Source organism: Flavobacterium sp. IB48 (genome assembly GCF_016405855.1).
Taxonomy (GTDB): domain Bacteria; phylum Bacteroidota; class Bacteroidia; order Flavobacteriales; family Flavobacteriaceae; genus Flavobacterium; species Flavobacterium ginsengisoli.
In genome coordinates this window covers 1,208,182-1,265,852 of the sequence record NZ_JAEFCA010000001.1, presented here as the reverse complement: position 1 = coordinate 1,265,852, position 57,671 = coordinate 1,208,182, and the positions used below count along the sequence as shown (strand labels likewise).

General features: G+C 33.4%; 56 protein-coding genes and 1 pseudogene (2 of these 57 only partly in view). 33 read left to right on the top strand and 24 right to left on the bottom strand.

Features of this window, described 5'->3' with window-relative positions; genetic code table 11:
- On the bottom strand, window positions 1–584 hold the 5' portion of the coding sequence (locus tag JC605_RS05500; RefSeq protein ID WP_095930313.1) for a glycogen/starch synthase. It extends 223 nt beyond the left edge of the window; the window shows 584 of its 807 coding nt (coding positions 1–584); its start codon is at window positions 582–584; the stop codon falls past the left edge of the window.
- A 106-nt stretch (window positions 585–690) separates the two neighbouring features.
- Here JC605_RS05500 and panC point away from each other — a divergent pair, with 106 nt between their 5' ends.
- The 5 genes from panC to JC605_RS05475 all read left to right on the top strand — a co-directional run bounded on the left by panC (window position 691) and on the right by JC605_RS05475 (window position 6,754).
- Window positions 691–1,539: a pantoate--beta-alanine ligase gene (gene panC / locus JC605_RS05495; RefSeq protein ID WP_198855231.1), complete on the top strand. Its 849-nt coding sequence runs from the start codon at window positions 691–693 to the stop codon at window positions 1,537–1,539.
- Window positions 1,540–1,553: 14 nt separating this feature from the next.
- Complete coding sequence (gene panD, locus JC605_RS05490) at window positions 1,554–1,904, top strand: aspartate 1-decarboxylase (RefSeq protein WP_008465481.1); 351 nt, start codon at window positions 1,554–1,556, stop codon at window positions 1,902–1,904.
- 204 nt (window positions 1,905–2,108) lie between these two features.
- Complete coding sequence (locus JC605_RS05485; protein WP_198855230.1) at window positions 2,109–3,263, top strand: alpha/beta hydrolase; 1,155 nt, start codon at window positions 2,109–2,111, stop codon at window positions 3,261–3,263.
- Entirely contained in the window at window positions 3,263–4,624 is a 1,362-nt protein-coding gene (radA, locus tag JC605_RS05480; protein ID WP_198855229.1) for a DNA repair protein RadA, read from the top strand. The genes JC605_RS05485 and radA overlap by 1 nt, the downstream gene beginning before the upstream one ends.
- Before the next feature lie 165 nt (window positions 4,625–4,789).
- Window positions 4,790–6,754: a transglycosylase domain-containing protein gene (locus tag JC605_RS05475; protein WP_198855228.1), complete on the top strand. Its 1,965-nt coding sequence runs from the start codon at window positions 4,790–4,792 to the stop codon at window positions 6,752–6,754.
- Window positions 6,755–6,870: 116 nt separating this feature from the next.
- Here JC605_RS05475 and JC605_RS05470 read toward each other — a convergent pair whose 3' ends face one another.
- Together JC605_RS05470 and JC605_RS05465 are read right to left on the bottom strand one after the other, a co-directional pair.
- The gene (locus tag JC605_RS05470; RefSeq protein ID WP_198855531.1) at window positions 6,871–7,617 is read right to left on the bottom strand and encodes a LytTR family DNA-binding domain-containing protein; all 747 of its coding nucleotides are present in this window, start codon (window positions 7,615–7,617) and stop codon (window positions 6,871–6,873) included.
- A complete protein-coding gene (locus JC605_RS05465; RefSeq protein WP_198855227.1) occupies window positions 7,617–9,434 on the bottom strand; it encodes a histidine kinase in 1,818 nt (605 codons plus the stop codon). The genes JC605_RS05470 and JC605_RS05465 overlap by 1 nt, the downstream gene beginning before the upstream one ends.
- A 148-nt stretch (window positions 9,435–9,582) precedes the next feature.
- Between JC605_RS05465 and JC605_RS05460 the strand changes: the two genes are divergently transcribed.
- The 4 genes from JC605_RS05460 to JC605_RS05445 all read left to right on the top strand — a co-directional run bounded on the left by JC605_RS05460 (window position 9,583) and on the right by JC605_RS05445 (window position 14,138).
- Window positions 9,583–10,548: an SIMPL domain-containing protein gene (locus JC605_RS05460; RefSeq protein ID WP_198855226.1), complete on the top strand. Its 966-nt coding sequence runs from the start codon at window positions 9,583–9,585 to the stop codon at window positions 10,546–10,548.
- 107 nt (window positions 10,549–10,655) lie between these two features.
- Window positions 10,656–11,816, top strand: coding sequence for a VWA domain-containing protein (locus JC605_RS05455; RefSeq protein ID WP_198855225.1), 1,161 nt, complete (start codon window positions 10,656–10,658; stop codon window positions 11,814–11,816).
- Window positions 11,817–11,824: 8 nt separating this feature from the next.
- Window positions 11,825–12,448, top strand: a complete 624-nt coding sequence (locus JC605_RS05450; protein ID WP_198855224.1) for a murein L,D-transpeptidase catalytic domain-containing protein — start codon at window positions 11,825–11,827, stop codon at window positions 12,446–12,448.
- A 58-nt stretch (window positions 12,449–12,506) separates the two neighbouring features.
- Complete coding sequence (locus JC605_RS05445) at window positions 12,507–14,138, top strand: DUF4139 domain-containing protein (protein ID WP_198855223.1); 1,632 nt, start codon at window positions 12,507–12,509, stop codon at window positions 14,136–14,138.
- A 70-nt stretch (window positions 14,139–14,208) separates the two neighbouring features.
- Here JC605_RS05445 and JC605_RS05440 read toward each other — a convergent pair whose 3' ends face one another.
- From JC605_RS05440 to JC605_RS05430, 3 genes are all read right to left on the bottom strand, one after another.
- Complete coding sequence (locus JC605_RS05440) at window positions 14,209–15,246, bottom strand: aldo/keto reductase (protein WP_198855222.1); 1,038 nt, start codon at window positions 15,244–15,246, stop codon at window positions 14,209–14,211.
- A 259-nt stretch (window positions 15,247–15,505) separates the two neighbouring features.
- Window positions 15,506–16,450 (bottom strand): OmpA family protein, encoded by a 945-nt coding sequence (locus JC605_RS05435; protein WP_198855221.1) that lies wholly within the window; start codon window positions 16,448–16,450, stop codon window positions 15,506–15,508.
- A 124-nt stretch (window positions 16,451–16,574) separates the two neighbouring features.
- Complete coding sequence (locus JC605_RS05430) at window positions 16,575–17,336, bottom strand: exodeoxyribonuclease III (protein WP_198855220.1); 762 nt, start codon at window positions 17,334–17,336, stop codon at window positions 16,575–16,577.
- Window positions 17,337–17,454: 118 nt separating this feature from the next.
- Here JC605_RS05430 and JC605_RS05425 point away from each other — a divergent pair, with 118 nt between their 5' ends.
- Window positions 17,455–19,257 (top strand): lysophospholipid acyltransferase family protein, encoded by a 1,803-nt coding sequence (locus JC605_RS05425; protein WP_198855219.1) that lies wholly within the window; start codon window positions 17,455–17,457, stop codon window positions 19,255–19,257.
- Between the two features lie 60 nt (window positions 19,258–19,317).
- Here the strand turns inward: JC605_RS05425 and JC605_RS05420 are convergent, their stop codons facing one another.
- From JC605_RS05420 to JC605_RS05400, 5 genes are all read right to left on the bottom strand, one after another.
- Window positions 19,318–19,683, bottom strand: coding sequence for a DUF805 domain-containing protein (locus JC605_RS05420; protein WP_198855218.1), 366 nt, complete (start codon window positions 19,681–19,683; stop codon window positions 19,318–19,320).
- A gap of 200 nt (window positions 19,684–19,883) precedes the next feature.
- Window positions 19,884–20,156, bottom strand: a complete 273-nt coding sequence (locus tag JC605_RS05415) for a TM2 domain-containing protein (RefSeq protein ID WP_198855217.1) — start codon at window positions 20,154–20,156, stop codon at window positions 19,884–19,886.
- A gap of 78 nt (window positions 20,157–20,234) precedes the next feature.
- Window positions 20,235–20,699 (bottom strand): DUF2752 domain-containing protein, encoded by a 465-nt coding sequence (locus tag JC605_RS05410; protein WP_198855216.1) that lies wholly within the window; start codon window positions 20,697–20,699, stop codon window positions 20,235–20,237.
- Window positions 20,674–21,051 (bottom strand): DUF4234 domain-containing protein, encoded by a 378-nt coding sequence (locus JC605_RS05405; RefSeq protein WP_198855215.1) that lies wholly within the window; start codon window positions 21,049–21,051, stop codon window positions 20,674–20,676. Before JC605_RS05405 ends, JC605_RS05410 begins: the two co-directional genes overlap by 26 nt.
- Before the next feature lie 193 nt (window positions 21,052–21,244).
- Window positions 21,245–22,192: a 2-hydroxyacid dehydrogenase gene (locus tag JC605_RS05400; RefSeq protein ID WP_198855214.1), complete on the bottom strand. Its 948-nt coding sequence runs from the start codon at window positions 22,190–22,192 to the stop codon at window positions 21,245–21,247.
- 207 nt (window positions 22,193–22,399) lie between these two features.
- On the opposite strand from JC605_RS05400, the gene nhaA reads away from it, so the two are divergent.
- Both nhaA and JC605_RS23890 read left to right on the top strand, forming a co-directional pair.
- On the top strand, window positions 22,400–23,536 hold the full coding sequence (nhaA, locus tag JC605_RS05395; RefSeq protein WP_198855213.1) for a Na+/H+ antiporter NhaA: 1,137 nt from the start codon (window positions 22,400–22,402) through the stop codon (window positions 23,534–23,536).
- Window positions 23,537–23,746: 210 nt separating this feature from the next.
- Window positions 23,747–23,992, top strand: a pseudogene (locus JC605_RS23890) (cytochrome c); the annotation flags it as partial.
- A gap of 76 nt (window positions 23,993–24,068) precedes the next feature.
- Here the strand turns inward: JC605_RS23890 and proC are convergent.
- The 9 genes from proC to JC605_RS05345 form a co-directional block, all read right to left on the bottom strand.
- The gene (gene proC / locus JC605_RS05385; RefSeq protein ID WP_198855211.1) at window positions 24,069–24,845 is read right to left on the bottom strand and encodes a pyrroline-5-carboxylate reductase; all 777 of its coding nucleotides are present in this window, start codon (window positions 24,843–24,845) and stop codon (window positions 24,069–24,071) included.
- 163 nt (window positions 24,846–25,008) lie between these two features.
- Window positions 25,009–26,415, bottom strand: coding sequence for a magnesium transporter (mgtE, locus tag JC605_RS05380; protein ID WP_198855210.1), 1,407 nt, complete (start codon window positions 26,413–26,415; stop codon window positions 25,009–25,011).
- Window positions 26,396–27,184 (bottom strand): 16S rRNA (adenine(1518)-N(6)/adenine(1519)-N(6))-dimethyltransferase RsmA, encoded by a 789-nt coding sequence (gene rsmA / locus JC605_RS05375; protein WP_198855209.1) that lies wholly within the window; start codon window positions 27,182–27,184, stop codon window positions 26,396–26,398. Before rsmA ends, mgtE begins: the two co-directional genes overlap by 20 nt.
- Window positions 27,185–27,357: 173 nt before the next feature.
- Window positions 27,358–27,669, bottom strand: a complete 312-nt coding sequence (locus JC605_RS05370; protein ID WP_198855208.1) for a DUF4286 family protein — start codon at window positions 27,667–27,669, stop codon at window positions 27,358–27,360.
- Window positions 27,670–27,825: 156 nt separating this feature from the next.
- On the bottom strand, window positions 27,826–29,607 hold the full coding sequence (locus JC605_RS05365) for a tetratricopeptide repeat protein (protein WP_198855207.1): 1,782 nt from the start codon (window positions 29,605–29,607) through the stop codon (window positions 27,826–27,828).
- A gap of 76 nt (window positions 29,608–29,683) precedes the next feature.
- Window positions 29,684–30,526 (bottom strand): prolipoprotein diacylglyceryl transferase, encoded by an 843-nt coding sequence (gene lgt, locus JC605_RS05360; protein WP_198855206.1) that lies wholly within the window; start codon window positions 30,524–30,526, stop codon window positions 29,684–29,686.
- A 79-nt stretch (window positions 30,527–30,605) separates the two neighbouring features.
- Entirely contained in the window at window positions 30,606–31,877 is a 1,272-nt protein-coding gene (gene serS, locus JC605_RS05355) for a serine--tRNA ligase (RefSeq protein WP_198855205.1), read from the bottom strand.
- A 158-nt stretch (window positions 31,878–32,035) separates the two neighbouring features.
- Window positions 32,036–32,956: a hypothetical protein gene (locus tag JC605_RS05350; RefSeq protein ID WP_198855204.1), complete on the bottom strand. Its 921-nt coding sequence runs from the start codon at window positions 32,954–32,956 to the stop codon at window positions 32,036–32,038.
- A gap of 77 nt (window positions 32,957–33,033) precedes the next feature.
- The gene (locus tag JC605_RS05345; RefSeq protein ID WP_198855203.1) at window positions 33,034–33,573 is read right to left on the bottom strand and encodes a hypothetical protein; all 540 of its coding nucleotides are present in this window, start codon (window positions 33,571–33,573) and stop codon (window positions 33,034–33,036) included.
- Between the two features lie 298 nt (window positions 33,574–33,871).
- Here JC605_RS05345 and JC605_RS05340 point away from each other — a divergent pair, with 298 nt between their 5' ends.
- From JC605_RS05340 to JC605_RS05330, 3 genes are all read left to right on the top strand, one after another.
- A complete protein-coding gene (locus JC605_RS05340; RefSeq protein WP_233074028.1) occupies window positions 33,872–34,375 on the top strand; it encodes a hypothetical protein in 504 nt (167 codons plus the stop codon).
- Between the two features lie 5 nt (window positions 34,376–34,380).
- Entirely contained in the window at window positions 34,381–34,803 is a 423-nt protein-coding gene (locus JC605_RS05335) for an SMI1/KNR4 family protein (RefSeq protein ID WP_198855202.1), read from the top strand.
- A gap of 186 nt (window positions 34,804–34,989) precedes the next feature.
- Entirely contained in the window at window positions 34,990–35,439 is a 450-nt protein-coding gene (locus JC605_RS05330; RefSeq protein ID WP_198855201.1) for a protease complex subunit PrcB family protein, read from the top strand.
- Here the strand turns inward: JC605_RS05330 and JC605_RS05325 are convergent, their stop codons facing one another.
- Window positions 35,440–36,996 (bottom strand): patatin-like phospholipase family protein, encoded by a 1,557-nt coding sequence (locus JC605_RS05325; RefSeq protein WP_198855200.1) that lies wholly within the window; start codon window positions 36,994–36,996, stop codon window positions 35,440–35,442.
- Between the two features lie 232 nt (window positions 36,997–37,228).
- On the opposite strand from JC605_RS05325, the gene JC605_RS05320 reads away from it, so the two are divergent.
- Together JC605_RS05320 and JC605_RS05315 are read left to right on the top strand one after the other, a co-directional pair.
- Window positions 37,229–38,131 carry a PhzF family phenazine biosynthesis protein gene (locus JC605_RS05320; RefSeq protein WP_198855199.1) on the top strand — a complete coding sequence of 301 codons (903 nt, stop codon included), beginning with the start codon at window positions 37,229–37,231 and terminating at the stop codon, window positions 38,129–38,131.
- A gap of 13 nt (window positions 38,132–38,144) precedes the next feature.
- The gene (locus JC605_RS05315; protein ID WP_198855198.1) at window positions 38,145–38,735 is read left to right on the top strand and encodes a hypothetical protein; all 591 of its coding nucleotides are present in this window, start codon (window positions 38,145–38,147) and stop codon (window positions 38,733–38,735) included.
- Between the two features lie 62 nt (window positions 38,736–38,797).
- On the opposite strand, the gene JC605_RS05310 is transcribed toward JC605_RS05315, so the two are convergent.
- On the bottom strand, window positions 38,798–39,025 hold the full coding sequence (locus JC605_RS05310) for a CDGSH iron-sulfur domain-containing protein (RefSeq protein ID WP_198855197.1): 228 nt from the start codon (window positions 39,023–39,025) through the stop codon (window positions 38,798–38,800).
- A 254-nt stretch (window positions 39,026–39,279) separates the two neighbouring features.
- Complete coding sequence (locus JC605_RS05305; RefSeq protein WP_198855196.1) at window positions 39,280–40,779, bottom strand: family 43 glycosylhydrolase; 1,500 nt, start codon at window positions 40,777–40,779, stop codon at window positions 39,280–39,282.
- Between the two features lie 384 nt (window positions 40,780–41,163).
- On the opposite strand from JC605_RS05305, the gene metG reads away from it, so the two are divergent.
- From metG to JC605_RS05240, 13 genes are all read left to right on the top strand, one after another.
- The gene (gene metG / locus JC605_RS05300) at window positions 41,164–43,299 is read left to right on the top strand and encodes a methionine--tRNA ligase (protein ID WP_198855195.1); all 2,136 of its coding nucleotides are present in this window, start codon (window positions 41,164–41,166) and stop codon (window positions 43,297–43,299) included.
- Between the two features lie 354 nt (window positions 43,300–43,653).
- Window positions 43,654–43,929 (top strand): hypothetical protein, encoded by a 276-nt coding sequence (locus JC605_RS05295; RefSeq protein WP_198855194.1) that lies wholly within the window; start codon window positions 43,654–43,656, stop codon window positions 43,927–43,929.
- Between the two features lie 142 nt (window positions 43,930–44,071).
- The gene (locus tag JC605_RS05290) at window positions 44,072–44,635 is read left to right on the top strand and encodes an NfeD family protein (protein ID WP_198855193.1); all 564 of its coding nucleotides are present in this window, start codon (window positions 44,072–44,074) and stop codon (window positions 44,633–44,635) included.
- Window positions 44,636–44,646: 11 nt separating this feature from the next.
- Window positions 44,647–46,164 (top strand): flotillin family protein, encoded by a 1,518-nt coding sequence (locus JC605_RS05285; RefSeq protein ID WP_198855192.1) that lies wholly within the window; start codon window positions 44,647–44,649, stop codon window positions 46,162–46,164.
- Window positions 46,165–46,290: 126 nt separating this feature from the next.
- The gene (locus tag JC605_RS05280) at window positions 46,291–47,178 is read left to right on the top strand and encodes a DMT family transporter (RefSeq protein WP_198855191.1); all 888 of its coding nucleotides are present in this window, start codon (window positions 46,291–46,293) and stop codon (window positions 47,176–47,178) included.
- Window positions 47,179–47,569: 391 nt separating this feature from the next.
- Window positions 47,570–48,277: an HAD family hydrolase gene (locus JC605_RS05275; RefSeq protein ID WP_198855190.1), complete on the top strand. Its 708-nt coding sequence runs from the start codon at window positions 47,570–47,572 to the stop codon at window positions 48,275–48,277.
- A complete protein-coding gene (locus JC605_RS05270; protein ID WP_198855189.1) occupies window positions 48,277–48,906 on the top strand; it encodes a chloramphenicol acetyltransferase in 630 nt (209 codons plus the stop codon). Before JC605_RS05275 ends, JC605_RS05270 begins: the two co-directional genes overlap by 1 nt.
- A 78-nt stretch (window positions 48,907–48,984) precedes the next feature.
- Window positions 48,985–50,334, top strand: coding sequence for a hypothetical protein (locus JC605_RS05265; RefSeq protein WP_198855188.1), 1,350 nt, complete (start codon window positions 48,985–48,987; stop codon window positions 50,332–50,334).
- Window positions 50,335–50,513: 179 nt separating this feature from the next.
- Window positions 50,514–51,644, top strand: a complete 1,131-nt coding sequence (locus tag JC605_RS05260; protein WP_198855187.1) for an OmpA family protein — start codon at window positions 50,514–50,516, stop codon at window positions 51,642–51,644.
- Window positions 51,645–51,770: 126 nt separating this feature from the next.
- Complete coding sequence (locus JC605_RS05255) at window positions 51,771–53,222, top strand: hypothetical protein (RefSeq protein WP_198855186.1); 1,452 nt, start codon at window positions 51,771–51,773, stop codon at window positions 53,220–53,222.
- 95 nt (window positions 53,223–53,317) lie between these two features.
- Complete coding sequence (locus tag JC605_RS05250; protein WP_179003006.1) at window positions 53,318–53,836, top strand: ferritin; 519 nt, start codon at window positions 53,318–53,320, stop codon at window positions 53,834–53,836.
- 82 nt (window positions 53,837–53,918) lie between these two features.
- A complete protein-coding gene (locus tag JC605_RS05245) occupies window positions 53,919–54,104 on the top strand; it encodes a hypothetical protein (RefSeq protein ID WP_026727441.1) in 186 nt (61 codons plus the stop codon).
- Window positions 54,105–54,188: 84 nt separating this feature from the next.
- Window positions 54,189–54,881: a DUF2461 domain-containing protein gene (locus JC605_RS05240; protein WP_198855185.1), complete on the top strand. Its 693-nt coding sequence runs from the start codon at window positions 54,189–54,191 to the stop codon at window positions 54,879–54,881.
- 74 nt (window positions 54,882–54,955) lie between these two features.
- Here JC605_RS05240 and JC605_RS05235 read toward each other — a convergent pair whose 3' ends face one another.
- Window positions 54,956–55,288, bottom strand: a complete 333-nt coding sequence (locus tag JC605_RS05235; RefSeq protein ID WP_198855184.1) for a single-stranded DNA-binding protein — start codon at window positions 55,286–55,288, stop codon at window positions 54,956–54,958.
- Window positions 55,289–55,465: 177 nt separating this feature from the next.
- Between JC605_RS05235 and JC605_RS05230 the strand changes: the two genes are divergently transcribed.
- The 3 genes in view from JC605_RS05230 to JC605_RS05220 are tightly spaced (at most 15 nt apart) and all read left to right on the top strand, a layout consistent with a single transcriptional unit that may run on beyond the window.
- On the top strand, window positions 55,466–56,995 hold the full coding sequence (locus JC605_RS05230; RefSeq protein WP_198855183.1) for a bifunctional GNAT family N-acetyltransferase/carbon-nitrogen hydrolase family protein: 1,530 nt from the start codon (window positions 55,466–55,468) through the stop codon (window positions 56,993–56,995).
- Window positions 56,992–57,339 (top strand): hypothetical protein, encoded by a 348-nt coding sequence (locus tag JC605_RS05225; protein WP_008465546.1) that lies wholly within the window; start codon window positions 56,992–56,994, stop codon window positions 57,337–57,339. Before JC605_RS05230 ends, JC605_RS05225 begins: the two co-directional genes overlap by 4 nt.
- 15 nt (window positions 57,340–57,354) lie before the next feature.
- On the top strand, window positions 57,355–57,671 hold the 5' portion of the coding sequence (locus JC605_RS05220) for a M28 family peptidase (protein WP_198855182.1). The gene runs 2,077 nt beyond the window's last position; only the first 317 of its 2,394 coding nucleotides appear in the window; it begins with the start codon at window positions 57,355–57,357; its stop codon lies beyond the right edge, outside the window.

The following is a 57,671-nucleotide window of genomic DNA, read 5'->3' as shown; positions in this document are numbered from 1 at the left end:
TCAAATTTAACTTTATTTATCATTTCTAAGTCTAAGTTCTCATCAAACGATTGCCCGTAAACAGAAGTAATAATTTTCGTTTCAGAAAACAATGCTTCATGTTTATAATAATGCTTCATATATATAGGAAGCATTGCCGCAAGCCAGCCATGAACATGTATAATATCTGGAACCCAGTTTAATTTTTTTACGGTCTCAACGACACCTTTGGCAAAGAAAATTGCTCTTTCATCATTATCAGGGTATAAAGCACCTTCTTCATCTGTAAAAGTTGCTTTACGTTTGAAATATTCATCATTATCGATAAAATAAACCTGAATTCTTTCTTTTGGAATCGATGCTACTTTAATAATCAATGGCATATCTAAGTCATTCACTACCAAATTCATCCCTGAAAGTCTTATCACTTCATGCAATTGATGTCTTCTCTCATTTATATTCCCATATCTTGGCATGAAAATTCTTATCTGGCCGCCTTGGTCATTAATCATTTTCGGAACGTCATAAGACATTAAAGAAACCTCATTTTCAGCCAAGTAAGGCACGACTTCAGATGATACATATAATATCCTCTTATCTTTCATAATAGTATTTTACTTAATTTTGGTAATAAAAACGTCGCAAAATTACAAAATTTTATGCAGTTTATAACTAATATATTATGTTTGCATAAATTTTAATAATACCTCAATGCATATTTTCTACAGTAAAGCAGCGTTGATAGCCTATCTTAAAACTATCAAAACCGCAAATTCAACTATCGGATTTGTACCTACAATGGGCGCTTTACACCAAGGACATTTGGCTTTAATGCAACGTTCGCTGAAAGAAAACAACGACACCGTAGTAAGTATTTTTGTCAATCCAACTCAATTTAATAATTCCGAAGATTTAGCAAAATATCCTAGGACACTAGAAGAAGATGTTAAGAAAATGCGTACATTAAGCGATAAAATTATTTTATACGCTCCTTCGGTTGATGATATTTATGAAGGAAATACCGTTTCGCAGACTTTTGATTTTGATGGATTAGAAAACCAGATGGAAGGAAAATTCCGTCCAGGTCATTTTAATGGTGTCGGAACAATTGTAAAACGCCTTTTCGAAATCGTAACGCCAACCAATGCTTATTTTGGCGAAAAAGATTTTCAGCAGCTTCAAATTGTTAAAAAATTAGTCGAAAAAACAGGATTGCCAGTAAATATTGTGGGCTGTCCCATTTTTAGAGAAGAAAATGAACTTGCTATGAGTTCGCGAAACGAACGTCTAACTTCTCAAGAAAGAAAAGACGCTTCTATTATTTACAAAGTTTTGACAGAGGCAAAAGAGATCTTCCAAAATCATAGTCCGCAAGAAACAATCGAATTTGTAGAAAATTCTTTCAAAGACAACAAGGAATTTGAACTGGAGTATTTTGTTATTGCTGACGAATCTACACTTTTATCTATCGATCAGAAAGAGAATGATAAAAAATATCGAGCATTTATAGCGGTATTTGTTAATTCTATAAGACTGATTGACACCATTTCATTAAATTAATCTAACTTTGCATCATGCAAATTCAAGTTATAAAATCAAAAATTCATCGAGTTAAAGTAACTGGAGCCGATTTAAATTATATTGGCAGTATTACTATTGATGAAACTCTACTAGAGGCTTCAAACATTATTGAAGGCGAAAAAGTATCTATTGTTAACATTAATAATGGCGAGCGTTTTGAAACTTACGCTATTAAAGGCGAAAAAAATTCAGGAGAAATTACTTTAAATGGTCCTGCAGCTAGAAAAGTACAAAAAGATGACATCATCATTATTATTTCTTATGCTACACTGGATTTTGAAGAAGCAAAAACCTTCAAGCCTTGGATTATTTTCCCAAATGAAAACGACAATTCTTTAACCTAAGATTTTCTTTTTCTTACCGAATTCCCCTACTTTGTCAAAAGTCAATTTTGCACAAAAAATCCTTCTTTTGTCTTAATCGAAAAATGATTTTGGCGCTAAAACACTCTGCTTCAATTTTTAACCCACTTAGTAAAGAAGCAAATAAAATAGTATATTGCTACACTATTTTCAATACTTTTTTAATTCACTGAAATGCCACAAATCATGAAAAAAGTTTACCTACTATTTTTATTAATTTCGTTTTCGTCGTTTGCCCAAAAAACGTTCGACAACATTAAATCGGAGAAACTCGGAGAAGAACGCAGAATTACAATCGGACTTCCTGCTTCTTACGAAACCAATAAAGACAAAAAATATCCGGTTCTATATTTATTGGATGGAGATTATTTGTTTGATCCGTTTTCAGGAGCCATTAGTTACGGAACTTATTGGGATGACATTCCAGAAATGATTATCATCGGAATTCATCAAAATAAAGATGGAGAGCGTTATGACGACTCAACAATTGATCAAAATGAAGGTCTTCCGTTTGAAAAAGGCGCAAAATTTTTCGAATTCATCGGAGCTGAGTTAGTGCCATATATTGAAAAAAAATATCGCACCTCACCTTTTAGGCTTATTGCAGGTCACGATGTAACAGCAAGTTTTGCTAATTTTTATTTGTATAAAGAAATGCCGCTTTTTAATGCATACATCTGTTTAAGCCCTGAGCTTGCTCCAAAAATGGAAGTGCGCATTGCAGAGAAATTTGCCAAAGTAAAAAAACCAATTTTCTATTACCTTTCTGCTGGAGAAGGCGATATTAAAAAAATTAAAGAGCCAATAGATAAATTAAACAGTAATATTAAAATTGCTAATAATTCGTTAGTGAATTATAAATATGATGTATTTAAAGGCGCAACACATTATACAGAAGTATTGCATTCTATACCAAGTGCATTGTACCATATTTTTGAAGCTTATCGACCTATAAATTCTGCCGAATATAACGACAAAATTGCGGTTCTTCAAGAAGGTTACGCTGAATATTTAGAAAAAAAATACGCTGACATGTCTGAAGTTTTAGGAGTTCAGATTCCAGTTCGAATGAGTGATTTTAAAGTAGTGGAAAATCTTATTTTAAAAAGAAATGCATACAGTGAACTAGGAAAAATGGCAGAAATAGGAAATGTAAATTACCCGAAAGCCATGTTAGGAGAATATGAGTTAGGATTAATGTATGAAAAACAAGGCGATCCTAAACACGCATCAAGAAAATACCAAAATGCTTCGCAAATGGAGCCAATTGGCGATTTGAATAAAGACTTGATGTATGAGAAAATTGACGAAATGAATACACTTGCCAAAAAAAGTAAATAATGTCAAAAGTTAAAACTTCCTTTTTCTGCCAAAACTGCGGAACTCAATATGCCAAATGGCAAGGGCAATGCAACGCGTGCAAAGAATGGAATACGATTGCCGAAGAAATAATTCAGAAACAGGATAAAGTTGCTTGGAAAAGCGAACCTACTCCAACAAGCAAAGCGCCAAAACCTTTAAAAATTAACGAGATTGATTCTGCTCAAGAAGTTCGAATGGACACAACTGACAGCGAATTGAATCGTGTTTTAGGAGGCGGACTTGTTCCTGGATCTTTAACGCTTTTGGGTGGTGAACCCGGCATCGGAAAAAGTACACTTTTACTTCAAGTTTCTCTTAAATTACCTTATAAAACATTATATGTTTCTGGTGAAGAAAGTCAGAAACAGATAAAAATGCGTGCAGAAAGAATTACGCCAAACAGCGACAATTGTTATATTCTTACTGAAACTAAAACGCAAAATATCTTCAAACAAATTGAGACCATTCAGCCTGAAGTAGTCATAATTGACTCTATTCAGACTTTACACACAGATTATATCGAATCGACTGCCGGAAGTATTTCTCAGATTCGCGAAACCACAGCAGAATTAATCAAATTTGCTAAAGAAAGTAATATTCCAGTAATCTTGATTGGACATATTACCAAAGACGGAAACATCGCTGGTCCAAAAATTTTGGAACATATGGTAGATACCGTTTTGCAGTTTGAAGGTGATAGAAACCATATTTACCGAATTTTACGTTCGCTAAAAAACCGTTTTGGCTCAACATCAGAACTTGGAATTTACGAAATGCTCGGTAGCGGATTACGAGAAGTCAGCAATCCTTCTGAGATCCTGATTTCTCATAAAGACGAAGAATTATCTGGAACAGCAATTGCCACAACTCTTGAAGGCATGCGTCCGTTAATGATCGAAATACAATCTTTGGTTAGTACAGCTGTTTACGGAACACCTCAAAGAAGCACAACAGGCTACAATGCAAAAAGACTAAACATGATTTTGGCTGTTTTAGAAAAAAGAGCCGGATTTCGTTTAGGTGCAAAAGATGTTTTCTTGAATGTTACAGGAGGAATTTCTGTTGACGATCCTGCTATTGATTTAGCGGTTGTAGCGGCAATTTTATCGTCTAATGAAGATATTCCTGTTGGAAAAGGTTTCTGTTTTGCTGGCGAAGTCGGACTTTCTGGCGAAATTCGTCCTGTAAATCGTGTGGATCAGCGCATTCAAGAAGCTGAAAAATTAGGCTTCGATACTATCTTTGTTTCTAAATACAACAAAATTGCTTTAAAGAATACTGGAATTAAAATTGAACTTGTTGCAAAAATTGAAGATGTCGCAAGTATACTTTTTGGTTAATTTTTTCTTTTTGCCACGAATTACACAAATTAAACACGAATTTTATTTTAAATTTAAAATCTGAATTTATACATTTTACATTATCTAAAATTAATTCGCGTAATTCGTGACAAACAAAAAATACTACGTTTCAAAAATTTCTAAATTCTTTTGAAAACCAACTTTATGAATTTTCCAAAACAAAAAATATACAAAGCATTAAAAATACTTGCCGCAATATTGGTTTTACTTTGCGTTGGACTTTATTTTTTTCGCAACTCACTTTTAAATCAAGCAATTGCAAAAGTGACACACAAAATGGCTGTTCAGTACAACAGTAATTTTTCTGTAGAATCTGCTTCTTTTGATGGATTATCAACCATACATTTAACAAATGTTGTGCTAGCACCTATAAATGCAGACACACTTGTAAAAATAAAAAACGTAGAAACCAGCATCAGTTTAAGCAATTTATTGATTGGAGATGTACAGGTTGGAACTTTAAAAGTCGACAACGGTTATATCCAACTAGTAAAAAAAGGCAACAAACGAAATTTTGATGCTTTTCTAAAAAGAGATCGTGAAGAAACAGACTCAAACGAAAAACGTAAATACGCCGCTTTTGCTTACAGAATCATTTCTAAAGTGCTGAATTTGGTTCCAACCGATATGGATTTGAAAAACTTCAAATTCAAAATCAACGACAATGACAAACTAACTTCTATTGATGTAGACAAACTGGTTTTAAACAACAAACAATTAGAAACCAATCTTCACGTTCAAGCAAAAGATTTTGATCAGCGTTGGAATATTAAAGGTTTTGCCGATCCGAGAAATAAAAAGGCAGATATTCGCTTTTTCAACTTAGATACTGGTGCCATTCGTGTGCCTTATTTAGATCAACGCTACAATTTAAAAGCAAGTTTTGATTCTATTCGTCTAAATGTTCAAAACATTGACAAAAGTGGCAGCGAACTGCATATTGACGGTTTTACTTCTATCGCCAATCTTACAATCAATCACCCGAAAATTGCCAGCAAAGGTGTGGTTATAAAAAATGCGCGTTTTGATTACCGCTTTTTATTGGGAGACAGTTTTATTTCGATTGACAGTACTTCGACTATGCAGTTGAATAAAATTAAAGTCCGTCCGTACATTTCTTACGATACAGAAAAAGACACAATTTATACTTTGAAAGTCGATATTCCGAAAATGAAAGCGCAAGATTTTATCGTTTCGCTTCCAGATGGTTTGTTCACGCATTTTCAAGGCATGCAGGCCACTGGAAACTTCGATTATAAACTGGATTTCAAATTCAATAAAAACAAACCAAATACGCTTGTTTTTGACAGCAAATTAAACAAAGAAGATTTGCGAATTACTAAATATGGCGAAGCAGATTTAAATAAATTAAATGGCGAATTTGTATATCGAGCGATTATTCAAAATGTATTGCAAAGACCAGTTTTAGTTGGAAATGCCAATCCTAATTATACTCCGCTAGACCAAATTTCTCCATATTTAAGAAAATGTGTTTTAACGACCGAAGACCCTTCTTTCTTCTCGCACCGCGGATTTATAAATGAAGCTTTCAAACAATCAATTCTTAAGAACATTCGAACTAAGAAATTCTCTCGCGGTGCCAGCACAATCAGCATGCAGTTAATTAAGAATGTCTTTTTAACTCGTGAAAAAACGCTTTCGCGAAAGCTTGAAGAAATTCTGCTAGTTTACATTTTAGAAAACAACCGAATTGTAAGCAAGGAAAGAATGCTAGAGGTTTATTTCAATATTATCGAATGGGGACCAAATGTGTATGGAATTGGCGAAGCAAGTCATTTCTATTTCCAAAAAAGTCCTTCGGCTTTAAATGTTGATGAATGTTTGTATTTAGCAACGATTATTCCGAAACCTAGAAAATTCATGTATCAGTTTAATGACCAAGGTAATCTGAAGGATTATGCTATTAAAAACCAAAATTTCCTGAAGAATTTGATGTTTAGAAGAGGACTTTTAGTTCCAGAAGACACAATTGGTCTCTTGCCTGTTTATATTTCTGGAAATGCACGTTCTTTAATAAAAATTAAAGTTCCAGATTCTACAGCAATCAAAACAGATTCTTTGGCTGTCGATGATGAATTTGACTTGTAAATAATACTTAACCGCTAAGTCCGCAAGGATTTACGCAGAGAACGCAAAGTTTTAGAAAACAATTCCTTTTTGCGAGCCTTGCGTAAATCCTTGCGGACTTTGCGGTTAAAAAACAACTATTTAAAGTTCTTTAAAAACTCTTCTTTATAAGTTGGCGAAACTTCAATTTCAGTTCCGTCGTTCAATGTTACAATTCCGCCTTTATTATACGATTTCACGCAATTGAGATTGATAATATGCGATTTATGAACACGAATAAAAGGCAAAGGCAAAATCTCTGAAAAATGCTTCAGAAATCGGCAGACCATTTTTTTTGCTCCATTGTTTAAATACAAATCAGTAAAATTTCCGTTTCCGCGAAGACGCACGATATCTTCCATTTTTACGACTTCAAAACCTTCAAGCGTTGGAAGAATGACTTGTTGTTTTTCTGGTTTTTGTTCGTGGAAATTCTCAACAATAATTTTATTTCGATTGAAGATTTCATGATTTAAAATCTGATGATGCACTTTGTTTACCGCAATAATCAGTTCTTCAATGCTAATTGGTTTCAAAAGATAATATGCAGCACTTTGATTTAAAGCACGAAGCGAATATTCAGAAAAAGCGGTTACAAAAATGGTTTCAAATTGTAGCTCTTTGCAGGCTTCTAAAACATCAAAAGCATTTCCGAAAGGCATTTCTACATCTAAAAAAACCAACTGCGGTTTAATTTCATGCAACAACGGAACGGCTTCTTTTATATTCTGCGCTTCGCCAACAACCTCAACTTGCGGACAATATTTGCTCAAATAATTTTTAAGCACTTCGCGCGCTGCCAATTCATCTTCGACAATTACGCTTTTTATTTTCTGCAAAGTCATCATATTTTATCAATTAATGGAAAAACAATTTGAACGATCGTGCCTGATTTTGGTTCTTCTTTTTCTGAAATAGTAAACGAAATATCCTTTTTGTATAATTCGTTCAAAAGGTCAATTCTTTCTTTAGTATTATTTAAACCTCGAGATTCGTAAATTTTCTGGTTGGTCGTTTTGAGTTCACGGCTTTTGGTTAAACCAATTCCGTTGTCGTCAATAATCACATTAATTTTTCCGTTTTTATACTCAAATCGAAGCGACAAAAAACCTTTCTTGTCCAAATAACGCAATCCGTGCCAAATGGCATTTTCTAAATGCGGTTGCATAATCATATTCGGAACAAAAACTCTTTCGGTATCTAGAGATTCATCAACCACAATTTCAAAGTCAAATTTATCCTGAAAACGCAGGTGTTCTAAATCGAGATATTTCTTTAATTGCTCTACTTCTTTGTCCAACGAAATAAAATCTTTATTAGAATTTTCCATCATATTTCGCATCAAATTTGAATAAGAAGTCAAGTATTTATTGGCTTCCAATTCTTTGTTTTCGGCAATAAACTGATTGACACTATTCAAACTATTAAAAATAAAATGCGGATTCATTTCACGGCGCAATGACTGTAAAGCGATTTCTTTGTTTTTGATTCTGATAGAATACAATGCTTTTACAATGAAGAAAAACAAAAGCAACAACAAACCAATTGAACCTAATAGGAAATAATTGAAAGAGTTTTTCTTCGAAATCAATTCGTCTTTTAAAACCTTTTCTTTTTCAAGCTGACGAATTTTATCTTCTGTAACCTGAAAAGTTTTAGCATCAATTAAAGTAGTATCGGATTTTATTAACTGCTCGAAATTATCAAAAAACTGTTCGTACAAAGCCATGCTTTCCTTGTCTTCGCCTTTTGTTTTATAATATTTAATTAAAGAAGACAAACTCTTTCTGGCTTCAGATGAATTTCCTTTTTGAAAAGATAAATTATAGGCTTCTTTTAAAGAAGAAATGGCTTTTTCTGGTTCTTTCTTTTCAAAATAAAGTGAAGCCAGCGATTGCAATTGTTTTATTTCTGTGGTAAAATCGTTGTTGGTTTTAGCATCAGCAAGCAATTTTTCGTTAATGGCAAGTGCTTTGTCAAACTGATTATCAGCAACGTAAACTTTTGCGATTTCGTTTTTAATTTTAACTTCTTCTGGTTTGTCTTTAGCGTATTTTAAAGCTTTTTTATAACTTTCAATTGCAACTGCTTTGTCATTTAACTGCAAAGAATTCTGTGCTTTCTGTACATATGCTTCACTTACTTCAGCAGCTTTTTTGTCTTTTTTCAGCAATTCAATATTCGAATCAACATAATTGGTCTGACTTGCAGGATTAGATTGATTTCTGAGTCGGTTAGCATCGTTTTGGTTTATTTTTTCTTCAGATGCATCTTTGGTTAGAGAACCTGCCGCTTCGTAGTTCTTAATCGCAGAATCGAAGTTTTTCTGGTTTTCCTGAACTTTGGCCAAACTTCTGGTGACACGCGTTTTATCTTCGGTTAGTTTTAATTTGGTATAAGAATTTAAAGCTCTTTTAAAATACTCTTCTGCTTTTGCATTATCGCCTTTGCTTAAAAAATCATTAGCCAGCTTTTCATAGTTTTGAGCAATTTTCGATTCATCGTTTTCATCTAAAGATTTAGATAATTCTTCAGCGGTTTTACTTATTACGGCTTTACTCTTTTTTTCGCTTTTTTCAGGAAGTGACTGCGCAGTTATTTCTTGAGGAAATAAAAACGCTAAAAAAAGCAGACTAAAAACAATTAACACATGACGTTTCACAAACAAGTTATTTAGAAAGTGTAAAGTAACTTAATTTCAAATTCCTATCCTATAACATTCACCAAGTCAAAAGGCTTGTTGACCCATTCTCTCAAAAATACGTTTTTTCGATCAATACTTTTACCTGGTAATCTTAAAAACCATCATTATGAAAAAACTATTTTACTCTTCTTTTATCCTTTTTTCTCAGTTTATTATCGGACAAGTTTCTGGAAATGTCAATTATCAGAATCAATATGCTGCAAATACTACAATTGATATTGGTTTTCCGTCTAGCGAGGGTATTGTAGCAAGTGTAAAAGGTCTTGCTAATGTTAAAGCAGATACTTATACAGCAATTTTCAGCACTACTCAAACGGGTAAAACAACCAAAGAAGTCAATGATTTGCTTGACCAAAGAATTGAACGTTCGCTTAACGAAATCAAACTTAAAAAAGGCGTTGAGATTTTTGTGGATATGATTTCTTTTGTTCCTGTTTATGAATACGAAGTCGAGAAAAAGATTTTCAGCCGTAAAACTTACAATGAGGTTCCTGTGGGATTTGAGTTAAAGAAAAACATCCACATAAAATTTTCCGATCCAAATCAGTTGAACGATTTTATTTCGATTTTATCAAATCATGAAATATACGATTTGGTTCGAGTTGATTATTTCTCCAATTCATTAGAAACCATCAAAAAGGAAATGATGAACAAAGCCAAACTGCTGATTCAGGAAAAAATCAAGAACTATGAACTTCTTCTTGGAGAGACATTTACAAACGTTGAAAAAAGAATTACCGATGGTTTTGTTGTGAATTTACCAGTAGAAATGTACAAATCGTACGAAGCGTACAATAGTTCTTCTTTAAACTTAAAAAAATCGGCAGATGTTAATCAAGCCAATAAATCGACTACGCTTTATTACCAGCCTATTTTTAGTAAAGAATTCGATTTCATCATTAATCCTTCGGTTCTGGAACCCGTTATTCAAGTACAATATGAAGTAAAGATTTTTATTAACAGAGAAAAAGAAAAGAAGCAAGTTGCCAAAACAGACAAAGAATTTATTCTGATTACTCCAAATGGCGATTTAAAAAACCTGAATATCAATACTCCAAAACAAATACATTAATCTGGAAAGTTTCACCAAGTCAAAAGACTGTTTCACCATTTGTCCAAAAAGTGAGCTTTTTTAGTTTTTAAGTTTGATCTATAATCATTCAATTAAAAACTAAAATCATGAAATCAAATCTTTTTATAACAGCGCTTTTGGCTTCAGCAATATTTTTTGCAAGCTGTAATTCGTCTAATGCAAAACCAGTAAAAAACACAGAGATCGAAAAGCCAGATTCGGCTGAAACGACCAAAATTCAAGTCGCTCTTTTATTGGACACTTCTAACAGTATGGACGGATTAATCGATCAGGCGAAATCAAGATTATGGAACATTGTAAACACTTTGACGACTTTAAAATACGAAGGAAAAACTCCAGACATCGAAATCTCTTTATACGAATATGGAAACGATGGTTTATCTGAAAGATCGAATTACATCAGACAAGTAACACCTTTATCGACAGATCTCGATTTGATTTCGGAGAAATTATTTGCTTTAAGAACTAATGGCGGAAGTGAATATTGCGGCGCTGTAATTCAAGATGCAACTAAGGGATTAAAATGGGCTTCTGACAAAAACAGCATGAAACTGATTTACATTGCAGGAAATGAAGGATTTGATCAAGGAAGAATAAGTTATAAAGAAACAATTAGCGATGCTTTAAAAAACAATATTTATGTGAATACTATTTTCTGTGGAGACAAAACAGAAGGCATTAATTCATTTTGGAAAGACGGCGCAGATCGCGGAAAAGGAAAATATTTCAATATCGATTCAGACAAAGCGGTTCAATATATTGCAACACCATATGACGATCAAATCGCTAAATGTGATGAAAAAATCAATAAAACCTATATCAATTACGGAGCGAAAGGTGCCGATAAAAAAAGAAACCAGATAATGCAGGATCAGAATGCTAAAAAAGTTTCGGCTTCCAATTATACCGATCGTGCCGTAAGCAAATCAAAAGCCGTTTATAAAAATGATACTTGGGATTTGGTAGATAAAGTAAAAGATGATGCCGGAGCAATTTCGAAAATCAAAAAAGAAGAATTACCAATCGAACTGCAAAACAAAAGCACTGCAGAATTGCAAAAAATAGTGACCGAAAAAACAAAAGAAAGAGAAACAATTCAGAAAGAAATTAGTGTTTTAGCAAAAAAGCGTCAGCAATATATTGATACTGAAGCTAAAAAAACTAAATCTCAGGATGATCTAGGAAATACGATAAACTCTTCTATTCTAGCTTTCGCTAAAGTAAAAGGCTATACGGTTGAAAAATAAAAATCCAAATGAAAAAGAAAATATTCTTTCTGCTCTTTACAGTAATTCCGTTGATTTGTTTGAGTTGTGAAAATAAAAACGAGAAAACAAAAGACACAAGAACTAAAAAACCGATCTATTCTTATGAAAAGAAACTAAAAAATGAAATAACTGAAGTAAGGAGCTTCTTGGGGAAATCTCCAAAATACAATTCAGATGTGGCATTATTTTTAGATATGAAGATAGAATCTGGAAGAAATCGGTTTTTTATTTATGATTTAAAAAACAACAAGTTACTAGATAAAGGTTTGGTTGGACACGGTTCTGGTTCTGAAACAGGAATTCCTGGGGAACTAAAATTCAGCAATGTTAAAAATTCAAATTGCAGTTCGTTAGGCAAATACGCCATTGGCGGTTCGTATGTTGGAACATTTGGAAAAGCCTATAAATTGTATGGTTTAGACAAAACCAACAATAACGCTTTTGATCGAAATATAGTGCTTCATAAATACTCAGAAATTCCTTTTGATGAACAGCCTTACCCAATTTGCAATAGTTTGGGATGTCCAATGGTAAACGAAAAATTCTTCGGAGTTCTCGAAAAACTAATTGACAATTCTAAAAAGAAAATAATTCTAGTGATGTACTATTAAATCTATTTTTATTTAACAGTAATAATCATATATTTCCCACTAATTTAAATTTGACCTCATGAATAAAAAAGTAATTCTATTCATCATATTATTGATCAGCGCTTTCGCGAATGCACAAAAGCCAATTTTTACAACAGCAAAAGTAAAAGCCGCAACTGTATATTTTAATGCTGCCGAAATTTCTCAGACTGCAAGTACTACTTTACCTACAGGAACAAGTGAAATTGTCATTAAAAATGTGGCTTCGTATTTAAATGAAAATTCAGTGCAAATTGGCGCTCCAGCAAATGTAACGGTATTGTCTGTTCAGTTTACCAATAATTATATTTCAGAATATGAAACAGATTCTAAATCGCCTTTAATCAAAAGAGTTAATGATAGTATTGTTTTGGTTCAAAAAGAACTTCAAAAAGTAGTCAATACGATTAATTCAGAAAACAAAACCATGCAATTACTTGATCGAAACCAACAGATTTCGGGAGTAAATTCTGGATTGAACGTTGCTGAATTAATGAAAATGGTAGATTATTATAAAAACAAACAAATCGAAATTGCCAATAATATCAATACCTTAACCGATAAACAGAAAAAACTTGACGAGACACTTCAGAAACTGAACAATAAACTTGAGTTTGATACGAACAAAGAAGAACGAACTTCATCAGGAAAATTAATTGTTCAGGTAATGAACACTGCAGCAGGAATTGTTCCGTTAGAGATTTCGTATTTAACACAAAGCGCATCTTGGACACCATTTTATGATTTGCGTACCGAAAGTGTAAATGCGCCAATCAATATGGTTTATAAAGCACAGGTTGTTCAGAACAGTGGCATCGACTGGAAAAAAGTAAAACTGACATTATCCAGCGGTTATCCAAACCAAAACAATCAAGCTCCAATATTAAGTTCTTGGTTTTTAAGAAACAATGCCAACTATGGCTACAATCAAAGAGCTGTTGCCAACCAATTGCAAAGTAGTGCTTACGGAGAAGTGAAAGATAAAGCAATTGAAGACGTCGTAGTATCTGCATTGCCAAAGATGAAAAAATCTTCGGTTTCTGATTTTACAACTGTTGCAGAAAACCAACTTAATATAGCTTTTGATATTGATATTCCGTACGATATTCTTTCTAATGGAAAAGTACATAGTGTTTCCTTAAAAGAAATTAAACTTCCAGCAACATATAAATATTATGCTGCTCCAAAAGTAGAAAATGAGGCTTTCCTACTTGCCGAAATTGCAGATTACAGCAAATACAATTTATTGCAAGGCGAAGCGAATATCATTTTTGAAGGAATGTATGTTGGAAAAACATTTATAGAACCAAGTCAAACCAGTGATACTTTGAATTTAAGTATGGGGCGCGATAAAAAAGTTTCTATAAAGCGTGAAAAAGTAGCAGACAAATCGGGAACGAAGTTTTTGTCTTCTAGAAAAGAACAAACTTTTACCTACGACATTACCGTTCGAAATAATAAAAAAGAATTGGTCGAACTTTTATTAAAAGATCAATATCCGTTGACAACCAATAAGGAAATCGAGGTAGAATTATTACAAAGTGACAGCGCAAAAGTAAATTCTGAAACAGGAATCTTAACTTGGCAATTACAGCTGAAACCAAATGAAACCAAGAAGATCAGAATAAGTTATCGCGTAAAATATCCTAAAGATCAGGTTTTGAATTTATAATATCTCCTAAAAAATAAATCCCGATAGTTTCTCAGCTATCGGGATTTTATATTTATTCTATTTGCTAAAATTACGGTGCCGGATCAGGAAATATAGCCTGAACCGCGTCAATTTCTGCTAAGATTTGTTTAGAAAGTGTGACATCAATTGTATCGATGTTTTCTTTTAATTGTTCTAATGTCGTAGCTCCAATAATAGCACTTGTTAAGAATGGTTGTTGCAAAACGAATCCCATTGCCAATTGCGTTAGCGTTAAACCATGTTTTTTGGCGATTTCCAGATACAATTTTGTTGCTTCGGTACATTGGTCGCTATTGTAACGTTTGTATTGCGGAAAAAGATTAATTCTCGCTTTTGGATGACTTTCTCCAGTTAAGAATTTTCCAGTCAAAACGCCGAATGCTAAAGGCGAATATCCAAGTAAACCAACATTTTCATATTTTGAAACTTCTGCAGAATTCACTTCAAACAAACGATTCAATAAAGAATACGGATTTTGAACAGTTTTGATTCTTGGAAGATTGTTGTATTTGCTTTCTTCCAAAAGGCGCATCATTCCCCAAGCGTTTTCATTAGAAACTCCAATGTGTTTGATTTTACCTTCTTTAATTAATCCATCGAAAGTTTCTAAGATTTCTCTAAAGTTATCTTCCCAAACATCATCGTGCCCGTGAAAAGCACGCTGTCCAAAATTATTCGTTTTTCTTTCTGGCCAATGCATTTGATACAAGTCGATATAATCTGTTTGCAGTCTTTTTAAACTATTTTCAACCGCATATTTAATACTTGCTGGAGAAAAATCCAGTTTCTCACGCATGTAACCAAAATTCGGATTCGGACCAGCAATTTTAGACGCTAAAACAACTTTATCTCTATTTCCCGATTTCTTAAACCAAGTTCCAATAATTTTTTCTGTGCTTCCGTAAGTCGCTTCACTCGCAGGAACCGAATACATTTCGGCTGTATCGAAGAAATTTACGCCTCTTTCAAGAGCATAATCCATTTGTTCATGTCCTTCTTCTTCTGTATTCTGCTGTCCAAAAGTCATTGTTCCAAGACAGATTTTACTAACTTTTATATCGGTGTTAGGTAATGTAGTGTATTTCATTCTTTTGAGATTCTAAGGTTCTAAGTGGCTAAGATTCTAAGTTTTCTTATTTTGAGTTATAAAGCCTCAAAGTTACGAAGTGATTGTGCAATGCGAAAGGAGACAAGAGTTAAAAAAAGAATAAGATTCTTTTTTAAGAGGCTAAGGTTCTAAGGTTCTGAGATTCTAAGTTTTTTTCTAAATAAAAAAGGGCACAAAGTAAAACTTTGAACCCTTTTTTTAAATCTTAGAAACTTAGTATCTTAGAACCTTAGCAACTTTAGTTAATGCTATTCAACATCTCCGCAATCTCATCTAATCTTGGAGTCAAGATGATTTCGATTCTTCGGTTTTTAGCTTTTCCTTCCGGAGTCGCATTGCTTGCCAGAGGAGAAAATTCACTTCTTCCTGCTGCTGTTAGTTTTTGTTTATTGATTTTTGGGTTTTCGCTTAAAATAGCAACAATTGCAGTTGCTCTTTTTGTAGATAAATCCCAGTTGTTTGCAATTGGTCCTGAACCTGCGTACGGATCGTCGTCTGTATGTCCTTCGATAAGAACAGAAAGATCTGGATTGTCACCTAAAACTTTTCCAAGTTCTACAACTGCTCTTCTACCTTCTGCACCAACAGCCCAGCTTCCAGAATTGAAAAGCAATTTGTTTTCCATAGAAACATATACTTTTCCGTTTTTATGTTCTACAGTCAAACCTTTACCTTCAAAACCAGTTAACGCTTTAGATAAAGTTTCTTTCAGTTTACGCATTGCTTCTTCTTTAGCAGCAATCATATCTTCTAATTCTTTTAAACGATTTGCTGTTTTGTCTAAACGGGCTTGTTCTTCTGCAAGAGCTTTACCTTTTGCTTCTAATTGTGCTAACAATTCGCGGTTTTTAGCCAAGTTTTTCTCTAATGCATCGTTACTGTTTTTCTCTAACGCATTATACGAATCTTGTAAAACTTTATATTTATTTTGAGCCGCCGCTAAATCTGCTTTTTGTTTTGCCAAATCATCATTAGCACTTGCTAAATCTTTAGTCAGTTTATCGCGATCGACTTCTAACTGATTCTTTGCTTTCTTTAAATTTTCATTTTCATCAGCAATAGAACGACTTTCTTTCTTCAAATCTGAGTATTTGGTTTCTAAATCATTGTAAATTTTCTTAGAAACACATGACGTTGTGGACAAAGCTAATGCTAGTAATCCGATGGAGGCTTTTTTAATCATCTTTAATTGATTTTATTTAGGCGTTTAATCTTTTAAACTTCGTAAAAAACCAATCCTAGAAATTTTGCAAATTCTAAGCATTGATTTTAAACCGAGATACTCTCAACAAGAACAATACCAAAAATTAGTCAATTTCGACTAAAATCGGACAATGATCTGAATGCATAGCGTCTGGTAGTATAACAGCTCTTTTTAGCCTGTTTTCTAAAACATTGCTAACTAAATTATAATCGATACGCCAGCCTTTATTATTTCCTCTCGCTCCTGCACGGTAACTCCACCATGAATAATGATGTGGTTCTTTGTTAAAATGACGGAAACTGTCGATAAAACCAGATTTCATAAAAGCATCTAACCAAGCGCGTTCTGCTGGAAGAAATCCAGAAACCGTTTTGTTACGAACCGGATCATGAATATCTATTGCTTCGTGACAGATATTATAATCTCCGCAAATAATCAGATTCGGAATCGTAATTTTCAATTCATTGATATAATTTTGAAAATCATCCATAAACATAAATTTATGGTCCAATCTTTCAATATTTGTCCCAGACGGAAGATACAAACTCATTACAGAAACATCGTCAAAATCTGCACGAAGATTTCTTCCCTCAAAATCCATATGATGAATTCCTGTTCCGTAAACAATATTATTTGGCTTTGTTTTCGAAAGAATAGCTACTCCGCTGTATCCTTTTTTGGTTGCAGGATAGTAATATTGAAACGGATAACCCGCGGCAGTAATATCGTCTACAGGAATTTGATCTTGTGTAGCTTTTATTTCCTGAAGACAGATAACATCAGGATTTGCTTGTTGCAGCCACTCGATAAACCCTTTGTTTATTGCTGCTCTAATTCCGTTTACATTATAAGAAATAATTTTCATCAGTGATTTTTTTAGGATTTCAAATGTAATAAAAAAGTGCAAAGTTTATCTTGGAAACAATGAAAAGTAGACTTTTTTGTTATCTTTGTTCGCTGTTCTAATAATTTAAAAGTAGTACATGGGTTTAGTTACCGCGAAAGAAGTTGCAAAGGCAATAAATGTTGAAAAGTACGGGGTTCTCGGTACTTTTTCTGGCTGGATTCTTATGAAGGTTCTTAAGATCTCGACCCTTAATAAAATTTACGATCGTAATAAACATTTGACAGACCTTGACTTTTTGAATGGAATTTTGGACGAAATGGAAATTAAGTTCGAAATCCCTGAAGAAGATTTAAAGCGTTTGCCAAAAGATGGTGCGTATATTACCATTTCAAATCATCCGCTAGGTGGAATTGATGGGATTTTGCTTTTGAAATTAATGCTTGAAAGAGAGCCAAATTTCAAAATCATTGCCAATTTTCTGTTACACAGAATTGTTCCAATGAAAAAATACATTATGCCAGTTAATCCTTTTGAAAATCATAAGGATGCAAAATCGAGCGTGATTGGAATTAAAGAAACATTACGTCATTTAAGCGACGGAAAACCTTTGGGAATTTTTCCCGCTGGTGAAGTTTCAACTTACAAAGACGGCAAATTAGTAGTTGACAAACCTTGGGAAGAAGGCGCGCTGAAATTAATCAGAAAAGCAAAAGTTCCTGTTGTTCCAATTTACTTTCATGCTAAAAACAGTAAATTGTTTTACTGGCTTTCTAAAATTGACGACACTTTACGCACAGCGAAATTACCTTCTGAGCTATTAACTCAGAAAGATCGTGTAATTAAAGTTCGTATTGGAAAACCAATTTCTGTAAGCGAGCAAAACGAAATCGAATCTTTCGAAGAATATTCAGAATTCTTGAGAAAGAAAACCTACATGCTTGCCAATCCTTTTGAAAAAGACACGAAACTGATTGACACAGCAAGTTTAAAAATACCAAAAGCGCCTAAAAAAATCGTTACTCCTGCAAACGAGTCAAAGCTTATTGACGAAGTTCAAGCGTTAAGAGATAGTGACAGCAGGTTTTTACAAAGTAAAAACTATGAAGTTTTCTTTGCAAGCGCAAAAGAAATTCCGAACATTTTACACGAAATAGGTCGTTTACGCGAAATTACTTTTCGTGAAGTTGGAGAAGGAACAAATGAATCTATTGATATAGATGAATACGATCAATATTATCACCATATGTTTTTATGGGATGATGAAACCAAAAAAATTGCTGGAGCATACCGTATGGGATTAGGTTCTGAAATCTATCCAAAATACGGAATTGAAGGTTTTTACTTGACTGATCTTTTCAGATTTGAACCAGAACTTCATGATATGATGCACAAATCGATCGAAATGGGACGTGCATTTATCGTAAAAGAATATCAGCAAAAACCAATGCCTTTGTTCTTATTATGGAAAGGTATTATTCACACCACTTTGCGTCATCCAGAACACAAATATTTGGTTGGAGGTGTAAGTATCAGTAATCAATTTTCAGATTTCTCTAAATCATTAATGATTGAGTTTATGAAATCAAATTATTACGATCCGTATATCGCACAATATATCCACCCTAAAAAAGCATATAAAGTCAAACTAAAAGATGCTGATAAAGATTTTATTTTTGACGAAGCAGAATCTGATTTAAATAAGTTTGACAAAATTATTGACGAATTGGAACCAGGAAATTTACGTTTGCCTGTTTTAATTAAAAAATACATCAAACAAAACGCAAGAGTAGTTGCTTTTAATGTTGACCCGTTATTTAATAATGCAATTGATGGTTTAATGTACATTAGAATTGCAGATATTCCTGAAAGCACCATGAAACCTGTAATTGAAGAGTTTCAGATTGAATTGGAAAAGAAACTATCTGAGAAAGAAGATTAATAAAAAGAAAAGCCGTTTCAGTTGAAACGGCTTTTCTTGTATCATTAAAATTAGAAAACCTTACTCTTTTCCAATTTCACTAATATCTTCTAATTGATTCTTAGGATCTGCACCATATTGGTTTGATCCTTTTTCACCTTCTATACAACATAAATATAAGTTATAAAATGGAATGAGGATATACCACCATTCTTTACCAACATCGTGCATTCTTCTAACCGCAACAGCAATTCCAGGCACTAAAACTGCTAAGCTATAAATATTCGCAATAATCACTAAACTTGGCGAAATTAATCCAGCAATAAAACCAAGAACAAAACTGATGATTAAGTTTACTAAAAAGAACATCCAATATTCTTGTCTTCTTGCTCTTCCATTAAAATTTGCGTAGTTTTCAAAAACCACCTTTTTGTACATTTCTAACATAATAAAATCTATTAATTTTCCCCTACTCTTTTGGATTTTCGGCTCCTCCATTATTTTTTCAATAAGGAGCAAGATTACCTACTATTGATTTAATTTTCAGGACATAAAAGCCAAAATTGTATTAAAAAAAGACATATTAAAACAAAAAAAATCCCATTCATTTCTGAATGGGATTTTAGCTAATATATTTTGTATTTCTTTTAAAACCAGCCTCGCTGACCAATTTGATAAGTTTGATAAAATTCCTCATCACTCTTGGTTAGATATATAATACCCTCTATAATTCCGATTATACCACCAATTCCGAACATTAACCCTAAAATCAGCTGAATTATACCTTCTCTTGTATAACCTAAATAAAATTTATGAATACCTAAATATCCTAGCAAGATAGCTAGAATTCCAGCCACTACTTTTTTATTTTCTTCTTGATAACGTGGATTATTCCAATCTTCTCTTTTTGTATTTTCCATAATCTTAATTTTTATTATTTCTTAAAATAGTACTCGAACAAAAAAACTGATTCGTGAATAAAACCAGTTTATACATTATTAAAACCAAATTGATTGGTGCAGAATATCATCAAAAGAATTATTTTTTACAAAGAAAATCAGTCTTATAAAATGATAAACGCCTAAAAAAATAGCTAGTCCGTATGCCAGCCTTCTATTATACAAAAGTCCTGTAAAGTATTCTCTTTTGGTAATAAGCTCTAATGTAAGCACCAAAACAGTCACCACACAAAATGCAATGACAAATGGACCTAAAACATGATAGCTGATTGATTTGTATAAATCTCCTTGATAGAAATAAACCAAAGATTTTGTGATCCCGCATCCTGGGCAAGGAAATCCTGTCAGCATTTTAAAAGGGCAAAAAGACTGATCAGTTTCTAAATGGTCATTATGATTATCAAGCATTAAAAAAAACGGAACTATCAGTGTAATTAATGCACCGATAATTCCGTAAATTTTACGTCTTGTTTGCGTATTAGTTATATAATCTGTTGATATCACCTTGAACGATCATTGCAGCCGCAATAGGAAAAAAGAATCCTAAAACAATTAGTAAAGTAGATTGATCTTTTTGAAGTTCACCAGTTTTCTCATATACTTTTGGTAATGCTTCTTTACCTGCTAAGTAATAGAAATAAATATTAACTGGCATACAACAACCTGCAAAAATTGCAATTGGTTGCGAGATAACTTCTTTTTTTGCCACAGCATTAAAAACTTCAGCTACTTTAATATTCCAATAAATCAAATACAATCCGCATGTTAAAAATCCAAAAAGCAATACCATAATTGGGTCTACTTTAAATACCGGGATTGGTTCTTCAAAATTATTCGATGTTTGTTGTAATTCCATCTTTTTCCTTATAAAATTCGTTAATTCCTACTCTTTGGATTTTCGGCTTCTCCAAACCCCTAAAAGAACTTATTTAGATTGATTCTTTTGAAATTCGGAAACAATATTATTAAAAATTAGCAAATAAAACTAATCTTGCCAAATAAAATTTACAGGAAAAAACTCGTTATTAAATTCTAAAGGCTGTAGGCTATTATTTGTTGTAAACCGCTTTAATTTTATCTACAATAACCTGAGCCAATCGTTCATGACTTTCAAATGTCCAACCCGCAATATGAGGCGTTAATAACACATTTTTTGCCTGCATAAGATACTGAAGTGCTTCTGGCGTGCTGTTATCTTGAAAAAGGGTTTCAAACGACAACTTTTCGTATTCCAAAACATCTAAACCTGCACCCAAAATCTTTTTCGATTTCATAGCCTCAACCAAATCTGTTGTAACAATGTTTTTACCACGTGAAGTATTTATAATCCAAAAAGGCTTTTTAAACGCATTTATAAAGCCACTATCGACCATTTTATTTGTTTCTGGTGTCCAAGGAAGGTGCAAACTTAAAACATCTGTTTTTTCGCGTAATTCTTCTAGAGAAACTTGTTTGGCATTTTCGTCTCCAACATTATCCAAAATATCATAACAAAGAACTTCTGTATCAAAACCTCTCAGTTTTTTAGCAAAAGCCTTACCCATGTTTCCGTAACCGATAATTCCCACTGTCTTTAAATCCAACTCGTGGCCACGATTGCTCTCTCTATTCCAATGTCCAGCTTTCACTTCAGCATCAGCCTGATTTAAATTATTGAATAAAGATAAAATCACGCCAAGCGAATGTTCTGCAACAGCGTTGCGATTTCCTTCTGGAGCGGCAATAAGATGAATTCCTTTTGCAGAAGCATACTCACAATCAATACTTTCTAGACCTGCGCCAACTCTCGCAATAAATTGCAACTTTGTTGCAGCATCTAAAAATGTCTTGTCAATCTTGAAACGGCTTCTAATTACTACGCCATTGTAATCATGAATTTTAGTTTCGATTTCTTCTTTTGAAGATTTAAAATCGGCGTGATTTTCGAAACCAGCTTCTTCCAATTGATTCCAAAGAATTGGATTATTGCTGTCGATATGAAGAATTTTTATGCTCATTTTTTACTGAATTTTATAAATACAAAAATACGGGAAATATAACCTCATAAAGTCGTAAGAGATAATTTAAAACCAAAAAAACCTGAAAAAACCTTATCTGTTCAAGGCTTCATGGCAAATACTTTTTTATTGCGCGGTTTTTTTTTTAACTTTGAAAGAATAAGGATTTTTCAAATCCATCATATAAATCTTCAGAAAATCTTCCCAATGAAATTAACCAAGACTTTTAAAGCCTTTTTTGAAAACGAAAAATCGGGAGGGATTATCTTGCTATTTGTCACGATTTTATCTCTTTATCTTGCCAACTCTTCTATTCAAGTTCCATATGTTGCTTTTTGGGAGAAAGAAATTTCGGGGCACTCTATAACGCACTGGATTAATGATGGATTAATGACAATCTTTTTTCTTTTGATCGGATTAGAACTGGAACGCGAAATTTATCATGGCGAATTATCCAACATTAAGAATGCTTCACTGCCAATTATGGCCGCTTTTGGCGGAATGCTTGTTCCTGCAGCAATTTTTTTGGCATTAAACTATGGAACAACTACACAAAACGGAGCCGGAATTCCGATGGCAACCGATATTGCCTTTGCAATCGGGATTTTATCGCTCCTTGGCAATAAAGTTCCTACTTCTTTAAAAGTTTTTTTAACTGCTTTGGCTGTAATTGACGATTTAGGAGCAATTATCGTGATTGCCATTTTTTACACGACATCAATCTCTTTTTTAAATCTTGGAATTGCTCTTGGGATCTGGTGTTTACTTTTTGTTTTAAACCGAATGAAAATTCACAATCTAATTCCATATTTGATCGGTGGAGCAATAATGTGGTATTTTATGCTTAATTCTGGAGTTCACGCAACCATAACTGGTGTGATTTTAGCGTTTGTTATTCCGTTTGGAGATGGTGGCGAAAAAACATCTTCATATAGGCTACAGCACTTTTTACATAGGCCAGTTGCTTTTTTCATTTTGCCGTTGTTTGCAATTGCAAATACTGCTTTAACAATTTCAGACAATTGGCACGAAGGTCTTAGTCATGTTAATACTTACGGAATTATTTTGGGGCTTGTAGTTGGAAAACCTCTTGGAATTTTGCTTTTCTCCTCAGTAGGTGTAACTTCGGGTTTATGCATTTTACCGAAAAACTTGAAATGGGCGCACATTTTAGGAGCAGGAATGTTAGGCGGAATTGGTTTTACTATGTCAATTTTCATAACAGTTTTAGCATTCAAAAACCCTGAAATTGTCGTTTTTTCTAAAATAGCCATTCTGATTGCTTCCTTCTTAGCAGGATTAATGGGATTCGTTTATTTAAAATATACATTAAACAGAAAGTAAATTTCGAATGTTTTAAATTCTAATTACTGAGTTTAACTGATGAAAAGAATTAGACAAATACTTGCAATATCAATATCTCTCATAATATTGCTTGTTGGTATTATTCTCTATCAAGTCATAACATATAAACCTCCGATTTCAGATTTTTACAATCAGACTCCTACTTTACTATTTTGTGGAAATGCATATTCAAAAGGAAATCCAGGAAATGGAAAAGAAATCTTTAATTCTAATTGTGCCGCTTGCCATAAACTAGATTCCAAGAGTACTGGACCTGCACTTCGTAATATAGACTCATTGGTTTTTATAAAATGGATGTTAAGGAAAAACTATAAAATCGATATCTTGAAGATTGAAAAGTTTGGAATTGATTATCACACAACAACATTTAAAGATGTTATCAATGAAGAAAATCTTCCCGACTTAATTGATTATTGTTCAGGAGTACGGTATTGAACCTCAAAACAAAAAAATCCAAATTCCCGTTTAAACTTGGAATTTGGATTTTTCAAATATTGGAATTTCTTTAAAACTAACCTTTGATCTGTTTTAAAGAAGTTTTAATTCCTTTAATTAATGATGAGCTGAAACCATTGTGTTCCATTTCATTTAAACCGACAATCGTACAGCCTTGAGGCGTCGTTACACGATCGATCAATTGTTCTGGATGCACTCGTTCTTCTAAAAGCATTTTTGCAGCTCCTTTTACCGTTTGTGCTGCAATTGCTAAAGCAGTGTTAGAATCAAAACCGATTTCGATTCCCGCTTGCATAGAGGCACGAATATAACGCAATGCATAAGCTGTTCCGCAAGCACCTAAAACTGTTGCCGCGTCCATCAATTTTTCGTCGATCACAGGAGCTGTTCCTAAATCTTGAAATAAATCTACAATTGGAGTAGCATTTTCTTTATATTTTTCTGGAAAAGAAATACAAGTTGCCGATTCTCCAAATTGCGCCGCTATATTTGGCATAATGCGCACTACAGGATATTCGTAGTTTGTTTTGGTTTGAAAAACATCCAAAGACAATCCGCTTACTGCAGAAGCAATTGTTTTGTTTTTAATAACTGGCAAAATCTCAGCCAAAACAATATCTACCTGATACGGTTTTATGGTTAAAATTATAACATCAGCTTCCTGAATGTTGTGTTTATTATCGTTTGAAACCGTAATGCCATATTCTGATAAATATTGAATACTTGCAGTGTTTCTTCTAGTGACAGTAACTTGGTTGTTTTTCGAGAATTTAGCAATCCCTAAGGCAATAGAAACCCCAAGGTTTCCTCCTCCAATAATGTGTACTTTCATTTTGGTTTGGCTTTAATTTATTTCTGGTTGGTAAACAGCATTTTCCGCTTGCAAATTACGCAGATTTTAGAGATTTTAAATCACTGCAAACTGCTAATTTGTGGCAAAAATCTAGAATTCAAGAATCAGATCTAGCTATTTTTTTAGAAACAAATAGATTATTTTAAAGCAACTTTCCTTTTAAAAGCAAAGAAGCAATTGTAAAATAGATTACTAATCCAGTTACATCTACTAAAGTAGCTACAAAAGGTGCCGATGAAGTTGCGGGGTCTAGCCTAAGTTTCTTTAATAAAAACGGAATCATCGAGCCAGACAAAGTTCCCCATAAAACGATAAACACCAATGAAAGCGATACGGCAAGACCAATTGTAAGCCAATGTTCTCCATATTCATAAAGCCCAGTTTGCTGCCAAATAAATATTCTGATAAAACCGACAATCCCTAAAATGGCACCCAATAAGAAACCCGAAGCGATTTCTTTTTTCATTACATACCACCAATCTTTTAGCGTTAACTCTTTTAGAGCCATTGCACGAATAATAAGAGTTGCAGCTTGTGATCCTGAATTTCCTCCACTCGATATAATAAGCGGAACAAATAATGCCAAAACAACAGCTTTTTCGATTTCTCCTTCAAAAAATCCCATTGCCGAAGCAGTGAACATTTCTCCAATAAAAAGAACAACAAGCCATGTCGCTCTTTTCTTAACCATCTCTACAAGTCGTGTTTGCACATATGGCAATTCTAAGGCTTCTAATCCCCCGAATTTCTGAATATCTTCGGTATCTCTTTTCTCGATGTCTTCCTTAATGACATCGATAATATCATCAATTGTAATGCGACCAACCAAGCGTCCTAATTCGTCAACAACTGGAATTGCCTCTAAATCATATTTCTCCATTAAACGCGCAACATCAACATCTGGCGTTTCAACATTTACATAATTTAATTTTCTAATGTAAATATCCGAGATTTGTGTTTTGGTCGAAGTAGTCAATAAATCTTTAAGTGATAATCTTCCTTTTAAACGATTTTCATCATCAACTACATATATAGAATGAACTCTGGAAACATTTTCTGCCTGAATTCGCATTTCTTTGACACAGGTTAAAACATTCCAGTTTTCATTTACCTTCACTAATTCTTTATGCATTATACCTCCAGCGGTATCTTCATCGTATCGAAGTAAATCTACGATGCTTTTTGCGTGCTCAACATCCTGAAGTTCTGAGATAACTTCAGCTTTACGATCTTTTGAAAGTTCACCAATAATATCTGCCGCATCATTGGTTTCAAGCTCATCAAGTTCTTCCGCAATTTCTTTTGGAGAAAGTCGGCTTAAGATTTTTTCACGTAAATCATCGTCTAATTCAAGTAGAATTTCGGCGGTTTTTTCACTGTCTAAAACTTTGAAAATATAAGTTGCATCATCAATTTCTACTTCATCAAGAATTTCGGCGAAATCTGCATGGTGAATATCATTTAGCAAGATTTCAAGCTCCTTATTATTTTTTGCCTGAATAAGTTGAGCAATCTGTTTGATTAATTCTTTACTGATTTTGAACTCCATTGGCTTCTATTTTTTGAGTTAGTTCAATAAATTCATCTACGCTAAGCTGCTCCGGACGTTTATCAAAGATAGTGTCTTCTCGCAAATTGTCTGATAAATTTAATGTTTTCAAACTGTTACGTAATGTTTTTCGTCTCTGCTGAAAAGCCGTTTTTACAACTGTAAAAAATAACTTTTCGCTACAAGGAAGGTTATAATCTTCCTTTCGGGTCATTCTCATCACACCCGATTTCACCTTGGGCGGAGGAATAAAAACGTTTTCATCAACCGTAAACAGATACTCTGTATTATAGAAAGCCTGAGCTAAAACTGATAATATTCCGTAGGTTTTTGAGCCTTTCTTTTCGCAGATGCGCTCAGCTACTTCTTTCTGAAACATTCCAGAAAACTCTGGAATCTGATGTTTAAGATCTAAAGTTCTAAAAACAATCTGAGAAGAAATATTATAAGGAAAGTTACCTATTATGGCAAACTGTTTATTTTCGTAAACTTCATTTATGTTATACTTCAGGAAATCCTGAGAGATAATCTTATTCTTTAATTTCGGATAATTGGCATCCAAATACGCTACAGATTCGGTATCGATTTCAATAACGTGTGTATTAATTGGTTTTTCGAGCAAATACTTAGTAAGCACACCCATTCCTGGTCCTATTTCTAAAACCTCCTCATATCCTTTAAAAGTCAAAGTATCTGCAATAGCTTTTGCTATACTTTCGTCTTTAAGAAAGTGCTGTCCTAAATGTTTTTTGGCTTTTACTTTTTCCATTTCATTTCTTGTTTGCCACGAGGCTGCAAAAGTATTCTTTTTGTTGTAAAGGCACTAAGAAGCAAAGCTTTATTTTTGTTTTTTTTGCAAGAAAGTCTCAAAGACGGCAAGTTTTTATGCTTTTTTCTCAATTATAAACCAAAAACTGAGAGCCGAGACCGAGAATTAAAAATTTAATGCTCCGAAATAACCTCTAATTCTGTTCTGAAAGAAAGCATTTTGTCTGCAAATAGACTTAAAGCTTCTCTATGAAATTCTGGTTCATCTTCGATATAAAATTTCTCCAAAGTTTCCTTACTGTCTGTTATATACTGTACAGAATATGTAATTCCGCCCATTTCTTCTTCAACCAAAACTTTTACAATTCGTGCAGAAGAAAATTTTTCAGTTGCTAGAATTTCGGGTATGTGTTTTTCCTGCATCCATTTTAACCATTGGTCATGAACGCTTTCGTGTATGTTTGTGGTAACGTTATAAATAATCATTTCTTTTCTAATCTAAGGTTCTGAGATGTTAAGATTCTAAGGTTCTGAGTTTTTTTCTCTTGATTCTTAAATCTTTTCAAATCATCATTTTACTAATTTTTCTTGTTTAATCGTTTATTCGGTTAATCGATTAACCGAATAAACGATTAAACCGAACTATAAATTCTTATCTCCTCTTAACTCGCGGTATTTTTTTCTGGCATCGACAAAATAAATACTGTCTTGATGGTTAAAAATTACCTTTTCATATAAAGGTTTTGCCTTTTCTGGATCTTTTAATTCATCGTTATAAATTTCAGCCGAGAAAAACAGCGCTTCGTCTACATAAATTCCGTCGCTGTGATTGTCAATAATTTGCTGATATTGGCTTAAAGCCGAAGCAAAATCTTTCTGACTTTCATAAACTTTGCCTAAACGCAATAAAGTTACCGCTTCAATTTCTTGCCCTTTATACGTTTTTAGAATATTTTGAAATTGCGCTATCGCTTCTTGCTTTTTATTCTGATAAATTAAAAAATCTCCTTTTGCAAACTGTTTCAGCGCCACTTGAGTCGAATCTGCTGCGGTATTATCATTAATTAACAGAAAATATTCTAAAGCATCATTGGCGATCAATTGTGTGTTTGCGGCTTTTAATTCTTTAAACTGTTTATTTGCCCATTCAAAATCACCTTTGTAATAACTTGTTTTTGCCGCTTTCAAACTGGCTTCGTGCGCCATTACATCATTCTTTAAATCCAATTGAATCTGCGAATAATAAATAAGCGCCTGATTGTATTTTTCTTCCAAAAGCAAAATATCCGCCAACTCCATTTTTGCATCGGCTTTTTGATATTCGTTTAAATTCAATTCCAAAGCCTTTTTCATTACAGCTTTCCCCTCTTCTGTTTTTTTCAAATTAAAAGCCAGAAAATGAGCTTGAATGATTTGCAAAGATAAGGTAAAAGGATTTATTTCGTAAGTTGCCAACAATTGCTGCAGTTCTTGACTGATTGCTGGATAATCTTTTTCCTGCGCTTTATCGATCTTTATTTGCATTAAACTCGCATTACTTTGAATCAGCAAATCACGGTCTTTAGTATTTTGAAGAATGAAATTTAGAATTTCTTCTGCCGTATCATTGTCTCCTTCATTCAATGCAAACTGACTTAAATTGACAATGCTCATCAACGATTCTGGTTCGCGTTTATAAATGGCTTTTTCTTGAATGAATGCTTTTCCGAATTCTTTTTGCTGCACATAAAACCAGCTTAAGTAATGATTCCAGAAAACATCTTGATCTTTCTGAGTTTTTAAGATTAATGCTTTTCGCATGGCATCTTTAAAAGCGGTATTATCAGTTTCTCCATTCATGAATCGAGAAAGTTGCGTCTGAATCAAATTAGTATTCTGCGGATTTGTGAAAGATTCTGTCAATAACAAATCAATCATCAAATCGGTTTTTCCTAACTGACCATACAGCATTCCGATTTGGAAATTGAAATTAAAGTTGGGCTGAACTTGCATTGCAGTCTGATAGGCTTTTAAAGCATATTCTAGCAATACTTTTTTCTCAAATGAACTTGCAATTCCGTAAACATCATTCGGACTTGTTTTTATTTTCTCGATTGCCTGTTCGTAGTAATTTTTGGCTTTCGAATCGTTTTTCTGCAATTGAAAGTTGTATCCCATTTCAACTAAAAAAACACCTTGCTTATAGCGATTAAAACGATCTTGAATTGCTTTTTCGGCGTTTGCAAATTGCTGCAATTGCTGATAACAATCGATCGTTCTTAAAAAGTACTGAGTATTAGATGGCGCAGCTCGCAAAAGCTCTTCATAACTAATTTTCGCTTTATCAAAATCTCCTTTGTCGTAATAGTATTGAGCCAACTGCTCGTTTTGTCCAAACGCAAAACCAGAACATAACAAAACGATACCCATCAATATGTTTTTCATACTGCCTTTTATTTAGTTTTCAGTCGCAGTTCTCAGCCAATAATAGGACTATAAATATTGACTTTTTAGTTTTTAGTTACTGTAAACTGTTACCGTAAACTGAGACTTTTTTACTTTTCCAAAAAATCAAGCCCAAACCAATTAAAATAAATGGAATACTTAAAATTTGTCCCATATTAATCAGCATATTATTTTCGAAAGCTTCTTGATTTTCTTTGAAAAATTCAATTATAAAACGAGCTGTAAATAATAAAGTTAAGAAAGTTCCGAAGATTAATCCTTGCGCATTTCTGATTTTTTCTGATTTGTACATATAAAACAGAATTCCAAAAATCAATATATAAGCAAAAGCTTCATACAATTGCGTTGGATGTCTAGGGATTAAATCGTCTCTCTGAAAAACCACTCCCCAACTTCCGTCAGTAGGTTTTCCATAAATTTCAGAGTTCATAAAATTTCCCATTCTAATAAAAGCACCCGTTACAGGAACCGCAACAGACATTTTATCTAAAAGTCCTAAAAATTGAACTTTAAATTTTCGACAATATAAAATCATTGCCGTAATAACTCCGATCGAACCTCCATGACTCGCCAGACCTTGATACCCAACAAACTGATAAGCTCCTTTTATCTTTTGTATTGGTAAAAGAATTTCTATCGGATGTTTGAAGAAATAGTCTGGTTCGTAAAAGAAACAATGTCCAAGTCTTGCCCCTAAAACGGTTCCGACAATGACATAAATAAGTAAAGAATCGAGATTGTCTAAGGAAAGATTTTCTTTTTTATATATGTTTCTAACGATATAAAACCCGAGAAGAAGTCCGCAGGCAAAAAGAGCTCCGTAATATTTTAACGGAAAACTATCCGTAATCCAGAAAATGACAGGATCTACGTTCCAATTTAATATTCCGTTTTTCATAAGTTGTAATTTTTAGTCACAGTTTTCAGTCACAGTCCACAGCCGAAACTGTAAACTGAGACTGAGACTGTAAACTAAATTAATTTATAATATCAAATCCGCAGTAAGGACGTAAAACCTCTGGAATTACGATTCCTTCTGGAGTTTGGTAATTTTCAATAATTCCAGCTAAAACACGCGGAAGCGCCAATGAACTTCCGTTAAGCGTATGAGCCAATTGGTTTTTTCCGTCTTTGTCTTTGAAACGTAATTTTAGACGATTTGCCTGGAAAGTTTCAAAGTTAGAAACAGAACTGATCTCTAACCAACGATCTTGTGCTGTAGAAAACACTTCAAAATCATACGTCAACGCAGATGTGAATCCCATATCACCTCCGCAAAGGCGTAAAATTCTATAAGGTAATTTCAATTCTTGAAGAATCTCTTTTACGTGTTCAACCATTCCATCAAGCGCAGCATAAGAATTATCTGGATGCTCTACACGAACAATTTCTACTTTATCAAATTGGTGCAAACGGTTTAACCCGCGAACGTGAGCTCCGTAAGAACCTGCTTCACGACGAAAACATGGTGTATATGCTGTATGTAAAACAGGAAGATCACTTTCGTTTAAAATAACATCGCGGAATAAGTTGGTAACTGGAACCTCAGCTGTTGGAATCAAATATAGATCATCAATTGTAGAATGATACATTTGTCCTTCTTTGTCTGGCAATTGTCCCGTTCCAAATCCTGAAGCTTCGTTTACTAAATGAGGAACCTGAACTTCATTATATCCTGCAGCGGTATTTTTGTCTAAAAAGTAATTGATTAAAGCACGTTGTAAACGAGCTCCTTTTCCTTTATAAACAGGAAATCCTGCACCAGTGATTTTTACACCCAATTCAAAATCGATAATATCATATTTCTTCACCAATTCCCAGTGTGGTTGTGCTCCTTCGTGCAAAACGGGAATATCTCCTTCTTGAAAAACATTTAAGTTATCGTCTGGAGTTTTTCCTTCAGGAACAATATCAGCCGGTAGATTTGGTAAAGTGTATAATTTATTCGTTAACTCAACGGCCAAAGCTTCTGCTTTTTCGCTCAGTTCTTTGCTTTTTTCTTTTAGCGAAACTGTTTTTTCTTTTAAGATTGCTGCTTTAGCTTTCTCTCCAGCTTTCATCAATTCACCAATATCTTTGGACAATTTATTAGATTCTGATAAAGTATTGTCTAATTCCACTTGTGCAGCACGACGATTTTCGTCTAATTGAACCACTTCTTCAACAACGCTTTTAGCATCGATATTTCGTTTTGCTAAAGCCTTGATTACTTTCTCTTGATTTTCTCTAATAAATGCAATTTGTAACATAGCTTGATTTTTATAACTATTGTATTTTTATAACGGAAGCAAATTTAAGGAAATGTTTGTTAACAAAAGGACAAACTTTCTCAGGAAAACCTAAATCTCCTATAAATAGCAAAAGCACTCTAAAAGTGCTCTTGCTATTATTTGAATTTTATAAAGTTTTACTCCAAAAAACGATGTCTATCGTCTCTATGAAAAGCATAATCTCTGCCATTAAACTTAATTTTTTCAAGTTCTTTTTTGGTTTTCAGATCGCTTTTTTCTTCAATTCCGTTTTCTAAATCACTTTCGACAGCTTCTTCATAAGAAAAGTTTTTGGTGATTATCAAATCAAAATAACCGTTTGTTTTCTGATCAGAAAAACTCATTCCCGTTTCTAAAGTTTCTACCTGAAAGGTTCCGCCTCCGTTAGAATCACCGTTGGTCAATCGAATAGGATATTCGTATAAAACCTTTTTAATTTCATTGTCAGCCAAAGTAATCAACGTAAATTTTTGTTCAGAATACAGTACGATTCGGCTGCTTGCACTGGCTTCTGTATAAAAAGCAATAGCAGGAGTTTTTTCATTTAGAAAAACCAAATCTCTTAAAATGTGCGATTTAGAAAACTGAATGGCTTCATTATCATAATAACCTAAGTTCTCATCAAATTCTTCAGCAATTACACTTCCGTCTTCTCTATTTACAAATAAATATTTACGCTGAAAAAAATCTCCTAATTCTTCTTCATCCTCCGATCGAAGTGCTTTCTTCCTATGTTCAACTGTAGTCAAAACAAAAAATGTCGTTTTATCATCGTAGTTGATAGAACTTGTTTCCTTAATTCTAATGCTAGAATATTTGATTTGCAGATTGGAAGCGACTTTAGAAAGTAATTCCAGATTTAATTCTTCTGAATCTTCAATTTCATCAGGATTTTTAAAAATGAGTTTTTTTATCGGCTTCTTACCAAGACCAAGATGTGCTTGTGTTTCTGAAAGCAATTCCTGATACTGAACTTCGGCATCGTTTTTAACATTTTCCTTTTTCCCACAGGAAAACAGAAACATCAAAACGGCACTTAAAAGAATCGTTTTTTTCATAGGCTTTGGTTTGTTAGAAAATTTAGGGCATTCCAAATATATAATTTTCTTACAAACCACAGCAAAAAAATAAAAACTTAATCTCTCTTAATTTCGTGTCCTACAAATTCTTCCAGTGTTTTAAACATTTCTTCTACCGAAAGTACTTCTGTATCAGGATGCGATTTTAAGAAAGCGGCATTCAACTCTGCCAAGTTTTCATCCAATTCAAAATAAGCATTATTGTTTAGCAAATCCTTGAAAGCATTTGGTGTGTCGTATTTTTCTTTTAGAAATTTTCCTAATTTAATGTTGCTTTGCAAACGCAGTTTACGGCATTGCTCTTTAAACAATTCCAAATGTTTTTCTGCGCCTATTAAAGCTAAGCCTTCTTCAATTAACTCGTTCAATTCTTTATTCCATCCTGAATCATAAACGAATTTCGAAAAATTACCTTCCGCATATTTTGAGGCGTAAAAATCCAGATAGTAACTCATTAAAGCATCTTCGTGAATCAAGTCGTCGTCTATTTTTTCTTCTCTCATTAAATTGATTACCGAAATATTCGAATTAACAACATCTTGCGGGTTTTCGCTTTTTGAAGCAGTTTCTGAAATTATGATTTTACCGAATTCCATTTGAGTTTTTATTTAAAAGATTGTTTTGCAAAGTTGCGGCAAATAATCGAGATGACTGTAAAACTAATTGAAAATTGAAAAAACAAAAAGAGAGAAAAATTAGTTATTTCAAGCATTAACAAAACTGAAGACAATAGTTATCTTGCTATTTTTTACTCAATGATAACAGAAAATGTATTAATTCTTTTAAATAGAAAAACTGTATTTTAGCACTATCTGAAACCCTTCCCATCAATTAAAAACTTCCAAATAAATAGACCTCAAAAATGTATCATTTAGACTACTGTATAGATTTAAAATGAAAAATAAAATTCGCTCTCTTATGAATTCTTTTGGAAATAACGACTGTAATAATTTTGAAAAGACATTTACTTATCTGGAAGAAGTTGGAAAAATACTGCCTTACTCCAAAATTTGTTTTGATCTTTTAAAAAAGTTGAATTTTCAAACTACAAATTCAGAATTAGACTCTTTGATATTAGCCTTACACAAAATACGATTTGCTTCTAACACCAATAATTACTTTTACTTTTATTTTCCTTTAGTCAGTCATATTTTGTATTACAAACCTATGTCCGAAAAAGAAATTTTAAAATATTTAATAGATCCAAACTTTGCAAACGGCACATGTAAAGTCGAAGAAATGATAACGGTGATTAATGGCGCTATGAAGTACAAGCTAGACGAGAATAAAAACTACCTCAGCAAAGAAAGCCAAGATTGGATTACCAACGAATTACCAAAATTGGAAAAAGAAGTACAACGCGAAATAGATATTTGCAAGAAAGAACTTGAAGACTAAAATTTATGGCAATAAACTACAATTTAGAAATAGAATTCCTCAAAAAGGTAGAAGACAACAATAACAGAACAGCCTTAACCGTAAATCAAATTGAAGATCTTCTTTCAGAATTTCCAAAACTACCCGAAGATTATATTACTTATTTACAAGAAGTTGGTTCGGGAAGTTTTAGAAACTGTCAATTTAATATTGCCTCTTCATTATTTAATTTAGAAGACTTAGGCTTGGAGAATCACTACGAATTGAAATCAAACATTTGGTTTTTTGGAGATAATTTTTCTGGCGATTTTTCTGGTTTTGACTTTGATCGGAATGATGGTAAAATCGTTGAATTTTGGCACGAAAGCGGAGAACTTTATTACACTAATAAGTCGTTTCAAACTTATATAAGAGAACAAATGTTAATGGATGAGAATGATATTAAATAAAATTATACCATTTGCATTATTTTTATTTGTTATTGAGCACAATCTTTAATCAAAATTAGCGTTATCTTTATCTAATATAAAGATGCTAATAAATTAAACACCTTTAACGCAACTATTTGGAGACAAATGCATCTGATTATATAGATAAAACTTTATATAAAAGTTTTTGCAACCAAAACCAAAATCATGAAACAGATCATCTTAATTCTTAGCATTCTGCTTGTTTTGACAAGTTGTGAAAATGATGATTTACCAAACTCTGATGTACAATATTCGTTAGTTGCCAAAGGAGATTCTTTTCCTAATGATAAAAGTCTTGCTCCGCGACATTTAATAATTAAAGATCAAAAAAGTTGGGATAAATTAATTACAGAAATGAATGTTTCTAGTGATTTATCAAAAGATTTTAAAGAAATAAACATCGATTTCAGTAAATATCAAGTCATTGCTGTTATAGACAAAACCCAAAACAGTGGCGGACATTCTATAGATATTGTCGAAATTACCGAAAACCGAAATACCATTATCGTCAAAGTAGAAAAACTAAAAAATGGCAATAGCACTTTAAAGCTATCAAGACCTTACGATATCATTAAAACAGACAAAACAGACAAAAAGGTTATTTTTGAGCAATAGCTAAATTCCTTTATTTTCTACTAACAAGTTTTTCAGTTCATTGGTTTTCAAAAAAACCGCAAAACGCCCAGACAGTAATAGCATTTCTTTTTCTTCTGGGGTTATTTTTAATTTGGTTTCAACATGCGAAGCATACTCATAAAGCATTAAAAGTTCGCTTGCATCAAAATCTTTAAACTTTTCTCTATCCAAACTAGACAATTGGGGTTCACCAAATTTATCTTTTTTAAAACTGTCCATACCAAACTTTGCAATCAATTTGGCTCGAAAATCATCGTGAAGTTTCAGCCAACTTGCAGCTTCATCATCAGTATCTTTTAATTGTTTTACTAACTCTTCGTAAGCCTTATCTTTTTTCAAGGTTATTAAATAATCACGCAAAGTTGTAAAACCAATTACTTGATAATTTGAAGTCGGGATTTTGTATTTATCCAGCACATTTTCGACATCTTTTTCAAAAGTCATATACCTAGTTTGAACCGTATACAAAGAAGCAGTCTCTAACAAAGAAAGCAGCCTAATCTTTTCATCATTTATAAAAGGCGCTTTTTTCCCTTGCCCTAAACAATCAATAAAAAGCGCTTTTTTATTCTTGTCTTTCACTTTAGAATCGTTGTGAAGCAGTTCTATTAAGGTTTCATATCCCATATTATCAGACGCACCGCCATCAATAACGCATAAAATTTTATCTTGATTTTTGATTCCGAATTTGGTCTTAGGAAGAACGCCAGGAAAAGCAGAACTTGCCGTAATAGCATAAGTCAGCGGAAAGTCGTAACCGTTATTGATATGATTTTCGTCAAGCGAAAGTGAAGCTTTATTAGGAGCCAAAGACGCATCAATTTTTAAAGCACGAATAATGTGTGGCATGAATGGAAATCGTTCTCCGTTATTATAAGCCGTTCCATTTGCCACCATAATAGGCAATTGCGGATTAAGTTTGCTGTCTTTTGGAATAAAGAAATCAGACAATAACATTTGAGTCTTAAACTTATTCTGATTTTCTGGGTTAGCGCTATCATATTGCAAAACTTCCAGATCAAGCCGTTGTGCCATCGAAATTTTTTCTCCTTTTTCGTTTCTGCTGTTATTTAAAAGAGAAAAAATAGTAGCCGATTTATTGACATCTGATTTGAAAGCATCGGCTTTAGAAAAATAAAATTCGTTAAAACTGCAATTATCATATTGCAATTTGTTTTTCAGAATGGTCAAATAATAACCTGCCGAGTAACAGCCTCCAGAAACAGTCGAAAAATAATCTATTTCATTTAGAAAATTACGGCTCGAGTTGTCTTCTTGAATTTCTTCCAAACCTAAAAGAACTCCCATACTAAAAAACTGCGCTCTAGATCCTCCGCCAGAAATAGCAACTCCCAAAGCAATATTAGGGTTTTGAAGCCTACTGTCGCGATCCTGAACCGATTTGTATTCACTCAAATTGACCGCAGGAATCGAGTTATAGTTAATCTCAGAAAATAGATTAATCTTATTTTGAGCAACTCCCTCATTGACTAGAAAAAGAAAAAAGAATCCTATCGAAAATCTCTTAACCATCATAAAAATAACAACATTATTTTTTAAAGTTTAAAATTACTTGAATTAATTCAAACTAAAATGCTTGTTCATTGATTTTTAACTTTTTCTGATTTTATTTTCTGAATTAGAAACAAATTTTTAATTAAAGAGTAATCTTAAAATAACCTTGAAAAATAAAACGTGTTTATGAAATACAAGAATAAAGCGTAATTTTATTCCTTTAAGAGAGGGTTAAGCTTAAAAACAAGAAAATATGGGGGAAAGAAAAGCATTAGAATATTACGTTTTAGACGTATTCTCAAACGAAAGTTACAAAGGAAATCCGCTTTCGGTTGTTTTTACAGATGGAAATTTAAAATTAGAAACCTATCAGGATATTTCTAAAGAATTTGGCTACTCTGAAACTTCTTTTGTTTATTATTCTGTAAGAGAAAAAGCGCTTGTCGTTCGTTCATTTACTCCAACTGGAATCGAAATCGACGGTGCAGGCCATAATTTATTAGGTGCAGTTTGTGGTGCTCTATTAAAAGGAATTCCAATTTTTGATGAGCAAAACGAAAGTGAACCTTTTGTAATTATGAATCATTCGGCAATTCCGGTAACGGTAAGTTTTGATTTGGATACTTTTTTTCCGGTTGTTAAAATGCACCAGAAATCGGCTGTGATCAAACAGGAAATCCCAACGTATAGAATTGCGGTGGCGCTAGGTTTAAAAATTGAGGACTTGGATGTAAATTCTTTTGTTCCAACAATAGTTAAAACAGAAGTTGCCCATACAATGGTTCCGATAAAGAATAGCCAAATATTAAACAGCTTTGTTCCAGACAATCAGCTCTTAATTCAGATCTCTAAAGAATATAATTTTGAAGGTTTTTATTGTTTCGCTCCAGCAGATGAAGGTCTAGATCATATCGTTGAAACAAGATTCTTTAATCCGATAATCGGAATAAATGAAGATCCTGCAACGGGAACGGCTGCGGGACCTTTAATTGGATTTTTAACAGAAAAGAAATTCACTAAATCTGATAAAGAATATAAAATTCTTCAAGGTGTCAAACTAAAACAGGCCTCTTTGATTGAAGTTATGAATCGTCAGGAAGATATTTTGGTTGGAGGTTCTTCGATTATAACCATGAAAGGAGAACTTTATATTTAATGCCGAAATATTCATGAAAAAAATTATTCTATTGATCTTTCTGGTTCTGATATCTTGCAAGGATACAAAATACCAACCTCTAACTTCGAAAGAAGCAGATGTTGAAAGTTTGCTAAAAAAGATCAATCCTAATAAAGAATATGCTTATTGGGAAATTAACTTTTCTCTGCCACTTACTCCTAAAGTGATATTTTACAAGGGAGATAAAAAGCTAAAACAAAAAAACAATTACCAACCCATCCAAAGTGGTTTTTTCACGGGTTGTCAACCTATGAGTTGTAGTTACACTATAATTTATTTCGATAATAATAAATGGAACTATGTTTTAAAAAAAGAAGAATTAATCACTTATATAAATAAAATTGATAACCCAGAAGAAGCTTTTCTAATTGCTAAAATTCAAGATTTTGATATTGACCCATATAATCCAAAAGGAAATGGTTATCTCAAAACAAAAAATGGTTATGATTTAAAAGTCATGAAATATATTAGCTGTCCTGAATCTAAAGAATCATTTCTGGTTTCTATTGATTCTTTGGGGCAACTGAAAAGCATAAAAAGTCAAGGTTTTTATTTAAAAACCAAAAACTGCATCGTTTATTAAATCAAACAAAAAAACCGCATCTGGCAGAATGCGGTTTCAAATATTTAAAACTATAGAACTTCTTAGTTCGTTTTCATTGGCGGTAAATCGAAAGCCTTTGAATCGTGTTCGAAGTTGTTTCTGTGTGCCCCATCGCAAAATGGCTTGTTTGAAGAATGTCCGCAACGGCAAAGTCCAAGCGCTTGTCTTCCTTGTAAACCGTAAAGTGCTCCTTCTGGATCCATGATTTCAAAATCTCCTTCAATTTTGATAGAACCATTTTTATTGATGATTAATTTAGTCTTGCTCATAAATTTGTTTTTTTCCGCTGCAAAGATTGCGAAATATATTCTCATTTATAAGCTCGAAACGTAGTTTAAACTGGTTCTATTTTATGTGGGTTTTGCCACGAAGACGCGAAGGCACAAAGTTTTATTGTTTCACGCTCCCGATAGCTATCGGGATTAAAAGATTTAAGCACATTAGCACAGATGACTAACTTAAAAAACTTAGATTCTTAATAAAAAATCTTTGCGCCTTTGTGCCTTTGTGGCAGAAAAAAAAACTAAAGCGCCTTGTAAACAAAATTCTTAAACTTCACACTTCCTTTTCCAATAGAGCAAAGACCAATCCTTAATCCCAAAAATCCACTCAAAACATTATGATTGTATCCTGAAACTTCTACAGAGTTTTCGATTTTTTTCCAGTCTTTTCCATCAATACTGTAAAACATATCTACAGTGTTTTTAATGTTTTTCAGTTTAAGAAAGACTTTTCGCGTATGCGTATTTTTCTCCGTTGGAAACTGCCATCCTCTCAAATTGGCCAAAATGTTATTTTGATCGGCTAAAATCCCCGAGTAATATTTATTATCGTAAAAAAGCACCAATCCGCCAGTTGCGTCGCCTTCAATTTCCATTTCAACTTCTGCAGAATAAGAATGTCCGCCTGGTACAACTACTAGCGGAGAACTGTTTCCTACTCCATCGCCTTTTCCTTCAATTGTCAAAGTATTATTAGCCACTTTAAATCTTGAGTTTTCCACTTCATTATAAAACTTCCATTGTGGCTTTAAGGCCGAACCTCCAAAATTATCGCTCAAAGAAAACTCAGGAAGCGTCTTTCCCTCAGGTTTTGCAATCGGTTTATCAGTTTGAATGTTATCAGAAATTTTATACCAACCGTCTTTTGTCCATTCCACAGGTTGTAACAAAGTTTGACGGCCTAAGTTATAATAGTCTTTTTCATAACCATGAAAAATCATCCACCATTTTCCGTTTGCATCTTCAAAAACAGTGCTGTGTCCTTTTGACCACCAGGTTTCAGAACTGCTGTTCGTACGCACAATCGGGTTATGTGGTGAGTTTTCCCAAGGTCCCAAAGGCGATTTTGATCTTGCCGAAATCACCATATGGCTTGTCGCTGGCCCAGCGGTTCCACCTTCGGCAACGGTCAAATAATAGTATTCTCCGCGCTTGAATAATTTTGGTCCTTCCATACAAAAACATTCAATACTCCATTCGCGCGGAATTTTCCAACCGTCATAAACATGTTTTAATTCGCTGGTTACCGAAAGTCCGTCTTTTGATAAAGCGACATAACCGCCGTTACTGAAATATAAAAAGCGGTTTCCTTTATCATCTGTTACGTGTCCAGGATCTATGTTCCCAATTTTCAAATCTACTGGTTCGCTCCAAGGTCCGTTAATAGAATCTGCAGTAACTACAAAATTGGTATTATTGGCAGGAAAATAGATGTAATATTTATTTTTGTATTTGATTAAATCTGGCGCCCAAACGGCTCCAACATATTTATGAAGTGCATTGGTTACAGGTTCCCAATTCATTAAATCGGTTGAGTGCCAAATTAAAAGCCCGGGATAATAATCAAAAGAAGAATGAACGACATAATAATCTTTTCCGTCGCGCAACAAACTAGGATCTGGATAGTCACCCGCAAAAATCGGGTTTGAATATTGTCCTTGCTTTAAACTTTTTTCTGATTGTGATTGAGAATAACCGCAATACACAAACAATATTAAAATGGTTAGATATATTTTCTTCATGTTTTTGATATTTTTTTCAAATATAGTCAAAAAGACCATAAGTAAAATATGCCACAGATTAAAAGGATTAAAAATGATTTTTTGAATTGCGCCCAGCTTTAGCTGGATGTCATAATAGTGATTCAATAAAATGGCTTTAGCCAAAAGTGAGCGTGTTTGGCTAAAGCCTCACAATTTTACATTATTAACCTCCAGCTAAAGCTGGAGGCAATTCATATTTAAAAATCTTTTAATCCTTTTAATCTATGGCAATAAAAAAACTTTGTGTCTTAGTGCCTTCGTGGCAAAAATCTTAACGAATCTCTAGGAAAAACTCAGCGAATCTCCACGTAATATTAAAATCTCAATTCTATTGCTTATTTTTGCACTCAATAAAATTGAATTATGATACAAGATCCAAAGAGATATACGATCACGGCGGCATTGCCTTACACCAACGGGCCTATTCATATTGGGCATTTGGCTGGGGTTTACGTGCCTGCAGATATATATTCCAGATATTTAAGATTGCAAGGAAAAGATGTAGCATTTATTTGCGGAAGCGATGAACACGGGGTTGCAATCTCTATGAAAGCTAAAAAAGAAGGAGTTACACCACAGCAAGTTATTGATAAATATGATGGAATTATCCGCAAATCTTTTGAAGATTTCGGAATTTCATTCAATAATTACTCAAGAACTTCGGCGAAAATTCACCATGATACAGCTTCGGAATTCTTTAGAACATTGTATGATAAAGGAGATTTTATCGAAGAAGTGACAGAACAATTGTACGATGCAAAAGCAAATCAGTTTTTAGCAGATCGTTTTGTTGTCGGTACTTGTCCGAAATGTGATAATCCAGAAGCTTACGGAGATCAGTGCGAAAAATGCGGATCGACTTTGAACGCGACTGATTTGATCAATCCAAAATCGACTATTACTGGAGAAACTCCAATTCTTAAAGAAACAAAACACTGGTTTTTACCTTTAGACAGATATACTGATTTTTTAACTGAGTGGATTTTAGTTGGGCATAAAAGCGACTGGAAAACCAACGTTTATGGACAAGTAAAATCTTGGATCGACGCAGGTTTAGAACCTCGTGCCGTAACACGTGACTTAGATTGGGGAATTGATGTTCCTGTTGAAGGTGCCGAAGGCAAAAAACTTTATGTTTGGTTTGATGCACCTATCGGTTACATTTCTTCTACAAAAGAATGGGCAGCGCGCGAAGGAAAAGATTGGGAACCGTATTGGAAAGACCAAGACACTAAATTAGTTCACTTTATCGGAAAAGACAATATTGTTTTCCACTGTATCATTTTCCCAGCGATGTTAAAAGCTGAAGGAAGCTATATTTTACCAGACAACGTTCCAGCAAATGAGTTCTTGAATTTGGAAGGAAACAAGCTTTCGACTTCTAAAAACTGGGCGGTTTGGTTGCACGAGTATTTAGAAGAGTTCCCAGATAAGCAAGATGTTTTGCGTTATGCTTTAACATCTAACGCTCCTGAAACAAAAGATAACGACTTTACTTGGAAAGATTTCCAAGCTAGAAATAACAACGAATTGGTTGCTGTTTTTGGAAACTTCGTAAATCGTGTTGTGGTTTTAACCAACAAATATTATGATGGTGTAATCCCGACTCCAAACGAATTTACAGAAGTTGACGAACAAACTTTGGCAGAATTAAAAGCGTATCCGGCTGTGATTTCAAGCTCGGTTGAGCGTTACAGATTCCGTGAAGCTTTGGGCGAATTGATGAATGTGGCTCGTTTAGGAAATAAATATCTTGCAGACGAAGAGCCTTGGAAAGTTATGAAAGACAATCCAGAGCGTGTAAAAACTCAAATGTATGTGGCCTTGCAAATTGCTGCTGCTTTAAGCGTTTTAGCTGAGCCGTTTTTACCATTTACAGCGGCTAAATTGTCAAGAATCTTAAATTTAGGCGATTTGAAAGAACACTTTAAAGGATTTAGCAAATTCTTAAAAGAAAACCATCCTGGAGCTACAGATGTTATTTTGGATAAAACATTAGGTTGGAATGATATTTCTGAGCATTCAGATTTATTGCCAGCAGGACATAAAATTGGTGAAGCAGAATTACTTTTTGCTAAAATCGAAGACGAAGAAATACAAAAACAAATAGATAAATTGGAAGCAACAAAAACAGCTAATTTGGCTGAGAGCAAACAACCAGATCCGCAAAAAGATTTAATTCAGTTTGAGGATTTTGCGAAAATGGATATTCGTATCGGAACTATTCTTGAGGCTGAAAAAATGCCAAAAGCAAACAAACTTTTGGTTCTTAAAGTAGATACAGGAATTGATGTTCGTACGATTGTTTCAGGAATTGCTGAGAGTTTTTCGCCAGAAGAAATCATCGGAAAACGTGTTTCTGTATTAGCAAACCTTGCTCCAAGAGCTTTACGTGGTGTTGAAAGTCAGGGAATGATTTTAATGACAACAAACGCTGAAGGAAAATTGGTTTTTGTAAATCCAGATGCTGATGCACCGAATGGAGCGACAGTAAACTAAACTGATTTTACACATCTAAACATATAGTTTGTCATTTCGAGGAACGAGAAATCTTCGCAAGTAACTCCGCAATGAGAATCCAATCTTTGTAGAGCCTCTCGCGAAGATTTCTCGTTCCTCGAAATGACAACATTAACTAAATAAAATTCTTACATTTTATTGTTTCTTTCAAATTTATATTTGTACGTTTGTACTGACAAAATATTTAAGAGACTTTCGATAATAAACTTATTTAGAGTAACGATAAGCGAAACCCTCATCATGGTGCTGGAGCAGGAAACTGCCCTTGATCTATTCTTTTGAATATTTTGTCACACCTAAAATGAGGGTTTCGTGCGTTTAAAATTTTCGATCATGACAGAGGAAAATCAAAAACCAACACATCACGATGTAATGCCATCAATGGCAAAATTCCTTTCAGACTTATGGTTTGAAGGAGATTTTAGAGAACAGCCCCATTATCTGTCTGAAATTTTCAAGCGAATTCTTGAAACAGATTTGGGAGATGACAAAGAGCTAAGATCAAAAATGATGGAATGCATCAAAACCAGTGAAATGCTTGCCGAAACACTAGAACCGTTTTCGGATAAACAAATTCAGAAAGCCTGCAGTAAAATTTTAGTGGCTTAAAAAATAAAAGCGTGAAATTCTTTATTGATTTCACGCTTTTTTTATTCTACAAATACTGTAAAGCACATTTTTCTTTAAAATTAGTTTTCTTACAAAAAAAATGAGATATTAGCGCCAAAAGTTATTCGAAAAACTGAAAATTATGGAGCTATTAGACAGTCTACCTACGTTGCTTAAATCTTTTTGGTACATCGCGATTCCAACAAGTTTAATTTTTCTTATTCAAACCATTATTACTTTTTCGGGTCTTGACATTGCCGATGGTTTCGATACCGATTTTGATGCACATGTTCACGATGGCGATTTTCAGCTTTTCTCGTTAAGAAATCTAATCAACTTTCTTTTAGGCTTTAGCTGGACAGGAATTTCATTTTATGCTACAATTGGCGAAAAGCCATGGTTTCTTATTACACTCGCTTTTGTCGTTGGAGTTTTATTTGTGCTATTGTTTTTCTTTGTAATCAAACAAGTGCAAAAACTAGCCGAAGACAATTCTTTTAAAATCACTAATACGCTAAATAAAACTGCTGAAGTTTATTTGACCATTCCAGAAAATAAAACCGGAAAAGGTAAAATTATGATTAGCGTAAATGGCGCTTTTCATGAACTTGAAGCTATGACAGAAAATGAAAGAATTCCGTCTGGTTCGGCTGTAAAAGTTGTCAAAATAGAAAACAACAACCTTTTAATCGTAGAAACCATATAACATAAATTATAATGATCAACCCAATTATTTTGATTGCAGTTGCGGCAATCGTTCTATTCGTAACCATTTCAGCATTAATCTCGAGGTACAAGCGCTGTCCTTCAGATAAAATTTTAGTAATCTATGGTCGTACTGGCGGAACCTCAGCACGTTGTGTACACGGTGGTGGTGCTTTTATCTGGCCAGTAATTCAGGATTACTCTTTTCTAGATTTAAAACCGCTTTCTATCGAAGCGAATCTGACCAATGCGTTAAGCCGTCAGAACATTAGAGTCGATGTTCCTTGTCGATTCACCATCGCCATTTCTACGGAAACTGACAGTATGAATACTGCTGCAGAAAGATTATTAGGTTTGTCATCAGAACAAGTTCAAGAGCTTGCAAAAGATATTTTGTTTGGTCAATTGCGTTTGGTTATTGCAACGATGACTATTGAAGAAATTAACTCAGACCGTGATAAATTCTTAGATAACATTTCTAAAAACGTTGACAGCGAATTAAAGAAAATTGGTCTTAAACTAATCAACGTAAACGTTACCGATATTCGTGACGAGTCTGGTTATATCGAAGCTTTAGGAAAAGAAGCTGCTGCAAAAGCAATCAATGAAGCTAAAATTAGCGTAGCTGAGCAGGAAAAAATCGGAGAAACTGGTAAAGCTCTTGCTGATAGAGAAAAAGACACTCAAATTGCTGAAACACATAGAGACAGAGATGTAAAAATCGCGATTACTCAAAAAGATCGTGAAATTAGCATTGCAACAGCGGCTAAAGACGAAACGATTGGTAAAGCAGAAGCAGAAAGAGATACAAGGGTAAAAACGTCTGAAGCAAACGCAATTGCGATTCAGGGAGAGAACGAAGCGAAAATTGCTATTGCCAATTCTGAAGCTATTCGTAGAGAAAAAGAAGCAGAATCGTTGCGTATTGCAATTGCTGCAGAAAAAGTACAGCAGGCAAAAGCATTGGAAGAATCTTACCTTGCTGAACAAAAAGCCGAGTTAGCACGTTCTGAAAGAGAGCGTTCTACTCAAATTGCCAACATTGTAGTTCCTGCCGAAATTGCCAAACAAAGAGCGATTATCGAAGCACAAGCTGCTGCAGAAACTATTAGAGAGAATGCAAAAGGAGAAGCTGATGCAATCTTTGCTAAAATGGAAGCAGAAGCAAAAGGTTTATTTGAAATATTAACGAAACAAGCCGAAGGTTATAAAGATGTTGTGGCTGCAGCAGGCGGAGATCCAAGCAAAGCATTCCAACTTTTATTATTGGAAAAACTTCCTGAATTGGTTAAAACTCAAGTCGAAGCGGTTAAAAATATCAAAATTGACAAAATCACGGTTTGGGATTCTGGAAATGGTCAAGGCGAAAACGGTTCTACAGCTAACTTTGTTTCTGGAATGATGAAGACAGTTCCGCCATTAAATGATCTATTCAATATGGCAGGTTTAAACCTTCCAACTTATTTAAAAGGCGAAGATACTCCTCCTGAAGTTCCTCCAACTATTCAAGTAGAAGAAACAAAAGAATAAAAACCTTTTTTTTAATATAAAAAAGCGCGAACCGATTAAGATTTTTAATCGATTTGCGCTTTTTGCTTTCAAAATACTCGTTTTCTAAGTTATCTTTGAAAAATAATACAAGAATAAATACATCTAATGAAACTCACAAAACCAAGATTAGCCCTAATCTGCGGTATACTTTGCATATCGATTTTTCCAATATTAGTAAAATTACGCTTAACTCCAGGATTAATTTCGGCTTTTTACCGAATGTTTTTTGCTGTGGTTTTGTTGTTGCCTTATGTACTTTTCAGCGGAAACTTTAAACTTCCAAATCTAAAATTTGCACTTTTAGCAGCACTTTGTGGTATTTTGTTTGCTTCAGATGTTGCAGTTTGGAATATCGCCATTCAGGAATCGAGTGCAACGCAGGCTTCGCTTTTGACAAATTTATCACCAGTTTGGGTTGGTATTGGTTCTTTCTTTTTTCTAAAAACAAAACCTGCTACTAATTTTTGGATTGGTACGATTGTTTCTTTATTCGGAATGGTAACTTTAGTCGGTTTTGAATTTTTTATCGATTTAAACTTCGATCAGGCATTTCTATTTGCGGTTTTGTCTGGAATTCTATATTCAATTTATCTTTTAGTTAGCAAGAATGTGCTTTCTACTGTTGATGTTCTTTCGTTTATGACGATCAGTTTAATGGCTTCTAGCATTTATTTAGGAATTTTGTGTTACTCATTAGGCGAACCATTCACTGGTTTTTCTGATGCTGGCTGGTTTGTTTTGGTACTTCAGGCCGTAATTTGTCAATTGTGTGCTTGGCTTTCTATTAGTTATGCCACTCAGCACATGCGCGCAACGAGAGTTTCACTAAGTTTATTGAGTCAAGCTGTAATTACCTCAATTTTAGCTTGGTTGTTTTTGGAAGAACAAATAACTTTACAGATGGTTTTCGGTGGAATCATTCTGCTTTTCGGAATCCGAATTACTTTTTATGATAAAACGATTTCTTTGAAAGGGCTTTTTTCTAAGAATTAAGAAAAAGGTTTCACGCAGATTCAGCAGATTTGAACAGATTTTAAAAAATCATTTTAATCTCATAATCTGTGGCTAAAAAATTAGTTTAATTCGTGAATTCGTGGCTAAAAAAAATCTCACGCAGATTCAACAGATATAAGCAGATTTTAAAAAATCATTTCAATCTTAAGAATCTGTGGCAAAAAAATTAGTGCAATTCGAGTAATTCGTTGCTAAAAAAATCTCTCGCAGATTTGGCAGATTGAACAGATTTTTAAAAATCATTTTAATCCCATTAATCTGTGGCAAAAAAATTAGTGCAATTCGAGTAATTGCTTCGCCTGTTCGCTATCGCTCGGGTCGTGGCGAAAAACCTGAAACTTGAAACAAAAAAACTTGAAACAAAAAACTTATGTTACATAAAACTAAAATACCGAACTTAAAAGTAATCGCATTTGATGCCGATGATACTTTGTTTGTAAACGAACCTTATTTTCAAGAAACCGAACATAAATTTTGTGCTTTGATGGAAGATTATCTTTCGCATCAAGGCATTTCGCAGGAATTATTTAAAATTGAAATTGCCAATCTGCCTTTGTATGGCTATGGAATTAAAGGTTACATTCTTTCGATGATTGAAGCTGCGATGAACATTTCGAACAATACCATTCCTGTTGAAGTCATTGAAAAAATCATTCAATACGGAAAAGAATTACTCGAAAAACCAATTGAACTTTTAGACGGAATTGAAGAAACGCTTGAAGCTTTAAAAGGAAAATACAAATTAGTCGTTGCCACAAAAGGTGATTTAAAAGACCAGCACAGCAAATTGCATCGTTCTGGTTTGGGTCATTATTTTCATCATATCGAAGTAATGTCAGACAAACAAGAAATTGATTATCAAAAACTTTTAGGGCGTCTAGACATTGAAGCGCACGAATTTTTAATGATTGGAAATTCATTAAAATCAGATGTACTTCCAGTTTTAGGAATTGGCGGTTATGCTGTTCATATTCCGTTTCATACTACTTGGGAACACGAAAAAATTAATCATACTATAGAACACGAGCACTTTAGTTCATTTGAAACTATTGCAGAAGTCGTTCCGAATTTATTATAATGAAAACACTTTTAGACTTAGAAAACTGGAATAGAAAAGAGCATTTTGCCCATTTCAAACAAATGGAAGAACCTTTTTTTGGCGCAACCGTAGAAATCGATTGTACTAAAGCATATGAAACGGCCAAAAGTTTAAACGCTTCTTTTTTCATTTTCTATTTACACAAAACTTTAGTTGCGGTAAACGCCATCGAGAACTTTAAATACCGAATTTCTGGAGATCAAATTTACATTAACGACCGTGTAGACGCTTCGGCAACGATTGGACGAGAAGATGGCACTTTTGGATTCTCTTTAATTGAATACCATTCGGATTTTAAAACATTCGAACAAAATGCATTAGCAGAAATTGAACGCATTCAAAACACAACTGGGCTTTTTACAAGATCATTTGACACTGATAATTTGATACATTTCTCAGCAATTCCGTGGTTGAATTTTACGTCACTTACTCATGCAAGAAGTTTTACTTATCCTGACAGTTGTCCTAAAGTTTCATTTGGAAAAATGATGCTTTCTGAAACAGGAAAAAGAACCATGTCAATGGCAGTTTATGTTCATCACGCATTAATGGATGGAATGCACATGGGGCAATTTGTAGATCTTTTTCAAGAGCTTATGAATCAATAAATAAACGGAATAATTTTTGTGCCCTAAAAACACATGAAACGAATTTTTCTTTTTTTGTTTTTAATCTCTAGTACTGTTATGCTAAGTCAAACAGTGCTGACTTCTTATGCAGTTGATTTAAAAAACAAAATTGCTCAATCTCAAATTATGACTGGCGAAAACACCGCTACTCATGATGTGTTTGTTTTTGCGGCCAGCCCAGATAGTCTTTCAATATTAAAATACAATAGCGCCTTATTTTTAAGAGATAAGTTTATAACCAACCGTCAATATACTGAGAATAAATCTTTGATGGGATATAGCTTTAGCGAAGACGGAAATCCAACCTTATATTGGTTTTCTAGAGAAGAAAAATCAATCATTTTAATTAAATATTTTCTGGAAAATAAAACTTCTAGAGCCTTAAAATTTCAGATTCCGCTGGAAGATAAATTCATTCTCACAAATTATCAAAAAGACAATAATTTCTATTTGATAATGAAAGAGAGAACAAAAGAAGCATTAACGGCTTTTATCTTTAAAAACGGATTGGCTGAAGAAAAGTTTTTAGATTTTAGTTCTTTCAAATTTATTGATCGCAGAACGCAACCCAAAACATTCTCTCAAATCTTGAATGAAAATCCCATCGAAAAGATGGATTCGGGCGAATACAATCCGTTGTATAAAGTTACAGCTAAAAGTAAAATGTATCTTCTTCCAAACCGCTTGATTTTATCTTTGGATCAAAGTTTCAGAAAAACCCAGCTGTTTGACATTGATTTAGAAAGTATGGAAATAAAAGAGAAGACATTTATGAAACCTGTTGGAGAGAAAAATCCAAAGACGTCTAATTCTTTTTACCATGAAAATAAACTATATCAAATCAATGTAAACCCTGATGAACTCTTATTTGATATTAAAGATTATGAATCTGGAGAATCGATAAAAAGCTTTACGGTTTCAAAAAAAGATACAATCCGCTTTAGTAATTCGCCTTTACTAATGCAGATTGAAGATCGTGAACCCCGAAAATTAAAGAATACCGCAAGATTTTTAAAAACATTATCTTCTCTTGATGCAGGACTTTCGGTGTACAAAAATCAAAACAATCTTTTTATCACTTTAGGAGGATCGGGCAGTGATTTGAAAACAGTATCTATGAACGGTTTTAACTTTAACGATCCTATGGGAGATTTTCCTTCCAACAATTTTTACAATATTGAGACCAACTATTCTGTATTTTTCGAAAGCATCTGGACAAAAAAGCTAGAACTAACTCGAGAAACGCACCAGCCTTTTGCTACTGACAAAGTCTTTTACTTCTTAGATACACATAAAGAAGCTGTTCTTGCTAATACGCTTAAGTTAAACAATTACATTCTGCTGAGTTATTATGATGTTTTGTCAAGACAGATTGTGTTACGCAAATTTACCGATGGCTTTGACTAAAGATACTACCTATCAATAACTTATAAACAAAACCATTTATGTGTTTTTGTTTTTTTTACTGTTTTTATAGTCTTTAAATTTTTATCACTAATCTTATTCTAATACTTTTTTGGCTTTTAAAGAAAGTTTTTACCTACAATTTATCGTTGTTTTGGACTAAAATTTAAAATTTAGAAACAATGAAAAAAGTTGTAATGACTCTTGCATTTGCCCTAGCATTAACTGGAGTACATGCGCAAACAGAAAACAATAACGGGTACAATAAATGGTCTATAGATTTAGGCGCAGGGGTTAATAAACCGCAGCGACCATTTAATGCTGGGTATTCTACCAATACTTTAAGTCCTTGGACTGGAGATATAGGTGTGCGTTACATGTTGAACAACAAATTCGGTTTGAAAGCAGATTTTGGATACAACAGTTTTACTGCAAAAGGAAGCTCTATCGATTTTGATTCAAAATACTATAGAGTAGATTTACAAGCTGTTGCTAACTTAGGGCGTATAATGAATTTTGAAACCTGGACTAATACTATTGGTTTATTAGGACATGCTGGTTTTGGTTATGCTCAATTAAGAAGTGATAATTTTAAAGGTGCAGATGAAATGGGTAACTTCATTGCTGGAGTAACTGGGCAAATTAGATTATCAAACAGAGTTGCTTTAACGGGTGATTTCTCAACTATTATAAACGCATCGCAAGACCGTACTTTTGACGGAGCATATGTTCCTGGCAACAGGGGGTTTTCTGGATTGATCTTTAACGGAACTGTTGGTTTAAATGTTTACTTAGGTAAAAACACAAAACATGCAGACTGGACTGTAATTTCAAATGAGGACAGTGATATTTCTGCTTTAGAAAGCAAAGTAGCAGATCTAGAATCACAAATCAAAAACAGACCTGCACAAAAAGAGGTAGTTGTAGAAAAACAAGTAGTTGCACCACAACCAAATGATAATGAATTAATCAGAAAAATGATTAATGACAAGTATTTCAGTGTTTATTTCGACTTCAATAAAACAACTCCAATTGAGAACTCAACTGCTGCAATTGATATTGTTTTAAATTACTTAAGAAAAAATCCTTCTGCTACTCTTGACCTTGTAGGTTATGCAGATCAAGTTGGAAAAGCTGAGTACAATGAGAAACTGTCTAATGCTAGAGCAAAAAACGTAAAAACTATTTTTGAAAAAGCTGGAATTGATTCTTCTCGTTTAAATGTTGTTGCAAACGGTGCAGATACATCTATTCAAAAAGATTCTGATGAAGCTAGAAGATTGGCTAGAAGAGTTACTTTTATTGTAAAATAATTCCTTTTAAGAAGACTTGATTCAAAAGTCCTTAAGAAAAAATCTTAAGGACTTTTTTATGCTTCAAAATTTAAAACAGCAGAAATATCTCATAAAATTTGGAATAAAATTTGATAAAATTCATTTATGAAAAAACTGCTACTCCTTTCTCTATTATTTTCTAAAAGCGTTCTGTTCAGTCAAACAGTCTTAAATTCGTTACCATTATCTTTAAATAATCTGGAAAAAACTCAAATTCTAAATATTGAAGACAAAGAATCTAAAGACATTTATGCCTTTGTTTGGGACAATCAGAACATAAATATTTTGAAATACAATAAGTCATTGTTTCTAACCAATCAATTTACAGATTTAATAAAAAAAGAAGCAAATAGAAACCTATTGGGCGCTACTATTAGTGCGGGACAAAAACCAACGTTATATTGGATTTCAGGAAATAATAAAAATATTCTCATTACCACTTACAATCTAGCTCAAAAAAAATCAGAATCCTTAAATTTTGATTTTCCGAGAAATCACGAGTACATTATAAATTTTTTTCAAGAGAATAATACCTTTTACATTCTTGCCAAAGAAAAAGAACTTGAACATCTGCTTCTTTACAAATTTGAGAATCAAAAGTGTGAAATTAAAAAGCTTGATTTTTCTGCTTTTACTTTTAAAAACAAACAGAATGTAAATATTTCTTTCAATGCTCTCCTCAAATACTTTCCAATTAAAAAAATAGAATCGGGAGTACTTAATCCTCCTAATCTCACATCACAAATAAGCAAATTCTATTTGGCTGATGGACGTCTCATTTTGACATTTGATGATCGTCTAGAACAAACACAAGTTTTTGAGGTTAACCTGAATACTGGTATTATGAAGGGAAGAACTTTTGATCGTTCTGTTTCTAAAAGCCAGCTAAGAACAGTAAATTCATTTTATAATGATAAAAAGCTATTTCAAATTGCAGCAAATAAAGACGAATTGTTGTTTGAAGTAAAAGATTTTGATACTAAAAACAGCATTAAGAAGTATTCCTTTTCAAAAAATGATACTATTCCCTTTAAAAACTCGCCTTTCTTTCTTCAGATTAACAACAAGAAACCTCAGCAATTAAAAAACACTGCAAAATTTCTTAAAGATTTGGACGGACTTACTCCTAGTATTTCTGTAATTAAAAACAAAAAAAACAGTTTTATTACTTTTAGTGGTTTTGGAGAATCTTTAGATTACTATTTTAAATCTGATTCTCCCGAAGAGTTTGGAGTTCGCGAATATTATTCAATAAATAAAATAGTTTATTTTGATGCAATGTTAAATGAAAATTTAGATTTCATAAGCGACAAACAATCAGAACCAATGGCAAGTGAGAACTTGTTTTACTATTTGAATTTCAATAAAAAAATAACATTGTACGATGCTCTAGAATTAAAGAACTATTACATTCTAAGCTATTACGATGATGCTTCAAAGCAATTTATTATGAGAAAATTTACCGATGGTTTTATGATAGAAAACAATAGAAATTCAATCATAAGCAAATCGATATTTTCAAATCCCGCTACTTTTGAGAAAATCAGTTCCTATTAATTTCAACGAAAATCGATCTAAAAGTCTAATGTTTTCGAGCTTTCGCAAAAATGAAATGAATAATTTTTCTTAATTTTACAAAAAAGACACCTATTATGCTATCAAAAAATATTGAATCGGCTTTAAACAAGCAAATCAGAATAGAAGCAGAATCTTCGCAAACTTACTTGTCAATGGCTTGTTGGGCAGAAGTACAAGGATTGGAAGGAATTGCTCAATTTATGTACACACAATCAGACGAAGAGCGTGCACATATGCTTAAATTGGTAAAATATGTAAATGAACGTGGCGGACATGCTCAAGTTACAGATTTAAAAGCGCCTAAAATAACATATTCTACTTTTAAAGAAATGTTTGAGGAACTATATAACCACGAACTTTTTGTTTCAAAATCTATCAACGAATTAGTACACATTACTTTTGAAGAAAAAGATTATGCAACTCATAATTTCTTGCAATGGTACGTTTCTGAACAAATCGAAGAAGAAGCAACAGCTAAATCTATTTTGGACAAAATCAACTTGATTGGCGAGGACAAAGGAGGACTTTATTTGTTTGATCGTGATATTCAGCAATTAACAGTTACTAGTTCGATCGCTATCAATCCTAAATAAAAAAGTTAAAGTTTATTTAGAATATTTAAAAATAACTTTTTTGGTTTATATTTGTCTCTGTTTTTAAAATTCAGAGGAAAAAGTGAGCAAGAAAGAAAAAGACAAGGACAAAAAAAAGGATAAGAAGAAAAAGAAAAACGCTGTTATCCTTGACAAAATTAAGAAGATCGAAAATTGTAAATCTTCTTGCTGCGAGAAGTATAAGAAAAGTGAAAAGAAACGCTGCTCACGCTGTCCTATGTTTGATTTATTCAAAAAAACTGCTTAACACGATATAGAAAAACCCATCAGATTTCTCTGTTGGGTTTTTTAGTTTTAAATTGCAGTCATTTCTCGATTCTTAAACTCCATTATGAAAAACGATATTACAATACCGAAATCAAGTCTTGACTTTTTGGTTGAGCTAAAACAAAATAACAACAAACCCTGGTTCGAACAGCATAAATCACAATATTTAATAGAACTTAATCATATTGAAAACTTTGCAGGCGCTTTACTAAAAGAGCTTTCCAAAACTGATGTTTTAGAAAATACTTCTGGCAAAAAAAGCGTTTATAGAATCTATCGCGATATTCGTTTTTCTAAAGATAAAACACCTTTTAAACATTATTGGGGCGGAAGTTACACACGTGCAACTGCAGCACGACGCGGCGGTTATTATTTTCATCTCGAAAAAGGAAACAGTTTTTTTGCAGGTGGTTTTTGGGGACCAAACGCAACAGATTTAAAACGAATAAGAACAGAATTTGCTCAAGATCCCGAAACCTTTCAGGAAATATTGAATTCAGAATCTTTTAAAAGCAATTTTGGAACTTTGCAAGGCGAGCAGCTTAAAACAAAACCAAAAGGTTTTGATGTAGATCACCCTGCTATAGATTTACTCCGCTACAAACAATTTTTGGTTATAAAGCGTTTTACTGACAAAGAAGTATTGAGTCCGCAATTTTTAGAATTAGCTTTGGATGCTTTCAAAAACATGCGACCTTTCTTTGATTACATGAGCGAAGTACTTACAACCGATGCTAATGGCGTTTCAATTTTATAAAAACAATTTTCCGTAAAGTATAAAACCCGACAGGTTTTAAAAACCTGTCGGGCTTAACTATTTCGCAAAAAAGATTATTTACTCAACAGTAAAATTTCATCTATAACAACCTCCGTTATATAACGTTTTTCGCCGTTTTTGTCATCGTAGCTTCTGTGCGTTAGTTTTCCTTCAACAGCGATTTCTTTCCCTTTTACAACATACTTTTCGATAATTTCCGCTGTTTTCCCCCAAGCAGTTATGCGATGCCATTCGGTTTGCTCTACTTTTTCGCCTTTATCATTTCTATAAATCTCATTTGTTGCGATTGTAAGATGCGCAAGTTTTCTACCGCTTTCTAATGTTTTAATTTCTGGGTCATTACCAACATTCCCGATTAATTGTACTTTGTTTCTAATTGCACTCATGGCGTATACTGTTTTAATGTTATTATTAAATTGAATTGTTTATTGAATTCAACACTGCAAAGATGCCAAACCTCAACATTGACAGTCGGTTGTTAACTATTTACTATCGACTGTAACTATTTGTAAGCGTTTGTAAATGGAATTTGTTTTTTGTATATTTGAGATAAATCTTACGATATGCAAGCAAAAATTAAAAAAGTAGAGTTAAGAAATCTTGAAATAGAAGACTATAAACAATTAAAGAAATCAATGATTGAGTCGTATCCAGAAATGGCAGATTCTTATTGGAGATCTGAGGATATAGAAAGACTTCTTTCAATTTTTCCAGAAGGACAGCTGGTGATTTTGGTTGACGGAAAAGTTGTTGGCTCTGCCCTATCTCTTATTGTTGACGAAAAATTAGTAGAAAAAAGACATAATTATCAGCAAATTAGTGGCGATTATACCTTTTCGACCCACAATCCAAATGCTGAAATTTTATACGGCATAGATGTTTTTATTCACCCCAATTATAGAGGCTTGCGTTTAGGGCGCCGTTTGTATGATGCAAGAAAGGAACTTTGCGAACAATTGAACCTCAAGGCGATTGTCTTTGCAGGGAGAATTCCGAACTATAGAGAACATGCCAAAAAGATGTCTCCAAAAACGTATATCGAAAAAGTGCGTACCAAAGAATTGTACGATCCAGTTCTTTCTTTTCAGTTAAGCAACGATTTTCATGTTTTGAGAATCATCAAGAATTATCTGGAAGGTGACGAAGAATCGAAAGAATTTGCGGTTCTATTGGAATGGAATAATATTTACTATGATGATAGTCCGAAACTGATTAATTTAAAGAAAAACATTATCCGTTTAGGATTAATTCAGTGGCAAATGCGTCCGCTTAATAATGTTGAAGCACTTTTTGAACAAGCAGAATTTTTTATTGATGCCGTTTCGGGTTATGGCTCTGATTTTGCTTTGTTTCCAGAATTGTTTATTGCGCCATTAATGGCCGATTATAATCATCTGTCTGAGGCAGAAGCCATTCGTGAACTTGCCCGCCACTCTGATCCTATTAGAAAGCGTTTTCAGGAATTTGCCATTTCGTACAATATCAATATTATTACAGGAAGTATGCCTTATTTAGAAGGCGGAAATCTTTACAATGTTGGTTTCTTATGCAAAAGAGACGGAACTTCAGAAATGTATACCAAAATTCATATTACACCAAATGAAGTTATTCATTGGGGAATGAAAGGCGGATCTCAATTTAAAACCTTTGATACCGATTGTGGTAAAATCGGAATTTTAATTTGCTATGATGTCGAGTTTCCTGAACTTTCGAGACTTTTAGCCGATGAAGGAATGGATATTTTGTTTGTGCCATTTTTAACCGATACTCAAAACGGTTATACTCGTGTAAAACATTGTTCGCAAGCGCGTGCTATAGAAAATGAGTGTTATGTAGCCATAGCAGGTTGCGTTGGAAATCTTCCGAAAGTAAATAATATGGATATACAATATGCACAGTCTTCTGTATTTACGCCATCAGATTTTGCTTTTCCAAGTAACGGAATCAAAGCAGAAGCTACTCCAAACACAGAAATGACTTTAATTGTCGATGTTGATTTGAATTTATTAAAAGAGCTTCACGAACATGGAAGTGTAAAAACATTAAAAGACCGTAGATCTGACCTTTACGAAATTAAAAAATTGAATTCATGAAAACATGCCTCGAATGCTCAGCCAAAATTTTCGGTCGCGAAGACAAGAAATTCTGTTCCGATAGTTGTAGAAATGCGTACAATAACAAAATAAATAAAGATAGTACAAATTTCATGCGAAATATAAACAACAAGTTACGCAAAAATTACCGTATTTTGGCAGAGTTAAATGTAGACGGAAAATCGAAAGCTTCTCGAGACAAATTATTAACAAAAGGCTTTGATTTTGAGTTCTTTACAAACATTTTACAAACCAAGACAGGAAATACATATTATTTCTTGTACGATCAAGGCTATCGTTCCTTGGACAATGATTATTTTATGCTTGTTAAAAAAGAAATATAGTTAGTATTATTCACCATGAGAAAAAACCCCACCTCAATTCTCGCCATAGTCTGCGTTTTAGCTTTACTCGGTATTATATATGCCACGATGATGCCGCAAGGAATTTCGAAAGATGACGAAGCGCTGGCCGAATTTTCGACCGAAAGAGCCTTAAATCAGGTTGAAATTATTGCGCAGAAACCGCACTATGTCGGATCTACCAATCACGAACTAGTTGCTAATTATCTTAAGCTTGAATTAAACAGAATAGGTTTAGAAACAAGTGTTCAGGAAGGTTTTACTCTAAATGATAAAGGTCTTTTGGTAAAGTCCAAAAATATTTTGGCTCGAAT

Excerpts from the sequence above, each read along its gene's own strand:
- JC605_RS05330 (WP_198855201.1), top strand. The coding sequence starts at position 34,990 with ATGAAACAGATCATCTTAATTCTTAGCATTCTGCTTGTTTTGACAAGT.
- lgt (WP_198855206.1), bottom strand. The coding sequence starts at position 30,526 with ATGAAAAACGGAATATTAAATTGGAACGTAGATCCTGTCATTTTCTGG.
- JC605_RS05405 (WP_198855215.1), bottom strand. The coding sequence starts at position 21,051 with ATGGAATTACAACAAACATCGAATAATTTTGAAGAACCAATCCCGGTA.
- JC605_RS05430 (WP_198855220.1), bottom strand. The coding sequence starts at position 17,336 with ATGAAAATTATTTCTTATAATGTAAACGGAATTAGAGCAGCAATAAAC.
- JC605_RS05270 (WP_198855189.1), top strand. The coding sequence starts at position 48,277 with ATGAAAACACTTTTAGACTTAGAAAACTGGAATAGAAAAGAGCATTTT.
- JC605_RS05460 (WP_198855226.1), top strand. The coding sequence starts at position 9,583 with ATGAAAAAACTATTTTACTCTTCTTTTATCCTTTTTTCTCAGTTTATT.
- JC605_RS05400 (WP_198855214.1), bottom strand. The coding sequence starts at position 22,192 with ATGAGCATAAAAATTCTTCATATCGACAGCAATAATCCAATTCTTTGG.
- JC605_RS05420 (WP_198855218.1), bottom strand. The coding sequence starts at position 19,683 with ATGTTAGAAATGTACAAAAAGGTGGTTTTTGAAAACTACGCAAATTTT.
- JC605_RS05225 (WP_008465546.1), top strand. The coding sequence starts at position 56,992 with ATGAAAACATGCCTCGAATGCTCAGCCAAAATTTTCGGTCGCGAAGAC.
- mgtE (WP_198855210.1), bottom strand. The coding sequence starts at position 26,415 with ATGGAGTTCAAAATCAGTAAAGAATTAATCAAACAGATTGCTCAACTT.
- JC605_RS05415 (WP_198855217.1), bottom strand. The coding sequence starts at position 20,156 with ATGGAAAATACAAAAAGAGAAGATTGGAATAATCCACGTTATCAAGAA.
- JC605_RS05485 (WP_198855230.1), top strand. The coding sequence starts at position 2,109 with ATGAAAAAAGTTTACCTACTATTTTTATTAATTTCGTTTTCGTCGTTT.
- JC605_RS05470 (WP_198855531.1), bottom strand. The coding sequence starts at position 7,617 with ATGACTTTGCAGAAAATAAAAAGCGTAATTGTCGAAGATGAATTGGCA.
- panC (WP_198855231.1), top strand. The coding sequence starts at position 691 with ATGCATATTTTCTACAGTAAAGCAGCGTTGATAGCCTATCTTAAAACT.
- panD (WP_008465481.1), top strand. The coding sequence starts at position 1,554 with ATGCAAATTCAAGTTATAAAATCAAAAATTCATCGAGTTAAAGTAACT.
- JC605_RS05320 (WP_198855199.1), top strand. The coding sequence starts at position 37,229 with ATGGGGGAAAGAAAAGCATTAGAATATTACGTTTTAGACGTATTCTCA.
- JC605_RS05475 (WP_198855228.1), top strand. The coding sequence starts at position 4,790 with ATGAATTTTCCAAAACAAAAAATATACAAAGCATTAAAAATACTTGCC.
- metG (WP_198855195.1), top strand. The coding sequence starts at position 41,164 with ATGATACAAGATCCAAAGAGATATACGATCACGGCGGCATTGCCTTAC.
- JC605_RS05275 (WP_198855190.1), top strand. The coding sequence starts at position 47,570 with ATGTTACATAAAACTAAAATACCGAACTTAAAAGTAATCGCATTTGAT.
- JC605_RS05325 (WP_198855200.1), bottom strand. The coding sequence starts at position 36,996 with ATGATGGTTAAGAGATTTTCGATAGGATTCTTTTTTCTTTTTCTAGTC.
- proC (WP_198855211.1), bottom strand. The coding sequence starts at position 24,845 with ATGAAAGTACACATTATTGGAGGAGGAAACCTTGGGGTTTCTATTGCC.
- JC605_RS05285 (WP_198855192.1), top strand. The coding sequence starts at position 44,647 with ATGATCAACCCAATTATTTTGATTGCAGTTGCGGCAATCGTTCTATTC.
- JC605_RS05315 (WP_198855198.1), top strand. The coding sequence starts at position 38,145 with ATGAAAAAAATTATTCTATTGATCTTTCTGGTTCTGATATCTTGCAAG.
- JC605_RS05450 (WP_198855224.1), top strand. The coding sequence starts at position 11,825 with ATGAAAAAGAAAATATTCTTTCTGCTCTTTACAGTAATTCCGTTGATT.
- JC605_RS05350 (WP_198855204.1), bottom strand. The coding sequence starts at position 32,956 with ATGAAAAAAACGATTCTTTTAAGTGCCGTTTTGATGTTTCTGTTTTCC.
- JC605_RS05260 (WP_198855187.1), top strand. The coding sequence starts at position 50,514 with ATGAAAAAAGTTGTAATGACTCTTGCATTTGCCCTAGCATTAACTGGA.
- JC605_RS05240 (WP_198855185.1), top strand. The coding sequence starts at position 54,189 with ATGAAAAACGATATTACAATACCGAAATCAAGTCTTGACTTTTTGGTT.
- JC605_RS05425 (WP_198855219.1), top strand. The coding sequence starts at position 17,455 with ATGGGTTTAGTTACCGCGAAAGAAGTTGCAAAGGCAATAAATGTTGAA.
- JC605_RS05440 (WP_198855222.1), bottom strand. The coding sequence starts at position 15,246 with ATGAAATACACTACATTACCTAACACCGATATAAAAGTTAGTAAAATC.
- JC605_RS05445 (WP_198855223.1), top strand. The coding sequence starts at position 12,507 with ATGAATAAAAAAGTAATTCTATTCATCATATTATTGATCAGCGCTTTC.
- JC605_RS05365 (WP_198855207.1), bottom strand. The coding sequence starts at position 29,607 with ATGAAAAACATATTGATGGGTATCGTTTTGTTATGTTCTGGTTTTGCG.
- JC605_RS05290 (WP_198855193.1), top strand. The coding sequence starts at position 44,072 with ATGGAGCTATTAGACAGTCTACCTACGTTGCTTAAATCTTTTTGGTAC.
- serS (WP_198855205.1), bottom strand. The coding sequence starts at position 31,877 with ATGTTACAAATTGCATTTATTAGAGAAAATCAAGAGAAAGTAATCAAG.
- JC605_RS05250 (WP_179003006.1), top strand. The coding sequence starts at position 53,318 with ATGCTATCAAAAAATATTGAATCGGCTTTAAACAAGCAAATCAGAATA.
- JC605_RS05280 (WP_198855191.1), top strand. The coding sequence starts at position 46,291 with ATGAAACTCACAAAACCAAGATTAGCCCTAATCTGCGGTATACTTTGC.
- JC605_RS05265 (WP_198855188.1), top strand. The coding sequence starts at position 48,985 with ATGCTAAGTCAAACAGTGCTGACTTCTTATGCAGTTGATTTAAAAAAC.
- JC605_RS05305 (WP_198855196.1), bottom strand. The coding sequence starts at position 40,779 with ATGAAGAAAATATATCTAACCATTTTAATATTGTTTGTGTATTGCGGT.
- JC605_RS05370 (WP_198855208.1), bottom strand. The coding sequence starts at position 27,669 with ATGATTATTTATAACGTTACCACAAACATACACGAAAGCGTTCATGAC.
- JC605_RS05235 (WP_198855184.1), bottom strand. The coding sequence starts at position 55,288 with ATGAGTGCAATTAGAAACAAAGTACAATTAATCGGGAATGTTGGTAAT.
- nhaA (WP_198855213.1), top strand. The coding sequence starts at position 22,400 with ATGAAATTAACCAAGACTTTTAAAGCCTTTTTTGAAAACGAAAAATCG.
- JC605_RS05340 (WP_233074028.1), top strand. The coding sequence starts at position 33,872 with ATGAAAAATAAAATTCGCTCTCTTATGAATTCTTTTGGAAATAACGAC.
- rsmA (WP_198855209.1), bottom strand. The coding sequence starts at position 27,184 with ATGGAAAAAGTAAAAGCCAAAAAACATTTAGGACAGCACTTTCTTAAA.
- JC605_RS05335 (WP_198855202.1), top strand. The coding sequence starts at position 34,381 with ATGGCAATAAACTACAATTTAGAAATAGAATTCCTCAAAAAGGTAGAA.
- JC605_RS05310 (WP_198855197.1), bottom strand. The coding sequence starts at position 39,025 with ATGAGCAAGACTAAATTAATCATCAATAAAAATGGTTCTATCAAAATT.
- JC605_RS05455 (WP_198855225.1), top strand. The coding sequence starts at position 10,656 with ATGAAATCAAATCTTTTTATAACAGCGCTTTTGGCTTCAGCAATATTT.
- JC605_RS05230 (WP_198855183.1), top strand. The coding sequence starts at position 55,466 with ATGCAAGCAAAAATTAAAAAAGTAGAGTTAAGAAATCTTGAAATAGAA.
- JC605_RS05345 (WP_198855203.1), bottom strand. The coding sequence starts at position 33,573 with ATGGAATTCGGTAAAATCATAATTTCAGAAACTGCTTCAAAAAGCGAA.
- JC605_RS05435 (WP_198855221.1), bottom strand. The coding sequence starts at position 16,450 with ATGATTAAAAAAGCCTCCATCGGATTACTAGCATTAGCTTTGTCCACA.
- JC605_RS05295 (WP_198855194.1), top strand. The coding sequence starts at position 43,654 with ATGACAGAGGAAAATCAAAAACCAACACATCACGATGTAATGCCATCA.
- radA (WP_198855229.1), top strand. The coding sequence starts at position 3,263 with ATGTCAAAAGTTAAAACTTCCTTTTTCTGCCAAAACTGCGGAACTCAA.
- JC605_RS05255 (WP_198855186.1), top strand. The coding sequence starts at position 51,771 with ATGAAAAAACTGCTACTCCTTTCTCTATTATTTTCTAAAAGCGTTCTG.